The sequence below is a fragment of the Burkholderia sp. Ac-20345 genome, from assembly GCF_017104825.1.
Lineage (GTDB): Bacteria > Pseudomonadota > Gammaproteobacteria > Burkholderiales > Burkholderiaceae > Burkholderia > Burkholderia lata_B.
This window is the reverse complement of record NZ_JAAGPO010000032.1, coordinates 1-57671: the sequence shown is the minus strand read 5'-3', so window position 1 is coordinate 57671 and position 57671 is coordinate 1. Positions and strand designations below refer to the sequence as shown.

Below are 57671 nucleotides of genomic sequence, written 5' to 3'. Positions count from 1 at the left end.
CGAGCGTGCCGCCGCGTCGGCCGGATACCACGCGTCGACGGCTGCAACGAACGTCGCGATTTCCGGTTCGAGCATCGTGTGCGCTCCGCGGTTGAAGGTTCGCGCCGGCTATCGGCGCGGCGGCAGCCCGATCACGCGGCCCGCATACGCGGGTGCCGCGCAATCGCGCTGCAATGCATGCAGCTCGGCCACGCGTGCGGCCACGTCGTCGTCGAACGGCGCCGACTTCGCGCCGTCGCGCGTATCGACGTGCAGCAGCATCTGCTCACTCGCCGATACCGCATCGTCATGCCCGTCAGCGAACAGCTCGAGATACAGGTGCAGCCGCTTCGCGTCATGCGCGAGCACGCGCGCGTCGACGCGCACCCGCGTGCCCTCCTTGATCTCGTGCAGGTAGTTCACGTGCGCTTCGAGCGTGTAGACCGAGCGGCCCCGCTCGCGACGCGCGGTGTCGTCCAGGCCGATGCGATCCAGCAGCGCATCGGTCGCGAAGCTGAAGATCAGCAGGTAGAACGCATCGCGCAGGTGGCCGTTGTAGTCGACCCATTCGGGCCGCACCACGTCGCGGTAAATCGTCAGCGGGGTATCGCCGGTCATCGTCTCTCGTCCTCAGTCTTCGAATCGCATCCCGTGCCGCGCCTTCACCGCGGCGATCGACTTCAGCACCTCGGTGATGCACTCATCGCGATAGCGCTCGAGTTCCTTGATGCTGCGCGTGCCCTGCTGTTCGGTCGTGCCTTCGACGACGCTGTCGATCAGCGCATCGGTCAGCGTGGGCGCGACCAGCTTCGTCCACGGCAGTTCGAGCGCGGGGCCGAACTGCTGCATGAAGTGTCGCATGCCCGCGTCGCCGCCCGCGAGCGTGTAGGTCAGGAACGTACCCATGAACGACCAGCGGATGCCCGCGCCGAAGCGGATCGCGTCGTCGATCTCGCCGGTCGTCGCGACGCCTTCGTTGACGAGGTGCAGCGCCTCGCGCCACAACGCTTCGAGCAGGCGGTCCGCGATGAAGCCCGGCACTTCCTTGCGCACGTGCAGCGGCCGCATGCCGAGCTTGCGATAGATCTCCATCGCGCCTTCGACCGCTTCCGGCGACGTGCGCGCGCCGCCGAGCACTTCGACGAGCGGCAGCAGGTAGACGGGATTGAACGGATGGCCGACCACGCAGCGCTCCGGATGCGTCGCCCGCGCGTAGAAATCCGTCGGCAGCAGGCCCGACGTCGACGACGCGATGATCGCATCGGGCTTCGCCGCGCGGCTGATCTGCTCGTGCAGTTCGAGCTTCAGCGCCTCGCGCTCGGGCGCGCTTTCCTGGATGAAATCCGCATCGGCGACGCATTCCTCGATCGTCGATACGAAACGCAGCCGCGCGGGATCGGCGCCCGGCGCGAGGCCGACGCGTTCGAGTGCGGGCCACGCGTTCGCGACGTTCGCACGCAGCCGCTCTTCCGCGCCCGGCGCGGGGTCCCAGACGACCACGTCGAGACCGTGCGCGAGCGCGCGGGAAATCCATCCGCTGCCGATCACGCCGGTGCCGATGGCGGCGAACGTCTTGATGTCGGTCTTCACAGCCATGTCAACGCATCCTTCAAATCAGGGGAAATCGGTGGGCGGCCGCGCCTGTGCATGCCGCCGCGTCATATCAATCAGTCAGTCAGCGATACCGTTCACGCGAACTCGGCGACCGCACGGCGTTCGAGCAGACGCTCGCCGCGTGCGGGCAAGCCGAGCTTGCGGCGGCCTTCGGCCGGCGTCAGCACACGGGCGCCCAGCCGTTCGATGATCTCTCTCGCGCGCTCGACGAGCGTGCCGTTGGTCGCATGCACGCCGCGATCGAGCCAGATGTTGTCTTCGAGGCCGACGCGCACGTGGCCGCCGAGCAGCATCGCCTGCGCGACCATCGGCATCTGCATGCGGCCGATCCCGAAGCCGGCCCAGTGCGCGCCCGGCGGCAGGTTGTCGACCATCGCCTTCATCGTGCCCGTATCGGCCGGTGCGCCCCACGGAATGCCGAGGCACAGCTGGAACAGCGGCGGATCGTCGAGCAGCCCTTCCTTCAACAGTTGCTTCGCGAACCACAGATGGCCCGTGTCGAAGATCTCCAGCTCCGGCTTCACGCCGAGTTCCTGGATGCGCTTCGCACCGGCGCGCAACTGCGCGGGCGTGGATACGTAGATGTAGTCGCCGTCGCCGAAATTCAGCGTGCCGCAGTCGAGCGTGCAGATTTCGGGCAGCAGTTCCTCGACGTGCGCGAGACGCGTGAGGCCGCCAACGAGATCGGTGCCCTTGCCGAAACGCATCGGGTCCTCGCCCGGGCCGATCTCGAGATCGCCGCCCATGCCGGCCGTCAGGTTGATGATCACGTCGACGTCGGCCGAGCGGATGCGGTCGACCACTTCGCGGTACAGGTTCGGGTCGCGGCTGCCGCGCCCCGTGTGCGGATCGCGCACGTGGCAGTGCGCCACCGTCGCCCCGGCCTTCGCGGCCTCGATCGCGGCGGCCGCGATCTCCTTCGGCGTGACCGGAATCGCCGGATGCTTGCCGACCGTATCGCCCGCGCCGGTGACGGCGCAGGTGATGATGACTTCATGGTTCATGCTGGTTGCCTCACTTGAATCGGGTTGTGTCGCAATGCGGGTGTTTCGTCGGGGCGCGCCAGGTGATGCGCGCAAGCCGTCACAGGCCGAGATACGCCTTCACAGCCGGCAGCCCGTCCTTGCCGTCGAACGTCTTGACGCCCGCGAGCCACGGATCGAGCACCTGCGGGTTCTTCTTCAGGTACGCCTTCGCGGCGTCGGCCGGCTTCGTCTTGTTCATCACCGACTGCATCAGCTGATTCTCGAGCTGGGTCGAGAAGCGCAGGTTCGTGACGAGCTTGCCCGCGTTCGGGCAGCGAGAAATGAAGTCGGGCGCGGTGAGCGTGTACACGCGCGCTTCGCCGTAGTTCGGCCCGAACGACGCATCGCCGCCGGAGAGGTAGTTCATGCTCAGCTGGATGTTCATCGGATGCGGTTCCCAGCCGAGGAAGACAACCCACTTCTTCTCGCGGATCGCGCGCTCGACCGTCACCAGCATCCCGGCCTCGCTCGATTCGACGAGCTTGAAGCCGCCGAGCCCGTACTGGTTCGTGTCGATCATCTTCTGGATCGTCGCGTTCGCGCTGCTGCCCGGCTCGATCCCGTAGATCTTGCCGTCGAGTTCCGCACGGTGCTTCGCGATGTCCTCGAAGGTCTTCAGGCCGGCCTGGTATTCATAGCTCGGCACCGCGAGCGTCGCCTTCGCGCCAGACAGGTTCGGCGGTTCGACGACGTTGATCGACTTGCTGTCGAGGAACGGCTGGAGCTGCTTCTGCTGCACGGGCCACCAGTAGCCGAGCGATACGTCGAGCTGCTTGCTCTTCAGGCCGGCGAACGAGATCGGCACCGACGCGATCGTCGTGGTCGGCTTGTAGCCAAGCGCCTCGAACACGGTCGACGCGAGCGCCGTGGTCGACGTGATGTCGGTCCAGCCGATATCCGCGAAACGCACGGTGCGGCAGGTCGCGGCTTCCGTTTCGGCAAGCGCCGTGTGCGTGAACGCGCCGGTCGCCAGCACGGCCGCGGCAAGCGCGGCGATCTTCGTCGACTTCATGGTTCGTTTCCTCCCGGTTTGACTCGCGGCAGCCGGTGCGCGGGGTGTGCCCGGCCTGCATCGTGGGAGTAAAAGTAACGAGCCATATTGGTCGCGAGAAGACCGGCGGCGACCTGTTCTTGACTGTTTGCGACTATGAGTGGAAACCACTAGGTTTCTTGTGAGGCTTATCAGGCGGGGTTTTAACGCGCATTTCCGATTGATTCAGCTTGTCCACATGCGGCGCAACGCTTTCGATTCAACCGGGGCGAAACGAAGTGCCGGTGCGGCTCCCGGCCCAGCGTATTCGCGCCACCCCGACGAACGGGTGTCATGGGCGCATGTGAAGCTGGCCCGGTCTCCAGCAGCCGAAAGCGCGTTTCGTATTGCGAAATCTACGCCGAATTCCTGCGCCGACGCCTTTTCGTCGCTTGAAAACATGTTTTGCATCGTAAAAATCACAACGTAACCCATTGAAAATCAAGAAGAAATAATGTCTTATGTCTTATATAAGACATCGCCAAAAGCTCAACGGGCGGCGTTACTATTTATCCCATGCAGTTCGCTTCGACAGACGTAGCGGGCACGCTCAACCAGTTACTCAAACGCGCTTTGCTCCCAGGAGATTGACATGGCCCAGTATCAAGACGACATCAAGGCAGTTGCCGGTTTGAAAGAAAACCACGGCAGCGCGTGGAATGCGATCAGCCCCGAGTACGCCGCCCGCATGCGTGCCCAGAACAAGTTCAAGACGGGCCTGGACATCGCCAAGTACACCGCGAAGATCATGCGCGCCGACATGGCCGCCTACGACGCCGATCCGGCCAAGTACACGCAGTCGCTGGGTTGCTGGCACGGCTTCATCGGCCAGCAGAAGATGATCTCGATCAAGAAGCACTTCAACAGCACCGAACGCCGCTACCTGTACCTGTCCGGCTGGATGGTTGCCGCGCTGCGTTCCGAGTTCGGCCCGCTGCCGGACCAGTCGATGCACGAAAAGACCTCGGTCAGCGCGCTGATCCGCGAGCTGTACACGTTCCTGCGCCAGGCCGACGCCCGTGAACTGGGTGGCCTGTTCCGCGAGCTGGACGCCGCCAAGGACGCCACCGCGAAGGCCGCGATCCAGGACAAGATCGACAACCACGTCACGCACGTCGTGCCGATCATCGCCGACATCGACGCCGGTTTCGGCAACGCGGAAGCCACGTACCTGCTGGCCAAGCAGTTCATCGAAGCAGGCGCATGCTGCATCCAGATCGAAAACCAGGTGTCCGACGAGAAGCAGTGCGGCCACCAGGACGGCAAGGTCACGGTGCCGCACGAGGACTTCCTCGCGAAGATCCGCGCGATCCGCTACGCGTTCCTGGAACTGGGCGTGGACGACGGCATCATCGTCGCCCGTACCGACTCGCTGGGCGCCGGCCTGACCAAGCAGATCGCCGTGACCAGCACGCCGGGCGACCTGGGCGACCAGTACAACGCGTTCCTCGACTGCGAAGAACTGTCGGCCGACCAACTGGGCAACGGTGACGTCGTCATCAAGCGCGACGGCAAGCTGCTGCGTCCGAAGCGCCTGCCGAGCAACCTGTTCCAGTTCCGCGCCGGCACGGGCGAAGCACGCTGCGTGCTCGACTGCATCACGTCGCTGCAGAACGGCGCCGACCTGCTGTGGATCGAAACCGAAAAACCGCACATCGCACAGATCGGCGGCATGGTCAGCGAGATCCGCAAGGTCATCCCGAACGCGAAGCTGGTGTACAACAACAGCCCGTCGTTCAACTGGACGCTGAACTTCCGTCAGCAGGCGTACGACGCGCTGAAGGCCGAGGGCAAGGACGTGTCGGCCTACGACCGTGCGCAGCTGATGAGCGTGGAATACGACGAGACGGAACTGGCCAAGCTGGCCGATGAAAAGATCCGCACGTTCCAGGCTGACGCAGCCCGTGAAGCAGGCATCTTCCATCACCTGATCACGCTGCCGACGTACCACACCGCCGCGCTGTCGACCGACAACCTGGCCAAGGAATACTTCGGCGACCAGGGCATGCTGGGCTACGTGGCCGGCGTGCAGCGCAAGGAAATCCGCCAGGGTATCGCCTGCGTGAAGCACCAGAACATGTCCGGCTCGGACATCGGTGACGATCACAAGGAATACTTCAGCGGCGACGCAGCGCTGAAGGCGGCAGGCAAGGACAACACGATGAACCAGTTCTGATACCGGTCATCTCCAGGCAAAAAGCCAACCCGTTACGGGTTGGCTTTTTTTATTCCGCGATCACCCGCACGAACGCGTCCGCCAGAACCGTCGGCTCGACCGGCAACACCAGCGCGCAAACCGACTTTGCGTCTTCATCCGAGATGGGCACGAAGACGACCCCGTCGATCCCGAGACTCGCCATCCGTTCCGGCACGACCGCGACACCCTGCCCGGCCGCGACGAGATTCAGCATCGACGTCTTCGGCGACACGATCCGGGCGGTAGCCGGCACGAATCCCCGCTTCAGGCAAAGATCAATCACGACGCGCGCGAGCCCGCCCCGCTCCCGATACACGGCCGCTACGAACGGCTCGTGCCGCAGCCGCGAGATCGCCGTGCGCTTGCGGCCCGCGAGCGGATGATCGGCCGGCACCGCCACGCACAAACGCTCGGCTGCGAGCTCGACGAAACGCACGCGCGGATCGCGGCGCAGCACCGGCAGACGAACGATTCCGATATCGGCGTTGCCGTTCGCGATCTCCAGGACCTGATCCTCGGACGATGCACGGTCGAGATCGATCCGCGCGCCCGGACACGCGCTCATGAAGCGTTCGAGAACCGGCATCAGGCTGCCGACGGGAACGGTGCTGGAATGCAGGAGCCGCAGTACGCCCGCTTCGCCGCGCGACAACCGCGCGCCCTCCTCGGCCGCGGCGGTCAGGGTTGCCGGAATCGACGCCACACGATCGCGATAGATCGTACCGGCCGGCGTGAGCCGCACCCCCCTCGGCTCCCGGTCGAACAGCAGGAACCCCAGCTCGTCTTCGAGTTGACCGATCTGCCGGCTGAGCGCCGACTGCGCGACGTGGAGCGCGCTCGCGGCCGGCGTGAAGCCGCCGAGATCGGCCACGGTCAGGAAATACTGGATTTGCCTCAGGGATGGCATGCCGAAAAGAGATGGACAAGCGCCAAATTTGATATTTGCGTTATACCGTCGCGCTTCCCAGAATGGAAGCCTGCCGTGCCGGAGCCGCCGTCACGGCCACCTCGCCGGAGCCGCCCTCTTCGTGACTACTCTCCTGTCTTATCTGCTGGTCGTTGCCGCCGGCGTCAGCGTGGCGTTGCAACAGGTGCTCAACGCCAACCTCCGTGCACAGCTCGGCTCGCCGTGGTGGGCCGGGTCGGTCAGCTACCTCGTTGGCCTCGCCGCGATGCTCGCTGTCGCGCTCCTGTCCCCGCATCCGCGCTTGAGCGGCACCGGCACCATCACCGGTGCCGGGTCGTGGCTCAGCTGGACCGGCGGATTCTTCGGCGCGTTGTTCGTCGGCATCGCGATCCTGATGGTGCCGCGACTGGGCGCCGCGACGACGCTCGCGCTGATCGTCGTCGGGCAGATGACCGGCGCGCTCGTGTTCGACCACTTCGGCGTGCTCGGCATCCAGCAGCATTCGGCCAGCCCGATCCGCATGGCCGGCGCGGCGTGCCTCATTCTCGGGGTGGTGCTGGTTCGCGCGTGACGCGATCGCAGCGTCCGCCGCGTCCGCACGATCAGAAGTTGTGCTTCAACCCGGCCGTCACCGCCAGTTGCCGACGGCTGGTCGAGTTCGGCAGGTTCGGAATCTGCGCGTAGTTCGCCGAGCCGCCCGTCAAAGGATCGGTGCCAATGCCATGCCCCGCCGCCTGCTGAAAGATGCCGACGGTATAGAGCGTCGTCTGCTTCGACAGGTTGTAGGTCATGCCCAGGTTCGCCTGATGAAACTTCGGCGAGCCGTTCGCGTCGGTCTTCATCGCGTTGTAGATATACGCGGCCCCCAGCATGAGCGCCGGAGTCACCGACAAGGTCGCGTTGACCTCGATGATGTCGAATCGCGCGTCGGCGCCATGCGGATGCGCGGGATCGGCGAAGTACAGGCTGCCGTCGAGCGTCGTATGCGTATAGACGACGCCGACCGTCGCCGGCCCGATCGCATACGACCCGCCTGCGCCGATCGCCCGCAACGCGCGCGCATTCTGCAGCTGGCAATACATCGCCGCCGGATTCGAACACGCGAAATCGCCGATATAGCCTTGCGCGCCGCCCAGCGCCGCATCGAGCGGATGATTCAGGTCGAGCACGCCGACCCCGAACGAGAACGGCGCGTGGTTGTAGCTCGCCGCCAGCGCCCAGCCGCGTTGCCGCGAAAAATCGCCGGCGACGCCACCGAACGAAAACGTGCCGCTGAACGCAAACCCCGCCACGGTGGGGCTCGCGTACTGCACCGCGTTGTTCAGGTTCAGCGCCGCATTGAGGTTGTCGACGTCGCCGATATGCGCGCCATACAGCGTGGCCCACGGAACGCTCGACGCATACGACGCGAGCGTCGTCGTGTAGGAGTCGAACTGACGGCCGATCGTCAGCGTGCCGTAGCGATCGTTGGACAGGCCGACCCATGCGTTCTGGTTGAACAGCGTACCCGCCTGCAGAAGATTGCCGTTGTTCATCCAGAAGCTGTTCTCGAGCTTGAACGCGACAGCCGTGCCGCCGCCGATATCCTCGCTGCCGGTCAGGCCGATGCGCGGCGGCGCGAGATTGCCGCCCGTCACCTGAACGTTGCGGCCGCCGCGCACCGCGCCGTCGGCGCCCGTCGTCTGCTGGTTGTTCGTGTACGTGATGCCGGCGTCCACATCGCCATACAGCGTGACGCTGCTCAACGCATGCGCCCCCTGCGTGACGGCGAGCGCCGCCACCGCCGCCGCGATCCTGCGCGGCGTCGTCAGATCCGTCATCGGTCGTCTCCCCCTGATACGTCGTATATGTGTCGCGGCCGCATGCCGGCATCCGAATACACCGGCATATCGGTATGCGTGCGCGGCCGACGTAGCGGCAACGCACGCACCCGCCGCTACGCTCATGCGTAGTTCATCATCACCGACTTGCTTTCCGTGTACTGGTCGATCACCGCGCGGCCGAGTTCGCGACCGAACCCCGACTGCTTCATCCCGCCGAACGGCATCGCGTTGTCGAGCAGCGAGTGGCAGTTGACCCACACGGTGCCGGCCGCGATGCGCGGGATCAGCTTGTGGATCGCGGAAAGATCGTTCGACCAGATGCTCGCGCCGAGGCCGTAAGGCGTGTCGTTGGCGAGCTGAACGGCCGTGTCGACGTCGTCGAACGGCATCGCGACGAGCACCGGCCCGAAGATCTCCTCGCGCACGACGCGCATCGCCTGCGTCGTATCGACCAGCACGGTCGGTTCGACGAAGAAGCCGGGGCCGTCGATCGCGCGGCCGCCCGCGGCGGCACGGGCGCCCTCGCCGAAGCCCGAGTCGATATAGCCGCACACGCGCTGGCGCTGTTTCGCCGAGACGAGCGGGCCGATCTGCGTCGACGGGTCCATGCCCGGGCCGATCTTCAGGCTCGCGGCGATCTTCGCGACGCGCTCGATCACGTCGTCGAACACCTTCGCATGGATGTACGCGCGCGACCCGGCCGTGCACACCTGCCCCTGGTTGAAGAAGATCGCGTTCGCCACACCGAGTGCGGCCTTGTCGGGATCGACGTCGGGCAGCACGATCACCGGCGACTTGCCGCCTAGTTCGAGCGACATCCGCGTCATGTTGTCGAGCGCCGCGTGGCCGATCGTCTTGCCCGTCTGCGTCGAACCCGTGAACGCGATCTTGTCGATGCGCGGATCGCGCGACAGCGCGGCGCCGGCCGTGTGACCGTAGCCGGTGACGATATTGACGACGCCGTCGGGAAACCCGGCCGCCTGAATCAGCTCGCCCAGTCGCAACGCGCTGAGCGGGGTATCTTCCGCGGGCTTCAGCACGACGGTGCAGCCCGTGGCCAGCGCGGGCGCGAGCTTCCACGCGGCCATCAGCAGCGGGAAATTCCACGGAATGATCGCGCCGACCACGCCGACGGGTTCCTTGCGCGTATAGGTGAAGATCTCGCTGTCCGGCATGTACGGCATGCCCGCGTCGATCACGCTGCCTTCGATCTTCGTCGCCCAGCCGGCCATGTAGCGGAAGCACTGCGCGGCCATCGCGACATCGAGCCCCTGCGCCACCATCACGGGCTTGCCGTTGTCGAGCGACTCGATTTCGGCCAGCTCGCGTGCATTCGCTTCGATCAGGTCGGCCAGCGCCAGCAGCAGGCGCTCGCGGTCGGTGGTCTTCGCGGTGCGCCACGGCCCCGCGTCGAATGCGCGCCGCGCGGCGGCGACGGCCTGCTGCACGTCTTGCTCGTCCGCTTCGGGCACGCGTGCGAGCACGGTGCCGTCGGCCGGGTTCACGACGTCGAGCTGGCGGCCCGACGCCGCGTCGCTCCACTCGGCACCGATCAGCATCTTCTTCGGCTTCGCAAGAAATGCGCGCGTGGCGTCGAGCAGCGGGAAATGTTCGTTCGTCTCCATCTTCTTGATTCCTCGATTTCCTGAATGGGTCGGTCAGTAGCGATCGGTGACACCGTCGATCCCGCGTGCCTGCAACGCGCGAACGAGGCCGGCGCGCACAGTCGCGACATCGGAAAAGGCGGGACGGCGGTGCGCGGCGACTTCGGCGGCCGTATAAGGCTTGAAGTCGCGCGGCAGCGCGTCGTGGTTCATGGTTGTGAGTACCCAGTTGAGCACGTCGGCCAGATCCTGGTCCGACAGTGCCGAGTTCGACGCGCCGGGCACGCGCATCACGTACTCGCGCCCGGCCGGCAGATGCGTGAAATAGCCGAGCGAGTTGGCAAGCGGCGGCACCTTGCCGGAAATACCGCCGCCCGTCGCCGTGTGGCAGCCCATGCAGTTGAGCACCCAGTGCTGACGCGCGAGCGCCGCGTCGGCCGGGCCTTCGGCATGCGCAGGTGCTGCGGTCAGACTGACGACCGCCCCGGCCAGCATCAGCAGCGACGCCAGGCGACGCGACGCACTGCCGAGCCGCGACGACACTGCGCACCGCGTGCGTGGCGCGGCGTCGCTAACACCGGGCGTGCACGCGAGCTTCACAGGCCGAGCCCCTTGACGACAACTTCGCGTTGCGCATGAACGGCCGTGCCGTCCATCGCCTTCGCGCGCGCCGCACGGATATCGGCTGCCGTGAACGGCTTCGCGTCGCCGTGCTGCGCGTTGAGATCGAACACGACGTAGTTGAGCACGTGCGCGATATCGTCGTCGCTCGCGCTCGCAAACGACGGCATCTTGAAGTTGTAGTTCTTGTCGCGCACCTTGATCTCGCCGAACATCCCGTGCAGCAGCGTCGCGACCAGTTGCGCACGTCCCGGCTCGGCCGTCGCATACTTGCCCGGATACTCGGTCAGCGGCGGCGCGAGCCCGTCCTGCCCTTTTCCGCCCGCCTGGTGACACACCGCGCACTGCGCGTCGAACAGGCTCTTGCCGGCCGGGTAATGCACGGCTTCCTGCGCGCAGGCGGGGCTCGCCAGCGCGAAGGCCGCCACGGCCGTCATGCATACGACGGCAATCTTTCCCGCTTGCTTCACTTTCATTGTTTTGCCGCTCCCAGCAGAACCGAAACCGAACAGTGATAGTTCGAATTGCCGTTGGCCATGCACCAGTTGATGTCGTTGTTCAGCGACAGCTTGTACAGCGGCTTCTCGCGCTCGTTGCGGTTGCAGAAGCACTTGCCGCATGACGTCTTGCCGCAGCAATCGTTGTACGACACGATGTAGTCCGAACCGTCGTGCGGATTGCGGCAGGTACCGATCCACGTGATCGGAGAAGGCGTCGTGCCCGGCGGGCAGCTGCTCGACGTGCCGCCGCAGCAACTGCACAGCCAGCCGTCGATCGCGCAGTATTTCCAGTAGTCGCAGCTCATCGGATCGTCGCTTGCACCCGATGCGGCGCCACCGGACGCCGCCGACGCGCCCGACGCCGCATCGGCCGCGTACGCAGTGCGATCGACGGGCAGCAGCGGCAGCATCGCCGATCCCACCAGCACCTTGCCGAGCTTCGCCATCGCGCTGCGCCGCGAACTGTGCTGCGCGACGCCGCGCGCCGACCGCTCGAACCATGAATCAAACAGGCCCATATCGTTGTTCTCCCTTGACGTTGAAAGAGGGTCGGCCGGTCATGCGTGCTGCGCGTGCGCGTCGTGGCTGTGATCGCCGTGCACGAACTGCTGCAGCGATGCGACACCGCGCTCCTTCGCTTCGAACAGGCTCTCGAGATGCTCGCGCGTATTGACGAGCCCCTTCGCACGCACCGTGCCGGTTTCGTCGAGCAGCACCGCGTATGGCAGCTTGCCGATCTGGTACGCGAGGCCGAGCTCCTGCGACAGCACGTACGGGAAGCGCCCGAGATCGTGCTTGCGCGCGAAACGCGTGTGTTCGTCGACATCGCCGTCGCTCGCGAGCACGATGTTCACCGGCGTCGATTCGCTCGCCTGCAGCGACGGCAGCAGCGGCAGCAGCTTCTTGCAGACGGGGCAAGTGGGCGACAGGAAGAACAGCAGCGTCGCCTTGCCCGACGCATCGATGCCGCCGACCTTCACCTGCGAGCCGCGAATGTCGGTCAGCTCGAACGTCGGCGCGATCGCGCCGACCGCCGGCCCCTTGTCGATCATCAATGCGCCGGCCGGCATGATGCGTTCGTACAGGATGCCGATCTGGCGCACCAGCGCGAGGCAGATCGCGCCAAGCGCGAGGACGGCCACCCACAGCAGGGCGGTGGAAACGGTGAGAGCGGTTTGCATCATGAATTCCTCAGGTGGGAAAGGCGCGGTACGTTGGCGAGCAGCACGTCGACGGTGAGCAGCGCGCAGACGATCAGCAGCACGGAGAAGAACAGCGTCAGGTAGTCGAACCACACGACCGCGCGTGCGCCCGGCTCGACGAGCGCGGTCGCGGCCAGCGCGGCGAGCAGCAGCGCGCGCCCGACGTGCAGCCAGCCGATGCCGCGCGGGGCGTCCGTGCGCGCTGCCGCGAAGCCGGAACAGCCGCAGTCGATGTCGGTGTGGCCGCGCAGGAGATTGATCGCAATCGCGGCGGCGAAGGCCACGAGCAACGCGATCAGGCCGATCGCGCCGGCCGTGCGCGTATCGGGAAACAGCAACGCCGCGGCGCCGACGAGTTCCGCGAGCGGAATCGCGAACGCGACGGGCGCGGTCAGCGCGTCGGGCAGCAGCCGGTAGCCGGCGAGTGCCTGGCTGAACGCGGCGGGCCGCCGCATCTTCGCGAACGCGCCGAGCAGCACGACGACGGCAGCGCCGGCCTGCGCGCTGGTGGCAAGTACGGGATCGAGCGTCATCGCGGCCTCACGGGTTGACGAGCAGCGACGACGTATTGCCGATCTGCTTCTCGACGTTCTGCAGCTTGCCCGTGCGCGCATCCATCACGACGAGGTCGGACGTCGCCGTCAGCCCGTAGAACAGCGGCTTGTCGTCCTCGCTGACCTGGATCGACACGAGCGGATCGACCTTCTGCTGCGCAAGATCCCAGCGCGCGACACGCTGCTTCGACTTCAGGTCGTACACCCACACCTGCGTGCCGGGATCCTTGTGCGAACCGTCGCCGCCCTTGTGCATCAGCACGTAGTAGCGGTTCTGCATGGCATGAACAGCCGTCTGCTGCATGCCGCCCGGGCGCCAGCCTTCGGCGCGCTCAGCGTCCGTCAACAGCGGCCACGGCTTGCCGAACGCGGGCTTGTCGCCGCTGAAATCCGCGCTGCGCACGTTGCCGCCGTACGTCGTGAACAGATAGTCGCCCTTGTAGCGCGATGCATTCACGAACGCCGGATCCTTGTCGACGTCGATGAACGCATCCGACATCGTGCGCTTCGTTTCCTTGCCGTTCGCATCGAGCGTGACGGTCAGCGCCTTGCCGCTTTCGCACAGCGCGGTGAAACGGTCGTTGCCCGACGGATACGCGAGCACGCAGGCCGCCGTGTCGATCTCCGACAGCACCTTCTTCGACACCGCATCGATCACCGTCAGCGAAGCGGCCGGCGTGATGTTCGCGACGTACAGTCGCTTGCCGTCCGCGCTGAACGCGGTGTTGTACGGCGACGGCACGTGCTGCGCGTGCTTCGCCGGAATCACGATCTCGCCCGCGTGATCGAGCGTCGTGTTGTCGGTCATCTCGACGACGTCGGTGCGCGTGCCGTGCGAGCCGCGCGAGAAGTAGGTCGTCGCGACGAAGCTCGTCCGGTGATCGGGCGAGATCGCGAAGCCGGGGCCGAAGCCGCCGTCGATCTGGCCGAGCAGCTTCTTCGCATCGGCGTCGTACACGTAGATGCGTCCGTCGGTCATCGACGGCATCGAGATGTCGACGATATAGACCTCGTGCGGATGCCACGGCGGCATCTTCTGCACGACCAGTTCCTCCGGCTTTTCCGTTGCGTTCGCGCTGCCGACCCATGCCGCCGCGAACGCCAGCGTCGCCGCGAGCACCGCGGTTCGTCGCCTTGTCCTCATGTCGCCTCCAGTTGGGGAATCACGTTATGTGGGGCGACTGTAGTTCGACAATAAATCCGGTCAGCACCCGGACCGGCACCGCGTGCGTGCCGATTCGGGATATTGGAAAACCGCCTGAAAGCCGCATCGGCCCGAGGCATCCGACCCTCTGACGAATGCGCCCGGAATAGCGCTCCCCCTTATTGCGCCGACCACGCGGTCGGTTTAATCTTGCGCGGTCCTGATCGACGCACCTGGAGGCGCTGTGTTCGTGTTTCACGAGAGGTTCGACAACGCGGACCGGCATGCCGAGGCGCTGCGCGGCTGGAACCAGCGCTACGACCAGATCGGCTCCGGCGCGTATCGCAGCGCGGTCAAGCATGCGGTGCTGGACGGCGTGCAGCTGTTCCAGGAAGCCGCCAACGTTCGCATCATCCAGCGCGGAAGACTGCCGCACGACCATACGGTGTTCGGCATGCCGCTCACCGGCTCGGGCGCGTTCGCATTCGGCGGCGCGCGCATCGAACGCGGCACGATGGTGATGGCGCGCGGCGGCGCGCCGTTCGAGCTGCATTCGCCGGACGACATGTCGCTGATCGGTGTCGTCGCCGATCGCGAACTGACGCAGCAGGTCGAGGATGCGGCCGATGTCCGCCTCGACGAAGCCACGTTGCGGCGCGGTGTCGTCGACATGCCCACCGCCGTGCTGATGCGCGCGAGCGTGCAGGTCGCCTCGCAACTCGAACGTGTGCTGTCGGCGCCCGATACCTACCGCGACGCGCGCACGCAGCGCGAACTGCGCGGCGAGATCGGCAACGTGCTCGTCGATCTCCTCACGTACCGGATTCCCGAACCGTCGAACCGTCTCACGCACGCCTGCCGCGCCGACATCGTGCGCCGCGTGCACGACTACGTGATCGGCCATCCCGAAGCACCGGTCGACGTGCTGAGCCTGTGCACGCAATTGCGCGTGAGCCGGCGCACGATGCAGAACAGTTTCCAATCGGTCGTGCAAACCAGCCCGTTGAACTACGTGCGCTCCCTGCGCCTGTCGCAAGTGCGGCGGATGCTGCTCGATACGCGGCAGTCCGACCTGCCGATCAGCGACGCGGCCGCACGCTGGGGTTTCATTCATCTCGGGCATTTCGCGAACGCGTACAAGGCGCAGTTCGGCGAGTTGCCGTCGACCACCGCGCGCCGGGCCGTGCGCGGCGCAAAAACGCGCTGAGCCCGCGCAAAACCCGCGATAATTTCCCGCTGACCGTTCGGCGCGCGCGAACCGGCCGCGGCACCTGCCCGACCGCTCGCCGCCCCGAGCGATGCGCGACGACTCCCGGATTCCACTGCCTGCCCCGATGCCCGAGGATTTCCACTTCCTGCTGCTGCCCGGCTTCTCCGCGCTCGGCTTCATGTCAGCGGTCGAACCGCTGCGCGTCGCGAACCGCTTTCGCACCGAGCTCTATCGCTGGCATGTGATCAGTGCCGACGGCGCGCCCGTCGCCGCGAGCAACGGCATTCCGGTCGCCGCCGAAGCCGCGTGCGCGGAGGTCGACAAGGTCGATACGGTGTTCGTCGTCGCGGGCTTCGATCCGCTCGTGTGCTACACGCGCGCGATCGGCGACTGGCTGCGCCGCCAGCACCGCCATGGTGCAACGCTCGGCGGCATCGATACGGGCAGCTTCGTGCTCGCGGAAGCCGGGTTGTTCGACGCGTCGCAGCCACTCACGCTGCACTGGGAAGCGCTGGCCGCGTTCCGTGAGCGCTACCCCGGCCTGAACGCGACGCAGGAGCTGTTCGAGATCGACGAGCGACGCATCACGTGCGCGGGCGGCACCGCGTCGATCGACATGATGCTCGACCTGATCGGCCGCCGGCACGGCGCCGATCTCGCGGCGGCGATCTCCGAGCAGTTCGTCGTCAGCCGGATCCGGCAGCGCTCCGACAGCCAGCGGCTCGAGATCGCCGCGCGCTACGGCGTGCACAACCGCAAGCTGATCCAGGTGATCGGCACGATGCAGCGGCACATGGAAAACCCGCTCGGCTCCGATGCGCTCGCGCAGGAGGTATCGATTACGCGCCGCCAGCTCGAACGGCTGTTCAGCGCGACGCTGAACGACACGCCGACGCATTTCTACCTGAACCTGCGCCTCGATCGCGCACGTGAACTGCTGCAGCAGACCGACATGAGCATCACGTCGGTTTGCGTCGCGTGCGGGTTCGAATCGCCGTCGCACTTCTCGCGCACGTATCGCACGCGCTTCGGGTTGAGCCCGCGCAACGACCGGCGCGCAACACGCTGATCATCGCGGATTTAAGCACAATCTGGCGCGGTATTACGCGTTCCGGCAGCGTTTCCCGCCGCTCGCTGAACAATTCCGGCGATTGATCGACGGACCGAAGCGGTCATCGAAAATAAATTGGAATGTCGCTGAAAATATTCTGTAACATACCAAAAAAAGTTAGATAGGCAGCCTAACGACACGCGTGCTGTATCTCGACGCGCCGCGCCACGCGGGCTACCAACCGATATCGATCCGATCCGAGGGGTATGACATGACGATGCTCGATTCGCCGTCGCCGCACCTGCCTTCCGTTCGCTTCTTCGTCCGCTCCCCCCGCTCTTCGCCCGCCCGTTTCTTTTCGACCTGACATTTAGGGCTCCTTAGTCAGTCGACGTTCCCAACACCGCTTCGCCGCACCGGCTCCATCGAGCCGGCGCGCGGGCCGTGTCGTGCCTGCGCGCCACGAACGCGCGGGCGTGTCCAACCGTTGAGATGAGGATCACGTATGCAGACATCACGCAAAGCACTGCCGCTCGCCCTGGGTCTCGCGCTCGGTTTCGGCATCGTCGGCGGCACCGCGGCCGATACGAAAGTCTCGAATCCGCAAGCAACGAGCCTGCGCGAAAGCCTGACACGCGGCGTCGCGCCGCCGGTCGCCAAGGCCGATACGGCCGCCGGGCAGTACCGCTCGGACGGCGTCGCCGTCACGCTCTACAACCCCGCGTATCGCGCGAAGAAGACCGCCACGACGCCCGCCGCCACCGCGCGCGACTTCGTCGCGTCGCAGGCCACGCAGCTCGGGCTCGACGCGACCGCGCTCGCGAGCCTCGTCGTCACGTCGGAGCGCGCCGATGCCGACTTCACCGTCGTGCGCCTGCAGCAACAGGCGGCCGGATTGCCCGTGTACGGCAGCGATATCGCGGTGACGGTCGCGAAGGACGGCCGCATCCTGTACGTCGCGAGCAACACGATCAACGGCGTGGTCGCGACGTCCCGCAAGTCGCAGGCCGTCGACCAGCAGCAAGCGCTCGACCGCGCACGCGCGTATCTCGGCGTGAGCGGCTTCACGAACCTGGACGCGCAGCTCGTGGCCTTCGTCGACAAGACCGGCACGCATACCGTGTGGAAAGTGCGCGGCCGCCCGAACGACGGCCCGAAAGGCGACTGGGAACTGCTGATCGACTCGGGCAGCGGCGAAGTGCTGCGCGCGGAGGACAAGGCGTTCTACGCGACCGACGGCACGGGCTTCGTGTTCCGTCCCGACCCGCTGTCGCCGACCAAGAGCAGCTACGGGAGCACGGGCTACAAGGACAGCAACGACACCGATTCATCGCAGCTCACCGCCGCACGCGTGCGCGTGACGCTGAAGGATCTTGCGCAGTCGGGTGGGCGTTACTCGTTGTCGGGCCCGTATGCCGCATGCGTCGATTTCGACGCGCCGCTCGACAAGGCGTGCCCCGTGCAGTCAACGCCCGCGTTCGAGTTCACGCGCGGCAACCTGTACTTCGAGGCCGTGAACACGTACTACCACATCGACACGTTCCTGCGTTACGTGAACCAGACGCTCGGCATCAAGGCGATGCCGTACCAGTACACGGGCGGCGTGCAGTACGACCCGCACGGCGAATCGGGCGACGACAACTCGTCGTACTCGTCGAGCAGCGGCCGGCTGACCTTCGGGCAAGGCGGCGTCGACGACGCGGAGGATTCGGACGTCGTGATCCACGAGCTCGGCCACGGCATCCACGACTGGGTAACGAACGGCGGCCTGTCGCAGCAGGAAGGCTTGTCGGAAGGCACCGGCGACTATCTCGCCGCCGCGTACAGCCGCGACTTCAACCAGTGGAGCCCGTCGGATGCGCAGTACCACTGGGTCTACAACTGGGACGGCCACAATGAGTTCTGGGGCGGCCGCGTGACCAACTGGAACGTCGGGCGCACCTATGCGCAGGCGCGCGGCGCCGAGATTCATACGGCCGGCCAGTACTGGGCCTCGTGCAACCTCGTCGCACGCGAAGCGATCGGTGCGCAGGCGATGGACAAGGCGTTCCTGAAGGGGTTGTCGATGACCAACAGCTCGACCAACCAGAAGGCCGCCGCTCAGGCCGTGCTGACGGCTGCGTCCGCGCTCGGCTACAGCAGCGCGCAGCTCACCGCGATCGGCAATGCGTACAACCAGAGTTGCACGTACGGCGTGACCGTACCGAAGAAGTCGTAATTCCGCAGCAGGCGGGGGCGCGTCGCACGACCTGCGGCACGCCCTCTTCCTCGACATCGCCATCCTCACGAGATCGAACATGCCTACTCTGAAACTGACCCGTCTGAGCGCCGCGCTCGGCGGCATGCTGCTGACCGCCGCCGCGCACGCGACGCCGGTGTGGATCACGCTCGGCGACACGGCGTTCCGCCAGTTGCAACGCATCGACGCCAGCGCCACCGCGCAATACAGCACGACCCTCGACGCCGGCAAGACGGCCGACGGCGCCGCGCGCCGCGAAACCGTCCACGTCGTCGAAATCGACGATTCACGGCTCGGCGAGCTCGCCCACGCCGTCCACCATACGCGCGGCCACGGGCCCGGCTATGTCGTGCACGACTCGTTCGACGAAGCGCGCCAGGCACTGCAGCCGTTGCCGCCGACGCTCGCGAAGCAGGCCACGGCCGCCGTGTACAAGGTATCGAACGCGCCACAGATCGGCACGTGGATCCAACAGTTGCAGGCCAGTAACATCGTCGGCACGATCACGTCGCTGTCCGGCTTCACGAACCGCTACTACACGACGTCGCACGGCGTCGCCGCGTCGGACTGGCTCGCATTGCAGTGGAAGCAGCTGGCGGGTTCGCGCACAGACATCACCGTCGAGCAGTTCGCGCACACGGGCTTTCCGCAGAAATCCGTGATCCTGACGATCCGCGGCAGCGACCCGGCCGCGGGCACCGTCGTGCTGGGCGGCCACCTCGATTCGACGGTCGGCCGCACGACGGAGAACACGCGCTCGCCCGGCGCGGACGACGATGCGTCGGGCATCGCCAGCCTGACCGAAGCGCTGCGCGTGCTGCTGGCGAACAACTACAAGCCGAAGCGGACGATCAAGTTCGTCGGGTACGCAGCCGAGGAAGCCGGACTGCTCGGTTCGAAAGCGATCGCGAAGCAGTTCCGCGCGCAGAATGCGAACGTGGTCGGCGTGCTGCAGCTCGACATGACGAACTACAAGGGCGATCCGAAGGATATCTACCTGATCACCGACTACACGAACGCGTCGCAGAACACCTACCTGACGAACCTGGCGAAGACCTACCTGCCGGAACTCGCGATCGGCACGTCGCAGTGCGGGTATGCGTGCTCGGATCACGCGTCGTGGAATGCGCAAGGCTATCCGGCGTCGTTCCCGTTCGAGGCAGACCAGAACGACAGTCCGTATATCCATACCGTGAACGATACGCTGGAGAATTCGGATCGGCAGGCGAATCACGCGTTGAAGTTCGGCAAGCTGGCGCTCGCCTACGCGGTTGATCTCGGCGGGAACGGCAGCGCGACCGTCAAGCGTTGACCCGGCGACGGCCGGTTGCGGTGGAACGGGCGCGTGGTGCGGGCGCGCCCGTTCGAACCCGGTCGAGCCCGTTTGGCGTTCCGGATAGAATCGTCATTCGCTCACTTCAGCAACACGGTGCCATGCCATGACCGATATCTCCCGCTCGTTCGACGATCTCACGCCCGAACGCGTCACGACCGCATTCGACCTGCCCGGCCACACGACCGTCCGCTCGCTCGGCGTCGCACAGGGCATCATCGTGCGCTCGCGCTCGATCGTCGGCTCGTTCGGCGCGTCGCTGCAAACCATCTTCGGCGGCAACATCACGCTCTATACGTCGCTGTGCGAGAAGGCGCGCCAGCAAGCGTTCGACAAGATGCTCGGCGACGCGCGCAAGCTCGGCGCGAATGCGATCGTCGCGATGCGCTACGACTCGACCGAGATCGGGGCGGGCGTCACGGAAGTCATCTGCTACGGCACGGCCGTGCGGGTCGCGCGCGACGCCGGCGCCTGAGCGTCAACCGCTACGCGCCGGCCGCCCACACGATCGCGACGATCGAGCCGATCACGAGCACCACGCCGACGGTCTTGCGCCTGTTCAGTTCGGTCCACAGCAGCACGCCCGTCAGTGACAGCAGGATCAGCGCACCCGCGAGCGTATCGACGAGCAGCACCCAGCCGATACTCATCCCGACGCCCTTGTGCAGGTTCGTCAGCCACGCAAGCGTGCCGTTGCCGGTGCGCTTGAGCGTGATCGTGTCGCTGCCGACCCAGTAGTCGACCGCGACGTTCTCGCGCGGCGACGCGAACACGAGCTGCCAGTGCTCGGGCTGCACGGTCTCGCGGTCGCCCCATGCGACCGGATGCGCGGGCTCCTTCTGCACGCGCCCCATGCGTTCCGGCAGATGCAGATCCGGTTGCCCGCGCAACCATTTCGCGAGTTCTTGCGGCGATGCGGGCTCCGGATCGGGTACGTCGAGCCGCAACGTCTCGACCTTCGGCGCGCCGGTCTGGATCCGCAGCGGTGGCGCACGATGATTCAGCAGGAACCCCGTCGTGCCGAACAGCAAGCCGAGCGCGGCGCCCCACAGCCCGACCCAGCCGTGCACCTTGCGCAGCCACTTGATGAACGTGCCGCGGCGCGATCGCGCGCCGCCGGCGCCGGCCGGACGCGCGCGCGGCGCAGTGCGCGACGCGGGTGCCGCGTCGATTTCGATGGGATCGGCAACGCTCACGTTTCGCTCCAGATTCTCAAAAGATTGTGATAACAGCCGACGAGACTGCGGCACGCCTGCGCGTCAGCGCCGCCGGCATTGAGCCGCTGGATTGCGGTGTCCATGTCGAACAGCAGCGCACGCTGCGCATCGCTGCGCACGAGGCTCTGCACCCAGAAGAAGCTCGCGACCCGCACGCCGCGCGTGACCGGCGTGACCTGATGCAGGCTCGTCGCCGGATAGACGATCAGGTCGCCGGCCGGCAGCTTGACCTGCTGCACGCCATACGCATCCTCGATCACGAGTTCGCCGCCGTCGTATTCGTCGGGTGCGGACAGGAACAGCGTGACGGACACGTCGGTGCGCAGCTTCACGCCGTTCGGCAGCACGCGCACCGCGCCGTCGACGTGGCTGCCGAACGTCATTCCGCCTTCGTAGCGGTTGAACAGCGGCGGATAGACCTGGTTCGGCAGCGCCGCGCTGATGAACAGCGGATTGCGCTCGACCGCGGCGAGAATCACGTCGCCCAGCTCGCGCGCGACCGGCGAATGCTCGGCGATCTGCTGGTTGCGCTTGACCGGCGCGCCCGTGTAGCCGGCCGTCGCGCGGCCGTCGACCCACGCGTCGCCCGCATGATCGAGCCGGTCGCGCATCATGCGCACCTGTTCGGGCGTCAGTACGTTCGGGATGTGTACAAGCATCGTTCCACCTTTTTCATCGAATGCCGCGGCGGCATGCGTATCGCTCAGAACCGGTAGTCGAGCGTCGCGAGGAACGTACGCCCGACGCCCGGCACCGCGCGGCCGCCGTCCGACTGGATCAGCGCATCGTAATAGAACTTGTTGGTCAGGTTCAGCAGGTTCAGCCGCAGGTCCCACTGCTTCGCGTGATACGCGGCCGTCGCGTCCCAGCGCGTATAGCCGCCCACCTGCACGTAGTCCGTGTTCGCCGCGTAGCGTCCCGACATGTACGTCGGACCGCCGCCGATCTCCCAGTGCGGCGTGAACGCATACGTCGTCCACAGCGTGAAGGTGTTGCGCGGCGTATTCGCGAGCGTCTTGCCCTGCGTGCCGTCGAGCGCGCTCAGGATCACGCCGTTCATGTACGTGTAGCTGCCGAACACCTGCCACTTCGGCGTGATGTGGCCCGTCACGCTCGCCTGGAAGCCACGCACGCGGATATCGCCTTCGAGCAGGTATTCGCCCGTCGACGTCTGCGTGCGCGCGTTGCTCTTCTCCTGCTGGAACAGCGCCGACGTGACCGACAGGTTGTCGTTCAGCAGGTCCCACTTGCCGCCCACCTCATACGACTTCGTGTGTTCGGGCGACAGGTTCTGCGTGTTGTTCGTGACCGTCAGCGTCTCGAGCGACGGGTTGAACGACGTGCCGTACGAGAAGTAGTACGACTGCGAATCGGTCGGCTGGTAGATCAGGCCGGCCCGCACGCTCGTGAAATAGTTCGTCTGCGACGCATAGCCGGGCGCGCTCACCGTGTTCGCGAGATGCGCCTGGAAGCGATCCCAGCGCAGCCCGCCCACGAATTTCCAGTCGCGGCCGATCGATACCGTGTCGTTCATGTACGCGGCGAGCGTCGTCGCGCCCGATTCCGCATGATTGGCAGGCGTCTGGGTCGCGTTAGTCGCCGTCGATGCCAGATAGGCCGGATCGATCAGCGACAGGATCGGCAGGCCGCTGCGCGTGTACGTCTGGTTCGTGTAGCTGTCGTGGCCGACCTCGACACCGGCGATCAGGTCGTGCTTCACGAACCCCGTGTCGAACTTGAAATGCGCCATCGTGTCGTTGTCGATCGAATGGTTCTCGATCACGCGATCGTGGCTCGCGAGCTTCACGTACAGCGCGGACATCGGCAACGACGTGTAGTTGCCGTTCGCCAGCGCGGTGCTGGACGACAGCGGCCCGGTCAGCACCGCGTTCGCCGCCGTCTCGCGCGCATCCGTCATCGAGTGCGAGAACGACGTGCGGTTGCTGATCGTCAGCGCATCGTTGACGCGATGGTCGATGCGCGCGGACACCGTCTGCACGTCCTGGATCGTGCGGTCGTCGGTGAGGCCGTAGAACGTGTTCTTCGACACCGGCGCCGGATGGCCGTTGACCGCGAGCACGCCATAGTCCGGCATGTCGTAGTTGTGCTGGATCAGCGCGGACAGCGTGACCTCGGTCGGCGTACCGATGCCGAAGCGCAGCTCCGGCGCGATCCCGTAGTCCTTGTTCTTCATCACGTCACGCGTCGAGCCGAGCGACTGGCCGAACGCGTTGATGCGGAACGCCGACGTCGCGCCGAGCGGCCGGTTCAGGTCGACGCTCGTGCGGTAGCGATCGTCGGTGCCGATCGTCGTCGACACCTCGGCCGACGGCTTCAGGTTCGCCTTCTTCGACACCTGGTTGATCACGCCGCCCGTCGAGCCGCGCCCGAACAGCATCGACGACGGGCCGTACAGCACCTCGACCGAATCGAGATCGAACGTGTCGCGGTAGTACTGGTTGCGGTCGCGGAAGCCGTCGAGATAGATGTCGTTCTGCGCGGTGAAGCCGCGCAGGTTGATGTTGTTGCCGATCTGCCCGCCCTCCGCGCCGCCGATCGTGATGCCCGGCGCATTGCGCAGCGCATCCTGGAACGACGTGAGCCCCTGCGATTCCATCAAGGCCTTGTTGATCACCGTGACCGACTGCGGAATGTCGCGCAGCGCGGTCGGGGTTTTCGCGCCGACGGTCGAGCGCTCCGCCTGGAAGTCCTGATGCTCGGCCTGCCCCGACACGCTGATCGTCGGCAGCGTGTCCTGCGTGCGTGCGGCGGGCTTTGCGTCGGCAACGGGGTTCGCGTCGACGGCGGGTGCGCCCTGCGCGAGCGCGGGCGAAACGATGGGCATGGCAAAGGCCAGCGCGAGCGCGCTCGCGAGCGGGGTCCTGTTCGGCATGGAAATCCAGTCGGGAAAACCGTCCGCGTGGACGCGCGATGATGCGCGCACGAGGCACGGATACGTTGGCTGACTGGCCGTCCCGAATCAGGCTGAGGGCGGCGCTAGCTGGCTACGGTTGACGAGTGATCGACGGGCTTGCCCGACCGACCATGAAAATGAGAATCGATATCATTTCATGTATTTCCATTTGTTTCAATTTCCGAAATTTTGTCATACCAATGATTATCGTTTCGAAAAATTACAGAAGCCTGTTTGTAATTTATGGAATGGATTTCGTAATTTAGCGCCAACATTCTTCTGACGATAAACGCCCGCAATCCGTTGACCAGTAAGCCATTGACGGATCAGGCACTTCTTCGCGACCGCATTTCGGAACCGACCGATTCACACGGATTTCGAGCTGCCTGAATCGTCTCGAATCCAGCTTCGGACGATCCTTTTTATTAATCAGACGATTAATCGCACCGAACAACGAAAGCAATTCGATTGAATATGGAATGGTATTTGAAATATTCAGACGTGAAACGGCGTCGGTATCGCTTCAACGCTCTCGGTCCAGCGAAGTCATGTTCCGCAGTTGCGGGAACAACCGCATCCACGTGAGCGCGACCAGAATCGTCGCGGTACCGCCGACGACGATCGCCGTCGGCGCGCCCCACCACGCGGCTGTCACGCCCGACTCGAATTCGCCGAGCTGGTTCGACGTGCCGATGAACAGCGCATTGACCGCGCTCACGCGCCCGAGCATGTCGTCGGGTGTACGCAGCTGCACGAGCGACAGCCGCACGACGACACTGACTACGTCCGACGCGCCAAGCACCGCCAGCGCCACGAGCGACAGCGCGAAGTGCCGCGACAGCCCGAACACGATCGTCGCGATGCCGAACGCGATCACGCCGCCGAACATCGCGCGACCCGGTCGCCCTTTCAACGGAAATCGCGTGAGCCACAGCGTGCCCGCGAGCGCGCCGACCGCGGGCGCCGCACGCAGCGCACCGAGCCCCCACGGCCCGACCTGCAGGATGTCGCGCGCGTAGATCGGCAACAACGCGGTCGCGCCGCCGAACAGCACCGCGAACAGGTCGAGCGACAGCGCACCGAGAATCGCCGGCTCGCGCCGGATGAACGCGATGCCCGAAAACACCGAGCGCAGCGTGACCGGCTCGCGGGCGGGCGGTGCGCTGCGCAGCGGAATCGTGCCGCTCAGCATCGCCGCGATCGCGAATGCGACGACGCTCGTGCCGAACGCGGCGGGTGCGCCGACACCGTACAGCAGCCCGCCGAACGCGGGCCCGAGGATCTGCGCGGCCTGGTTCGCGGAAGTCGACAGCGCGGTCGCGCGCGGCAGGTCGGTGCGCGGCACGACGGCCGGCAGCAGCGACGACACCGACGGCGACTCGAACGCACGCGCCGTGCCGACGATCGCCGCGAGCGCATACACTGCCGGCGCGGCCAACCACCCTTGTGCGGCGCCGAGCAGGAACACACCGGCAGCCAGCGCTTCGACGCCCTGGCAGATCGTCGCGATGCGGCGGCGATCGTAGCGGTCGGCCACCTGCCCGACGACGAGCGTCAGCGCGAACATCGGCACGAACTGCGCGAGGCCGACGAGACCGAGGGCAAACGCGCTGTGCGTGAGCGCGTAGACGTACCAGCCGATGGCAACCGACAGGATCTGGAAAGCCAGGGAAGACATCACGCGCGTGCCCCAGAAGCGCTGGAACGGGACGTGGCGGAACAGGTTGGCGGGTAACGGGGATAAAGGACTGGGGTCGGGCACGGGGTCGGTCATCGAGGTCTCGGCGGGCGGCGCTGCGCGCCGGTACCGTTCGGGAAACGACTGCGCACGCCGGAGCGTGCGCGCGACAACGGTGCGGACGCGACGAAATCGCGATGATATGCCAACCGCGGAAAACGGGCAGTGGGCGTGGGAACTGACGATTCCGGCGGCCGCGCCGATCGCGGCCGCCGGGTCATCGTGCGGACACCTCATCTTCTGATCGAGGCGCCCCCGGGAGCTTCACCGCGGCGGGATACCCGTATCGGTCGAGCCTGCTGCGATGCCGAACAGGCGTTGGCCTTCGGGGGTGTCCTCGACTCTCCAGCCCTCGGCGCTCAACGCTTCCCGGATCCGGTCGGCTTGCGCCCAGTCCTTGTCCGCCCTCGCGCGCTCACGATCGCCGAGCAACCCGCGGACGTGTTCCGGAACGTCGAACGCAACCGGCCTCCATTCGCGCAAGCCGAGGCCAAGCACGGCGTCGAAGCTGTCGACGGTCGCCTTCAGGGTCGCGGGCGGCAGGTTGCTCCTGACCAGATCCCACAGCACCGCGAGCGCCCTGGGCAGATTCAGGTCCTCGTTCACTTCGGCGTCGAATCGCGCGGCGAAATCCGCATCGACGCGCCCGCCGTCAGGCCAGCCGGCATAGAGGTGCCGAAGCCGATTCAGCGCGGTGTGTGCCGCGTCGAGCGACGCCCACGTGAAATGCAGCTTGCTTCGATAGTGGGCCGTCAGGCACAGGTAACGGTACGCGATCGGATCGACATTCCGGCTTTGCAAGGTCTGCAGACGGACGAAGTCGCCGCTCGACTTCGACATCTTCGTATCGGCGTCGAGCGTCAGGAAGTGCCCGTGCATCCAGTAATTCGCGAGTTGCGTGCCGTGGGCCGCCCGCGTCTGCGCGATCTCGTTGCTGTGATGCACGGCGATATGATCCTCGCCGCCGCAATGGATATCGAACAGCGTCCCGAGATACTTCGCCGACATCGCCGAGCATTCGATATGCCAGCCGGGAAAGCCGCGCCCCCACGGGCTGTCCCATTCCATTTGCCGCTTGACGTCGGCCGGGCTGAACTTCCACAACGCAAAATCCGTGATGCTCCGCTTCCCGCCCAGCGCCACCCGCTTGCCCGCCTGCAACCCCGCGCGGTCCAGCCGCGCGAGATAACCGTAGTCGTCCTGCCGACTGGTGTCGAAGTAGAGTCCATCGTCCGTCCGGTAGACGTAGCCGGCCCGGTCGAGCGTTTCGATGAACGCGATCTGCTCGGCGATGTGATCGGTGGCGCGGCACCAGACCGTCGGCTCGAGCAGGTTGAGCGCGTGCCAGTCCCGGACGAACGCTTCGGTGTAGCGCCGGGCGATGGCCCACGCCGATTCGCCGGTCCGACGGCTCCCCTTCTCCATCTTGTCTTCGCCTTCGTCCGCATCCGAAGTCAGGTGGCCGACGTCGGTGATGTTGACGACGTGCCGGACCGCGTAGCCGTTGCGCTCCAGTACGCGGCGCAGGAGATCCTCGAACACGTAGGTTCTCAGGTTGCCGATGTGGGCATCATCGTAGACCGTGGGGCCGCAGCAGTACATGCCGACCTGCCCGGCCCGGATAGGCGTGAAGGGGCGCACGGTACGCGACCAGGTGTCATACAGCGCAAGCGGCATCGAGTTTCTCCGTCCCGAAAGTGTCGGCCCAAAAACAAAAAGGCCGCCTGTTTTGCATCACAGGCGGCCGGAAGGCGATTGCTTGAATGTTTAGCGAGTTCGCTAGACGCAACTTCCCCCAGGCATGTTCTGACAACATGCACGGATCAGCGAAGAGGGGGAAATGGCGCGATCAAGCATGCGGACGATGCTAGCGCCTATAGACGGCAATGGTCAATACCCGTCGGGCGGCCGTTCCCGGAGACGATCGACGGGGAACGACCAGGCGGCCGGCACCGGCCGGATGCATTTCATGCCCGCTTGCACCCGTCAAAAAAAAGCGCGAACCGTAGTTCGCGCCAAAGAGAGACCGCTCGCTGAAGACGTCGCTGCTCCACACCACCCACTTAGAACGAATGCCGCATCCCGATCCGCACGTCGGCCTGCGTTTGCGTCGTCGACGGCGTGAAGCTGTAGCCGATCACCGCGTCCACGCCTTGCGACGCGCGCAGGTAATCGCCGGAGATGTACACGTCCGTGCGCTTCGACAGCATGTAATGCAGGCCCGCCGTGCCCTGGTTCCAGTGATGGCCTTCGAAGCGCGTGTGCTGGTAGCCGGCGATCAGGCTCAACGCCGGCGTGAACTGGTACGAGCCGCCGCCTTCATAGACCTGCATGTGCGACGACTGGCCGAAGCCCTTGATCGTCGTGTACGAGAAGTTGCCGTCGAGCGTCAGCTTGCCGATCGTGTAGCTCGTGCCGATGCCGAACGTGCCTTGGCTGTCGACATCCATCGGCGTGTTCGCAAACAGGTCGGTGCGTGCGCCGGTCGCCGGATCGACGGTGACGGTCTGCTGGCCGAGGAACGTATGCGTGCCGATCATCGCGTACGGATCGAACGCGTAGATGCCGTTCGGGTTGTTCAGGCGCGTGTACGCGGCGCCGATCGAGAAGTCACCCTTCGTGAAGCTCGCGCCCGCACTCCATGCGCTGTTGCGATGGAAGTTGCCCGCGACGTTGCCGAACGAGTACATCGCGCCGAACTTGAAGCCGCTCAGGTCGTTCGACAGGAACTTCACCGAATTCGGCAGGCGGTCGCCGTTGAAGCGGTCGAAGTCGCCCTGGTGAATCGCGTAGCCGCTGCCCCACGCGGAGATGTTGTAGATCGATACAAGCTCGTTCGTGATGTCGAGCTGGTTGCCGAACGACAGCGTGCCCCAGTCGTTCTGCAGGCCGACATACGCCTGGCGGCCGAACTCCGAGCCGCCGAAGCCGAGCTGCCCGGTGCCGAGGCGGAAGCCGCTCTCGAGGGTGAACACGGCCTTCAGGCCGCCGCCGAGATCTTCCGTGCCCTTGAGGCCGAAGCGGTTCCCGTAAGCGACGCCGTCGTCGAACTTGACCACGTGCGAACCGCCCGTGTTGTTCACGTACGTGATGCCCGCGTCGAGAATCCCGTACAGCGTCACACTGCTCTGCGCATGCCCGATGGCGGGTACACAGGCCGCGCATGCAAGCGCGGCGGCTACGGCAACTTTCGTATGCTTCATTATCGACCACCCTCCCTGAACCGTTCGATGGATAGAATCTCGTCCCGGCGCGTGCCGCGATGCGCCGGTGGATTCGAATTCGGTACGCCTGATGGCTTCGGAATTTCGTTTTCCGCAATAACGCAGCCATTGGCGAAAAATACAAACCCATATTTCACGTCACCCGTCTGAAGGCGACACCAAATGGTCACGATGCGACCCGGTCGGGAAAACACGTAGACGGGCGGCACGCTAAAAACCGGCCGCCCGGGGGAGAAAATCAGCGCCCGTCGAGGGCCGCGCGCACCGCTGGCAGGCCCGGTGCGCCCGCTGCCGTCGTCACACCGTCCAGCCAGCCGGCGACCAGCGCCGGGTCGGCCTTCAGCGCATGCTGCGCCGCGAGCGCGGGCGACGTCTTGTGGTCGAGCATGTCGGCGATCATCCGGTTCTCGACGTCGACGGAAAACGTCATCTGCCGGAACAGCCGCGCGAGGTTCGCGCACTGGCCCGCGAACCCGGCGCGCGTGACCGTGTTGACCGTCGCGCCGCCGTAGTTCGGGCCGAAATACGCATCGCCGCCCGACAGGTAGGTCAGGTGGAATTTCGTGTTCATCAGATGCGGCTCCCACGCGAGAAACACGATCCAGCGCTTGTCGCGTACCGCGCGCTCGACCTGCGTGAGCATGCCCGTCTCGCTCGATTCGACGAGCGACCAGTTCGCCGCACCGAGCGCATGGTCGGACAGCAGCCGCTTGATGTTCTGGTTCGCGGGCGCGCCGGGCTCGATCCCGTAGATCTTGCCGCCGAAGCGATCCGCGTAGCGCGCGAGATCGGCGAACGTATGCACGCCGGCGGCCGCCACGTAGTCGGGCACCGCGAGCGTGAACTTCGCACCGCTCAGGTTCGCGTGCAGCACGTCGATCGATTTCTCGTCGACGAATGGCTTCACGAGCGGTGCCTGCGCGGGCATCCAGTTGCCGAGAAACACGTCGACCTGCCCTTTCTTGAGCCCCTGGTACGTGATCGGCACCGACAGGTTCGCCACGTCCTGCCGGTAGCCGAGCGCCTTCAGCACGACACCCGCCATCGCGTTCGTCGCATCGATGTCGGTCCAGCCGGGCGCGGCCATCTTCACGTCGCCGCACGTCTGCGGGTCGGCCGCGTACGCGGCCTGCGTCGTCATCACGCACGCGGCCGCGGCGAGTGCCGCGCCGATCCGGATTGCTGCATTGCATTGCCGTTCCATCGTCCGCTTCCTCCGTCGTTCGTCAGTGATCGCGATGCGGGACGCTCAGCGCCCGACGCGCGGAAAGCGCGCCATCGCCTCGAGCGTGTCGAGCTCGATGTGGTTGCGCATGTAGCGCTGGCTCGCGTCGGTGAACGGCTGCCAGTCCCACGCGTGGATGCGGCCCTGTGTCGTCGCCGCGTAATGGAAGCGCCGGCGCCGCTGGCTCGCACGCACCTGCCGGTCCAGCTCGGGCAGGTTCCAGCGTTGCGCGGCTTGCGCGCGGAATGCGGCGAGTACGTCGGCGGCTTCCGGCGTGCCGGCGAGGTTCGTCAGCTCGCGCGGGTCGTCCGAGAGGTTGTAGAGCTGATCGGGGTCGAGCGGGCAATGCACGTACTTCCAGTCGCCGCGGCGAATCATCACGACCGGTGCAACCGCGCCTTCCGCCAGGTATTCGCCGAGCGCAACGTCGTGTGCAGGCGTGCCATGCAGGTGCGGCACGAGGCTCGCGCCATCGACCGGGTCGGGCCAGCCGCCGGCCGGTGCGGCGCCGGCCAGGTCGACGAGCGTCGGCAGCAGGTCGACGTGCGACACCGGCCCGCGCACGCGCGCGGCGCCGAAGCGGCCCGGCGCATGGACGATCAGCGGCACGCGGCAGCCGCCTTCGAAGAACGTCATCTTGTACCAGAGCCCGCGTTCGCCGAGCATGTCGCCGTGGTCGGACGTGACGATCACGATCGTGTCGTCGGCGAATCCGCACTGTTCGAGTGCGGCGAGCACGCTGCCGAACTGCGCATCGACGTAGGACGTCGCGCCGTAGTACGCGCGGCGCGCGGCCCGGATCTGCGCGTCGGTGGGCGGCGTACGGTCGTTCTCGCAGACGAAGCGCAGCCGCTGCGAATGCGGGTCGCTGTCCGCCGCGTCGAGGCGCACGGCCGGCAGGTCGATCTCGTCGTCGCTGTAGAGATCCCAGTATTCGCGCGTGATCGCATACGGATCGTGCGGATGGGTCAGCGACACGACCATGCAGAACGGCCGCGCATCGTGCCCGGCCGCGCGCTCGCGCGCGACGTCGTACAGCTTCTGCTTCGCGGCGAACGTGACTTCGTCGTCGAAATCGAGCTGGTTCGTGCGCACGCACGGGCCCGCCTCGAGCACCGAACTCATGTTGTGATACCAGCTCGGCCGCTCGGCCGGGCTGTCCCAGTCGGGCACCCAGCCGAAATCGGCCGGATAGATGTCGGTCGTGAGGCGCTCCTCGAAGCCGTGCAGCTGGTCGGGCCCGCAGAAATGCATCTTGCCGGACAGCATCGTCCGGTAGCCGCCCGCGCGCAGGTAGTGCGCGAACGTCAGCGTTTGCGCCGGCAATTCGGCGGCGTTATCGTAGGCGCCGATCCCCGACGGCAGCTTGCCCGTCAGCAGCGAGAAACGCGACGGCGCGCACAGCGGGCTCGCGCAATACGCGGCATCGAATACGACGCCTTGCGCGGCGAGACGGTCCAGCGTCGGCGTGCGCGCGACGCGATTGCCGTAGGCCGGCAGCGCAAACGGCGTGAGCTGGTCGGCCATCAGGATCAGGATGTTGGGTGTCGGGTTCGTCATCGGCTGTCGTGGGGAAAACGGTGTTCGAATGGAACGGCACGCCGCTCGCGCAGCGGGACGTCCGGCATGACGGAAGCGGCTCGATGAAAGTGCCGCGCGGGCGGGCCGCGCTCGCTAGAATCGCGGGATGCGTTGCGCGGCGGCCGTGAAGCAGGCTTTGAATCAGGCTTTGAAGCAGGCGTTGACGCAGGCCGTGAAACACGTGTGTCGCACCGTCCGATGCACTATCACCCGCCCGAATTCGCGCGGGTAGGCGTCCGGCCCTTATGGGGCCATTAGAGGGACTTATGTCGAAATCCGAACCGTTACCGTCGATGCAGGCGCTGCGCGCGTTCGAATCGGCCGCCCGGCTCGCGAGCTTCACGGCCGCCGCGCGCGAGCTCGGCTCCACCCAGCCTGCCGTGAGCCAGCAGGTGTTTCAGCTCGAAGCCGAACTGGGCGTGCCGCTGTTCGAGCGCAGCCCGCGCGGCGTCACGCTGACGGCCGACGGCCAGTGCCTGTACGAAGCCGTGCGGCTGAGCCTCGACACGCTGCGCGGCGCAACCGCGACCCTGCGTGCGCGCCGCGAGCACGGCGCGCTCACGATCGTCACCGACTTCGGCTTCGCCACCTACTGGCTGATGCCGCGCCTGGCCGGGCTGAAGCGCGTGATGCCGGATGTCGACGTGCGCGTCGTCACGTCACAGGATTACGACGCGCAGCGCGACCATGGCGACATCGCGATCCTGTTCGGCGACGGCCACTGGCCGTCGTGCACGGCCGCACGGCTCTTTCCGGAATCGGTCGCGCCCGTGTGCTCGCCCGCGTTCCGCGATGCGCACCCGCACGTCGCACGGGCCGACCACCTGCTCGCGTTGCCGCTGCTGCACGTGCAGCCGACGCGCCCCGAGCGCTGGCTGTCGTGGTCGGGCTGGTTCGACGCGCACGGCCTCGATACGGCGGCCGCCGCGCGCGGCGTGACCTTCAACAGCTATGCGCTCGTGATCCATGCGGCGCTGCTCGGCGAAGGCGTCGCGCTCGGCTGGTCACCGCTCGTCGACGAACTCGTCGCGTCCGGGCAGCTCGTGAAGCTCGTCGACGCGCCGGTCGTCACGTCGCGCGGCTACTTCCTCGTGCGGCCGCCGCAGCGGCCCGAGCCGGACGCGACCCACGTGTTCCGGCGCTGGCTGCTCGACGCGTGCTCGCCGGCCTGAACGGCCGCCCTGCCCGTCGGCAGCGATCCGCCTGACGCCCCACGGGCCGGGCCCGCCCGGCAGCACTGGCGCGCCGATACCAGCCACACGGCGGGTTGGTTCTATCCGTACCAAAATCGTCCTGATTTACTTGAGCCTCCCGCTACCCGCGTAGCCCGGCGCCCGATGCGCCGCCGCGCGGGTTCGCGCCCCATGACATCCGAGGAACCTCATGACCGCCGACTCACGCCCCGATCAATTCGTCTTGACGCTGTCGTGCCCAAGCGCGGCCGGCCAGGTCGCCGCCGTCGTCGGCTTTCTCGAGCGCCATCGCTGCTACGTCGACGCGCTGAACGTGTTCGACGACGATCTCAGCAACCACTTCTTCGTGCGCTGCGTGTTTCATCCGACGGATGAATCGTTGCAGATCGACGCGCTGCGCCAGGAGTTCGGGCCGATTGCGGCCGAGCTCGGCGGCCACGACGGCAACACGCAGTGGGCCATCCACGACGTGAACGCACGGCCGAAGGTGCTGATCATGGTGTCGAAGCTCGAGCACTGCCTCGCGGACCTGCTGTTCCGCTGGCGGATGGGCGAGCTGAAGATGGATATCGTCGGCATCGTGTCGAACCATCCCGACTTCGAACCGCTCGCCGCGCAGCACGGGCTGCCGTTCCGCCACTTCCCGATCACGGCCGATACGAAGGCGCAGCAGGAAGCGCAGTGGCTCGACTTCTTCGAGTCGAGCGGTGCGGAACTCGTGATCCTCGCGCGCTACATGCAGGTGCTGTCGCAGGAAACCAGCGCGAAGCTCGCGAACCGCGCGATCAACATCCATCATTCGTTCCTGCCCGGCTTCAAGGGCGCGAAGCCGTATCACCAGGCGCATGCGCGCGGCGTGAAGCTGATCGGCGCGACCGCGCACTTCGTCACCGACGATCTCGACGAAGGCCCGATCATCGAGCAGGTGGTCGAGCGCGTCGATCATGCGCTGCGCCCCGAGCAACTGCTCGCGGTGGGCCGCGACGTCGAATGCATCACGCTCGCACGCGCGGTGAAGGCGTTCATCGAGCGGCGCGTGTTCCTGAACGGCGATCGGACGGTGGTGTTTTCGTAAGCGGAAAGCAATCGCGGTCGAAACGCGGCAGAAACGCGGCAGAAACGAAAAAGGCTCGACTGGTATGTACCGGTCGAGCCTTTTTTGTCGTCACGTTGCGCGCGATGCGCCACGCGACGCTCCGTGTGCGGTTTCCGGAGCCGCCGCGCGCCGCAGCGCGTGCGCTACCGCGTCACTTCACCCAGGCAAAGTAATACGACAGCCAGATCGTCAGTCCCGCGCCGACCAGCGCCGCATAAGGCATCAGGCTCAGCCACATCGCGCGCTTCGGCACCTCGAGCTCCATATCGCGCTGCATCTGCGCGGGGAAGCGGCCGCGATCCTGCCAGTAGTGGCGGAACAGGAACACCGGCACGATCAGCAGCATCGCGATCAGCCCGTTGCGCAGCGTGCCTTCGCCCTGCAGGTTCGCGCCCGCGCCGACATACACCAGGTTCGCGTAGCCGCAGATCGAGCCGGCGACGAGCAGCCAGGTCGGGCAGCGGAACGGCCGATCCCAGTTGCCGCGATCCATCCGATGGATCCAGCCCGACTGAAGATTCAGGAATACGAACAGCATGTAGCAGACGTTCGAGATCGACAGCACCGTCATGTAGTCCGACATCATCAGCAACACGAGGTTGAAGCCGAGATCGGTCCACATCGCGCGCGTGGGCGAGCCGTGCTCGTTCACGTGCGACAGGTACTTCGGCAACCAGCCGTCGACCGACGCCTGGTACAGCGTGCGCGACGAGCCCATCATCGACGTCATCACGATCAGCAGGATCGACAGCATCAGCATCACGACGACCGCATTCGCGACCCATGCGCCGCCGCCGACGATCTTCGCCATCGCGGCCGCGACGCCGGTGCCGTCGCCGATCGACGGATCGAGCATCGCCTGCGTGCCGAGCGCGCCCTGGAACGCCATCGGCACGAGCGTCATCACGACGAGACACAGTGCACCCGACCAGAAGATCGCCTTGGCGGTATCGCGACGCGGATCGCGGAATTCACGCGTGTAGCAGACGGCCGTCTCGAAACCGTACGACGCCCAGCCGGCCATGAACATCGCGCCGAGCGCCATCGTGACGCCCTGCCCGTTCCACGAGCCGAACGTCGCGGTCGTGAGATTGCCGTGCGCGTCGTGACCGAGCGGCAGCAGCGGGAGCAGGTTCGACATCGGCACGTCGCCCGTGATGAACGGCACGATGCCGACGATCAACAGCGGCGTGAGCGACGCGATACCGAGAATGCGCTGCGTACGCGCAGCCTTCGATGCACCGCTGTGCTGAAGCTTGAACGTAATGAGAAGCAGGATCGTCGCGATGATGAACGTCGCATTGATCCGCAGGGACAGACCCGGCTTGATGAACCCGAGATCCGCAACCTTGAGCTGCCAGTGCAGCACCGCCGCGTCGGCGGGAAAGAGACTCGTGAGCGCATAGCTCGCCGCGAGGCCGCAGCCGAGCGCGAGCATCGGCGACCACGCGAGCCAGTTGCACCACACGGAAACCGGGGCGATCAGCTTGCTGTAACGGACCCAGCCGATCGCGCCGTACACGGACGCGCCGCCTGATTTATGGGGAAATAGTCCCGATATTTCCGCATAAGTCGCGCTTTGAATCAGCCCCATCGTGATCGCGGCGATCCAGATCGCCCACGCGGGCTGGCCGATCGTCGCGCATACGCCGCCGATCGTGAACAGCACGCCTGCCGGCACGCCGCTCGTCACCCAAAAAGCGTCTTTCCAAGTCAGGCCACGATGCAGCGTGTGGCCCGTCGAATCATGTGAGATGGTTGCCTCAACATCACTGGTGCTGTTCGCACGCAGTCCTGCCTGACTCATCCAATTCCTCCTGTGATGACTCCGCACAAGGGCCGTAGTGTAACAATTTACGGGCTTTCTTGCAGAATCAAAAAAAATAATTCCGGGATATGACCGCATCGCAGTGCGATTATTTCGGCATCCTTTCGATCAATCCCGGACTGTCTCGTCGTAGTTTTATTGCGTCGTATCGTCGCGGTTTATTGCGCGCCTTCCGTCCACGCATTCACGCGATCCGCGTGCGCGGCGATCCACGCATCGGCAGCCGCTTCCGGCTTCGAACCGTTCTGGATCGCGAGCATCACGCTGTCGATTTCACCCGGCTTCCACTGGAATTTCTTCAGGAAAGCGACCACCGGCTTCGCCTTCGTTTCGAGCCCCGGATTCACGACGCTGTCGACGTGCTCCGCGCCGCCGAACACCTTCTTCGGATCCTCGAGGAAGCGCAGCTTCCACTTCGCGAACATCCAGTGCGGCGCCCAGCCCGTCACGATGACCGGCTTGTTCGCATTGACCGAACGCGACAGCTCGGCCGTCATCGCGCTGCCCGAGCTCGGCATCAGCGTGTAGTTCAGCCCGTAGCTCTTGATCGCATCGTCGGTCTTGCGCATCACGCCGGCGCCGGCGTCGATGCCGACGATCCGGCCGCTGAAATTGCTTTTCTCGGCATTCAGATCGTCGATGCTCTTCGCCTTCACGTAGTCGGGAACGATCAGGCCGATCTTCGCGTCGGGAAAGTTCGCGCCGAGATCAACGACCTTCGTCTTGTATTCGCCCCAGTAGGAGCCGTGCGTGACCGGCAGCCACGCGGACAGCGTCGCATCGAGATCGCCGCGCGCCACGCCCTGCCACATGATCCCGGCGGCGACCGGCACGAGCTGGACCTGGTAACCGAGCTTCTTCTCGATCACACGCGCCGCGACGTTCGACGTCGCCACGCTGTCATCCCAGCCTTCGACGTAGCCGATCTTCAGCGTGGGCTTCGTATCGGCGAGCGCCGACGCGCTCAGCGCCACCATTGCCGACAGTGCGCCGGTCCACAACAATTTTCCGAACAGCTTCATGGTCGATCTCCTTGATGTGCGCCTGCGCGCGTTGTCTCTCTAGGTTCTTCAACCACAAATCCGCGGTATCGTTGTTTTCCGACGGATGCTTGTCCGGACGCGACGCCCCCGGACAGCCGATGGCGTGTTGCGACTACTTGTCGATCACGAGATCCGACAGCGGCTTGCTGCAGCACAGCAGCACCATCCCCTGGTCGATCTCGCGCTGGCGGATACCGCCGTTGTGCTTCATTTCAACCTGCCCGGACACGAGCTTCACCTTGCAGGTGCCGCACATGCCCTGCGTGCACGAGGCCGGCAGCCGCACGCCCGACTGGCGCGCCGCATCCAGCACGTGCTGCTCCGAGCCGCACGAAATCTCGCGATTGCTCTTCGCGAAGCTGACCGTGTACTGCTTCGTATCGGAGTCAGCACCTTCCGCCGGCGGCGCGAGATCGACGAGCAGTTCGTCGCTTGCGGTTTGCGCGAGCGTTTCGAACGAGAAGCTCTCCTCGTGATACTGCTTGCGATCGAAGCCGGCTTCGTCGAGCAGGTCGCGCACGGCCTTCATGTACGGCGCGGGGCCGCACGTGAAGATCTCGCGCTCCATGAAATCCGGTGCGATCAGCTTCAGCAGCGGCAGCGTCAGGAAGCCCGTGACGCCCGGCCAGTTCGTGCGCGCGCCCAGGCGCTCGACGACGAACGACGTGCGGAAGTTCGTGTGGTTCGACGCGATCAGGTCAAGCTCGCGCGCGAAGATGATGTCGTCCGGCGTGCGCGCGCTGTGCACGAACAGGATGTCGCGATCCTCCGCGAGATCATGGTGCGCGCGGCTCATCGACATCAGCGGCGTGACGCCCGAACCCGCCGACAGGAACAGGTACTTGCGCGCCGGATGCCGTGCGCACGTGAATTCGCCGGCCGGGCCGAGCACGCGCACCGGTGCGCCCGGCTGCAGGTTGTCGTGCAGCCAGTTCGACACCTTGCCGCCCGGCACACGCTTCACCGTGATCGACACCGTGTGCGGCCGCGCCGGCGACGACGAGATCGTATAGCAGCGGTTGATCGTTTCGCCTTCGATGTCGAGCTCGAGCGTGAGGAACTGCCCGGGCTCGAATGAGAACGAGCGGCCCTGCGGCGAACGGAAGAAGAAACTCTTCACGTCGTGCGTTTCCTGCCGCACGTGGCAGCACACCAGCGTTTCCTCGACGTCGCTCGTCCAGCGCTCGGGAAGGCCGTTCCAGAACGCCGGGCGTGTGACCCGGCTGTCCGTCGGCTCGAAGTTGGCCGCATCTCGCATCATGTCTGACTCCGCTTATACGCTGCTAAGTGCTATTCGCCGGTTTTTTCGGCGAGCCGGCCGATGTACCAGGCCGAGAATTTTTCGACGAGACCTTCCGTGAACGGCGAATACGGGCCCGGCTCGTACGCGCTGCTGGTCGCGCCGCGCTGCGAGAATTCGACGAGTGCGCGATCCTGGTCGTTGGTCGCGTTCCACACGGCCGTGAGATTCTTCACGTCGTAGTCGATGCCTTCCTTCGCGTCCTTGTGCACGAGCCACTTCGTGCGCACGAGCGTCTTGCCGGCCGACAGCGGGATCACCGAGAACGTCACGATGTGATCGCTCATGAAGTGGTGCCACGAGTTCGGCTGCGTCCAGAACGACAGCCCGCCGAGGTCGGCCTTGTCGAAGCCGCCGAGCAGCTTCTTCGATGCGACCTTCGCATCGAGCGTCTGCGATTCGCCGTGGCGATCGAGCGGCAGGCGCTGCGTGCGGAAACCCGTCACGTCGAGCAGCTTCTCGATCTCTTCGGACGGCAGGCCCATCTCGGCCCACTCCTTCCCGCGCCGCACGCATGTTTCAGCGAACGCGTCCATGCCTTCGGCGTTGGCGTCGGAGCGCTGGTAGCCGAAGCCGTATTCGTACAGCGAAATGGTGAGCTCCGGATGGTTCGCAACGCAGTGATAGCACTCGCGGTTGTTCTCCATCGTGAGCTTCCAGTTGCCTTCCTCGATGATGTCGACCTGCGCCGCGATCTTCGTGCTCGGCAGATCGTGCGGCAGCAGGTACGGCTCCATCTCGGCGCGCAGCTGCGCGAAGTCGGCGGGCGGCTCGTCGGCGAGGCAGACGAAGATCAGGCCCGCGAGGTTCTCGACGTGCACCGACTTCAGGCTGTGCTTGCAGCGGTCGAACTTCTCGCCCATGTGCTCGGCGAACATCAGCTGGCCGGTCAGGTTGTAGGTCCAGCTGTGGTACGGGCACACGATGTTGCCGACCGAGCCCTTGTCTTCGTTGCACAGGCGCGCGCCGCGGTGACGGCACACGTTGTGGAACGCGCGGATCGCCATGTCGTCGTCGCGCACGATCAGGATCGAATCGCTCCCAAGCTCCACGGTCACGTAGTCGCCCGGCTCGGGAATGTCCGGTTCGACCGCCACCTGGATCCAGTGCTGGCGGAAAATCGCCTCCATGTCGAGCGCGAAGATGTCCTCGCTCGTGTAGAACGGTGCCTCGAGGCTGTGCCCTTCCTTGCGCCGCTCGATCAGTGCACGAATGTCTGCCGATACTTTCATCGTTTGCTCCGGATTCCTTGCATCCCTGGGTTCTTGCCGACAGGCATCAAAATCAGTAGTCGATGAGCTGATGCTCGCGCAAATACGCGAGGATCACTTGTGCTTTTTCGACCGAACTCCCTTCATTTACGACGTTGCCGCCACGGCTTTCGGTCGTCGTCGCGGACAGCATCCGGGCATGCCCGGAGCGCTTCTCGGCGGCGACCAGCTTTACGGGTTTACGCTCGATCGGGCCGACCTTCCACGCGCCCGCGTCGGCGTCCGCGCCGGGCGCCGCGAGCGCGGGCCGGATCGCGCCGGCGCGCAGCTGCGCATACGCGTAGCGCGGCTCGGCATTCGCGAGCGGATGGACGGCGACGACGGCAGGCAGCGCTGCGTCGACGCGCCGCCGCAGCCCTTTCGGCAAAAATTGCCGGACGGCCGCGCGGCCGCCTTCGACCGTCACGTCGACGGCCGAGCCGACGAGCGGATAGCCGAGCGCCGCGGCAATGCGGTACGGCAGCATGCCGGTGTCGTATACGCCCTCGGCGCGCGTGCCGGTCAGCACGAGGTCGTAGCCCTCGACGCGCGCGGCGAGCGCGTGCACGGCATCGTCGCCGTCGCGGCAGGCCAGCACCTCGACCTCCCGTGCGCCGAGCGCGAGATATTCGGCAAGCGCCGCATTCGCGGGGTCGCCTGCATGGATCACGTCGAGCTTCGCGCGATGCCGCTCCGCGAGCTGGCGGCCGGTTTCGAGCGCGGCCGCGTCGTTGCGGCTATAGCGCGCGACGCCGCTGACCGGGTGGCGGCCGACGGACACGAGCACCGCAATGCGTTGCAACTGGCGGGGGGCGTTCATGCGGCGACTCCTTCCGGTTCACGGGTGCCGACCGCGGCCGGCGATTCGCCACGCGCGGCGCGCGCAGCCTGCACCTGTTCGATCAGCGCCGCGATCGTGCCCTGCGCGTCGCCGACCACCGTCAGGTTCGCGCGCTTCGCGATCGGCGCGCTGCCGTCGAGATTCACCGCGATCACGTGGCGGCAGTCCTTGATCCCCTGCAGGTGCTGCACCGCGCCCGAGATGCCGAACGCGATGTACACGCTCGCCTCCACCGTCTTGCCGGTTGCACCGACCTGCTTGTCGCGCGTGAAGTGACCGTTGTCGACCGCGACACGGCTCGCGCCGATCGCCGCACCGAACGCACCGGCCAGCCGCTCGAACGCACCGATGTCGGACACGCCGTTGCCGGCCGACACGATGAAATCGGCTTCCTCCAGCGCAACCTGCGCCGCGTCGATTTCGTCGAGGCCGAGATCGCGGTACGGATGCGCGGCGTCATGCGCCGGGCGGATGAAGTCGGCAGCCAGGCGTTCGCCCGCACCGACGAACGGCAGCTTCGCGTCGACCGCGTTCTGCGCGAGCAGGATCACGTCGGGCAGCGCACGGGTGGCAAACGCGCGCCCGGCCTGCGCGTACGCGCCGACATGCTTTGCGTCGATCTCGACGACGTGGGTCGCGACGCTCGCACCGGCGGCCGCTGCGTAACGCCGGCCGAGATCGCCGTCGCCCGTCGCGTTGTCGGGCACGAACACGTGTTTCGGTGCGAGCGCGGCAACGCAGGCCTGCAGCGCTTGCAGTTCGCTTTCAGGGTCGAACGCGCGCCGATCGAAGCCGCCGAGTTCCAGCAGCTTGTCGACGCCCAGCTCAGCCACGTCGTCCTTCAGCTCGCCGAACGCGAGCAGCGCGACTTCGGTCTGCGCATCGGCGAGCAATGCGGCGGCGGCGATCGCCTGCCGCGAATGATCGTCGAGCGCGCCACGTTCGCTGTGCGCGACTACCAGCATCACGTGCTTCGGATCCTGCACTGCGCGGCGCGGCTTCGCAGCCGCTGCACCATGACCGTGCGCGGACCCGTGCGCGGCGTTCGCGTCGGCGCTGCCTTCCTCGCCGAGCGTGATGCGCTTCAGGCCCGCGGCCGTGATGATGAACGGCCGGCGCGGATCGATTCGTTTGATCGTATTCATCGATTCACTCCAGCGAGGCGGCGACGAGTTCGGCCACGTCGAGCACGTTGGGGCGCGGGCCCACGACGCCTTCGAGCATCGCCGTGCAGTTCGGGCAGGCAACCGCGACCACGTCCGCGCCGATCGTGCGCGCGTCGGCGATGCGGATATCGGGAATGCGTTGCTTGCCGGGAATGTCGGTCAGCGGCGCGCCGCCGCCACCGCCGCAGCAGCGGCCGCGCATGCCGTTGCGCTCCATCTCGACGACCTGGATGCCGATCGTCTTCAGCAGCTTGCGCGGCGCTTCCGTCTCGCCGTTGTAGCGCCCGAGGTAGCACGGGTCGTGATACGTGGTGCGCTTCTCGCGCAGCGCTTCGACGGCCTTCGGCGCGATCTTGCCGCTATCGGCCAGTTCGGCGAGGTAGGTCGTATGGTGCTTGACCGTCACGCGCAGCCCGAGCGCACGGTATTCGTTGCGCAGGCTGTGCATCACGTGCGGGTCGGCCGTCACGATCTGCTTGTACGACAGCGTGCCGAGCGTGCCGATCAGGCGCTTCGCCATCTGCTGGAACGTCGCTTCGTCACCGAGCCGGCGGGCGACGTCGCCCGTGTCGGTTTCGGTCGAGCCGAGCACCGCATAGTCGACGCCCGCCTTGTTCAGCACCTTGACGAATGCGCGCAGCGTGCGCTGGTAGCGCATGTCGAACGCACCTTCGCCCGCGACGAACAGCACGTCGACCGGCTTGCCGGGTTGCGCGACGGGCGCGCTCAGGTCGACCGACCAGTCGTAGCGCGCGGCGGTGTCGTAGCCGCCCATCGTGCCGGTTTCACGCAGGTTCGCGAGCACTTCCTGGCCCTTGCCCGGCACCGTGCCGTGCACGAGCGTGCGGTTGCGACGCATGTCGACGATCGCGTCGACGTGCTCGATCAGCATCGGGCATTCCTGCACGCAGGCACGGCAGGTCGTGCACGACCACAGCGTCTGCTCTTCGATCAGGCCCGACACGATCGGGCCGTTCGGCTCGCCGCGGTGCTGGCCGACCGCGAGGCCCGGCGACGGGCTGCCCGCATATGCCGCATCGGTGCCGCCCGCCATCCCGACGACGAGATCCTGGATCAGCTTCTTCGGGTTCAGCGGCTGACCCGACGCGAACGCGGGGCACGCGGCTTCGCACTTGCCGCACTGCACGCACGCGTCGAAGCTCAGCAGCTGGTTCCAGCGGAATTCGACCGGCTTCTCGACGCCATACTCCTGATGCTCGATGTCCGGCAGCTTCAGCGCGGTCGGCGGCGTGGCCGTGCCGTTGCCCGTGAACGATTCGCGGGTGGCCGCGAAGCGCTCCTGGCGCGGGTGGAAGGCCAGGTGCAGCAGGCCGGCGATCGCATGCTTCATCGGGCCGCCCTTCGCGGCGCCGACCGTCATCGTGAATGCACCGACGCCGATCAGCACTGCGCAGAGCACCGCGAACGCGCCCGACATCGCACCGGTCGGCACCAGCATGAACAGCACGAGGCCGAGCGCGAACGAGCCGAGCAGCCAGGGCAGCGTATTCCACGGGCCGCGCGACAGGCGGGCCGGCACGTCCTTGGCCGCGCGTCGGCGCCACACGAACACCGCGCCGACCAGCATCGCGAGCGCCGACAGGAAGATCAGCTTGTCGAGCCACGGCGAGTAGATCGCGAGGCCGTAGTTGATGAACACCAGCGCGAGCGCGCCGATCGCGCCGCCGGCCGTCGCGACGTGCGTCTTCGCGATGTACGGATCGCGGGCGACCACGTGGTGCAGGTCGACGAAGTAGCGCTTCGGGATCGCGAACAGGTTCGCGACGCCGAACGAGCCGGGCGCGGTGGCCCGGCCGAGACGCCAGTAGGACGAGCGCTTCGCGACCGCGAACGCGAGCCCCGCCACCGACAGCCACAACAGGGCGGTAATGAGGAAGGACGGGTTCATCTTTTAGAAATCCTTCACGAGACGCAGCGAGTCGTAGATCGCACCGTGGACGTTGTGCATCGAGATGCAGTCGCCGACACGGAACAGCAGGAAACGGCCATTGCCGAGTTCTTCCGACAGGCACGGCTGCGGCTCGGCCGCGAACAGCGTGTGCGGATCGATCTGGCCGCGGTTCACCGATTCCGGCTTGAGCTTCCAGTACAGCTCGTCGTTCGGCGACGATCCGTTCTCGATCACCACCTGGTCGACCGCGCGCTCTTCGAGTTCTTCCGTGTACTCGTTGCGCAGCACCGCGATCAGCTTGCCGTCCTCTTCATAGACGCGATCGAGCATCGTGTTCGGCGTCGGGATCACGCCGAATGCGTACAGGCGGCGATAGAAGATCGGGAACGTCGTGCCGCCGCAATCGTCGGCCACCTTCACGTCCGGCGTGACGACCTCGACCTTCGAGCCGCGGCTCGCCATGAAGTCGGCCACGCCCGCGCCCGCATGCGTGCTCACGCCGTCGAACAGCAGCACGTTCTGCTTCGGCTCGACCTTGCCGGTCAGGATGTCCCACGAGCTGACGGCGAGGCCTTCTGCCACGCCCCAGCCCGGCACCTGCCACGTGAAGCTCGACCCGCCCGTCGCGAGCACGACGATGTCCGGCTTCTCGGCCATGATCATCTTCTCGTCCGCGGCCACGCCGAGCCGGCGGTCGACGCCCAGGCGCTTCGTTTCCATGTCGAACCAGCGGATGATCCCCGACATCTGTTCGCGCTGCGGCGCCTTCGCGGCGATCATCACCTGGCCGCCCACTTCCGCGTTCTTCTCGAACAGCACCACGTCGTGGCCGCGCAGCTTCGCGACACGTGCCGCCTCGAGGCCCGCCGGGCCCGCGCCGACCACCACGACCTTGCGCTTCGGGCCGCGCGACTTCTCGATGATGTGCGGCATCGTCGATTCGCGCGATGTCGCCGCGTTCTGGATGCACAGCACGTCGAGGCCGTTGTACTGGCGGTCGATGCAGTAGTTCGCGCCGACGCACTGCTTGATTTCATCTTCGCGGCCGTCGCGGATCTTGATCACCATGTGCGGATCGGCGATCTGCGCACGCGTCATGCCGACCAGGTCGATCATGCCGGTCGCGAGCAGGCGCTCGGCCTGGCCCGCATCGCGGATGCTCTGTGCGTGCATCACCGGGATCTTCACGACCGACTTGATGCCGGCCGCGAGGTGCACGAACGGCTCCGGCGGCAGCGCCATCGGCGGCATGCAGTTGGCGATCGTGTTGTGCGTATCGCCGCCCGAGCCGACCACGCTCAGGTAGTCGATCAGGCCCGTCTCCGACATCGCCTGCGCGATTTCCTTCAGCGCTTCATGATCGAGGCCGTCTTCGTGGAATTCGTCGCCGCACATGCGCAGGCCGACGCAGAAATCCTTGCCGACCGCCTCACGCACGGCCGTCAGCACCTCGATGCCGAAGCGCAGCCGGTTTTCCAGGCTGCCGCCCCATTCGTCGGTGCGGTGGTTCGAACGCTTGCTCCAGAACTGGTCGATCAGGTGCTGGTGGGCGGCCGAGATTTCGATGCCGTCCATGCCGGCCGCCTTCACGCGCTTCGCGGCTGCCGCGAAATCACCGATGATGCGGCGGATTTCCTCGATCTCGATGATCTTCGCGTTACCGCGGTGCACGGGTTCGCGCACGCCCGACGGCGACATCAGGTGCGGCCAGTGCTCGCCGTGGAACGACGAGCGACGGCCCATGTGCGTCGCCTGGATCATGATCTTCGCGCCGTGCTTGTGCATCGTGTCGGCGAGGCGCGTGAGCGGATCGATGATCTTGTCGGTCGACAGGTTCACCGATTTCCACCAGCCTTGCGGGCTGTCGATCGACACCGGGCTCGACCCGCCGCAGATCGCGAGGCCCACGCCGCCCTTCGCCTTTTCTTCGTAGTAGCGGATATAGCGGTCGCCCGGCAGGCCGCCCGGCTCGGCATACACCTCCGCATGCGCGGTGCTGACGATCCGGTTGCGCAGCGTCAGCTGGTTCAGCTGCATGGGTTTGAACAGGTGGGGATAACGCATCGCTGGCGACCTCTGGCGTTCGAATGTCTCGTGTTGCGGGTGTTGTTGTGTTGCTGTGCCGTTACGTCAGCGCGTCAGTGCGCGATCGGCGACACTTCGAAGACGCAGTGGTCGTGATGCTCGGCCGCACACTGCACTTCCTTCGATTGCGCACGCGGTGCGCGCTGGCCTTCCGGCGTCGTGTCGTTGACCCAGTCCATCGCGCCGGCGAACCAGCCCGCGAACATGTAGCAGAGCTTGCCTTCCTTGCCCGGCTGCTGGAGCACGAACGACGAGTGGCGCAGCTCGATCTTCGCGCGCGCGCTGGCCGGATCGGCCTCGATGATCGAGAACAGGCCCCAGCCGCGCTGCGACAGGCGCTTCAGGTAGTGCTCGAACACGGCCATGCCGGTCAGGCCGTGCAGCTTGGCTTCCTTGTCGCACCAGTGGTAGGCGGACTTGTAGCCGGCCTTGTACAGGATCTCGGCGTACGCCTCGACGCCGAGCGCTTCCTCGACGGCGACGTGGTTGTTCGTGAAGAAGTGACGCGGCACGTACAGCATCGGCAGCGCGTCGGTGGTCCAGACGCCGGTATCGGGATCGACGTTGATCGGCAGTTGCGGTTGCATCGTGGTGACTCCGTGAGGAAATTGGCCGCGCGGCTCAGTGCGCAGGCGCGACATCGTCCGCGCGCCCGTGCGGCTTGCACGGGCACGTCCCGATTTTTTTAATTTGAATCGCTGGCGGTGGTTCGGCGTTCGCGGCGCTTACGCGCCCCACACGTCCTTGAACACCCGCACCCAGTTCTCGCCCATGATCTTGCGGATACGCGACTCCTTCCAGCCGTGGCGCTCCATCGCGGCCGTCAGGTTCGGGAATTCGCCGATCGTGCGGATGCCGTCCGGGTTGATCACCTTGCCGAAATTCGTCAGCTGGCGATAGCGGCCCTTGTCATGCGTCAGCATGTCGAAGAACTCCTTCGCGAAATCCTGCGTGAAATCCGTGCCGATACCGACCGCGTCTTCACCAATCAGGTTCACGACGTAGTCGATCGCCTCGATGTAGTCGTCGATGTTCGCCTCGATCCCGCGCTTCAGGAACGGCGCGAACATCGTCACGCCGACGAAGCCGCCTGCGTCGGCGATCTCCTTCAGCTGTTCGTCGCTCTTGTTGCGCGGGTGCTCCTTCAGGCCCGACGGCAGGCAGTGCGAATAGCACACCGGCTTCTTCGAGAACGCGATCGCTTCCGACGACGTGTTGCCGCCCACGTGCGACAGGTCGACCATGATGCCGACGCGGTTCATCTCGGTGATCACTTCGCGGCCGAAGTCCGACAGCCCGCCGTCACGCTCGTAGCAACCGGTGCCGACCAGGTTCTGCGTGTTGTAGCAGAGCTGCACGACGCGCACGCCCATGTCGGCGAACGCTTCGATGTAGCCGATGTTGTCCTCGAACGCATGCGCGTTCTGGAAGCCGAGGATCACGCCGGTCTTGTCTTCCTTCTTCGCGCGGAAGATGTCTTCCGTCGTGCGCACCAGCGTCAGCAGCTCGCTGTTGTCGCGGATCTTCTTCTTCATCACGCCGATGTTGTCGACGGTCTTGGTGAAGTTTTCCCACACCGACACCGTGCAGTTCGCGGCGGTGATGCCGCCCTTGCGCATGTCTTCGAACACCGGCTTCTCGAACTTCGAGATGTTCAGCCCGTCGATGATGATGCTGTCTTGATGCAGCGTGCTCATGTGTTGCTCCAGTATTGTCGGGTCGGTGGGATCAATAGATCGGGAAGCGTTCGCACAACGCGAAGATCTCGCGGCGCACGCGCTGTTCGGTGGCATGGTCGCCTTCCGGGTTCGCGCGCAGTGCGTCGAACACTTCCAGGATCAGGCGGCCCACTTCGCGGAATTCCGCGACGCCGAAGCCGCGCGTCGTGCCGGCCGGCGTGCCGAGGCGGATGCCCGACGTGACGGTCGGCTTCTCGATGTCGAACGGAATGCCGTTCTTGTTGCAGGTGATGCCCGCACGCTCCAGCGCCTGTTCGACCGGCGCGCCCTTCAGGCCCTTCGGGCGCAGGTCGACCAGCAGCAGGTGGTTGTCGGTGCCGCCCGTGACGAGATCGACGCCGCCCGCCTTCAGCACTTCGCCGAGCGCCTGCGCGTTCGCGAGCACGTTGTCGATGTAGGTCTTGAAGTCCGCATGCAGCACTTCGCCGAACGCGACGGCCTTGCCGGCGATCACGTGCATCAGCGGGCCGCCCTGCAGGCCGGGGAACACGGCCGAGTTGATCTTCTTCGCGATGTCCTCGTCGTTGGTCAGCACGAAGCCGCCGCGCGGGCCGCGCAGCGTCTTGTGGGTGGTCGACGTGACGACGTGCGCATGCTCGACCGGGTTCGCGTGGCGGCCCGCGGCGATCACGCCGGCGATGTGCGCCATGTCGACCATCAACTTCGCGCCGACGCTGTCGGCGATCGCACGGAAGCGCGCGAAGTCGAGCGCACGCGGGTATGCCGAGAAGCCGGCGATGATCAGGTTCGGCTTGTGCTCGTGCGCGAGTGCCTCGACCTGGTCGTAGTCGATCCGCATCGTGTCGCGGTTCACGCCGTACTGGACCGCGTTGAACCACTTGCCCGACAGCGCCGGCTTCGCGCCGTGCGTCAGGTGGCCGCCCGCGTCGAGCGACATGCCGAGCACCGTGTCGCCCGGCTTGGCCAGCGCGAGCATCACCGAGCCGTTCGCCTGCGCGCCGGAGTGCGGCTGCACGTTCGCATAGCCGGCGTTGAAGATCTTCTTCACACGCTCGATTGCCAGCGCCTCGACTTCATCCGCGAACTCGCAGCCGCCGTAGTAGCGCTTGCCGGGATAGCCTTCCGCGTACTTGTTGGTCAGCACCGAGCCCTGCGCCTCGAGCACGGCACGCGACACGATGTTTTCCGACGCGATCAGTTCGACCTGCGACTGCTGACGCTCGAGTTCCTTCAGGATGGCGCTGCGCACCGGCGCGTCGCGCTCGGCAAGGGGCTGCGAGAAGAAAGGCTGGGTGTTCGACATAGTGCGTCCGTGACGAAGAATAAGGGGCTGAAACCGAAGCTCAAGGCCCGCCCTGCCTGGGTTTCCCGCTCGTCCCGTACAAGGCTGCCGACGGCTCTATTCTTGTCGTTCGGATTTTCGGCGGATTGATGAATTTAGACGCGTTCTTTGCCTTTTCCGCCATCCGCGTCCGTTTTATACAAGTGACCGGTCGTGCTTTTTCGGATGACCAAGCAAACCGCCTCCGGCAGTTCACCTATGAACAGGCACGCCGGCGGTGCGATTGCCGCCCGGTCGGGGTGCAACGCGTCCCGAATACGGTGCAGTGCAGCATGCGGCTTTCGGCCAGACAACGTATGGATCTAGGGTTTAGCCGTATGGCACGCTTGTTGCGCTGGCTCACACAATATCGCAGCCCGTCCGTGCCCCCCGGGCGTAAAGCTATTAGAGATTCAAGGAACACCCCCCATGTCGCCCGACCGCACAGCGTCGCTGTCCCACTTCGCGTTCATGCCCTTACCGAATTTCACGATGATCGCGTTCACCAATGCGATCGAGGTGCTTCGGATGGCGAACTACCTGAGCGGCCAGCCGCTCTACCGCTGGTCGGTCATCAGCCCGGAAGGCGGCCCGGTTACCGCGAGCAACGGGCTGACGGTCGACACCGGCCCGGCCGAATGCGTGGGGCAGCCCGACATCGTGTTCGTATGCGGCGGCGTCGACGTGCAGCGCGCGACCACGCCCGCCCATCTGTCGACGCTGCGCCGCTTCGCGCGCTCGGGCATCCCGCTCGGCAGCCTGTGCACGGGCACCTATGCACTCGCGAAGTCGGGGCTGCTCGCGGGCTACGCGTGCGCGATCCACTGGGAGAACATGTCGGCGCTGAAGGAAGAGTTTCCGGACACGCGCTTCCTGAAGGAACTGTTCGTGATCGACCGCGACCGCATCACGTGCACGGGCGGCGTCGCGCCGCTCGACATGATGCTGAACCTGATCGCCGCGCGCGTGGGCACCGCGCGCGTCACGCAGATCGCCGAGCAGTTCATCGTCGAACACGTGCGCGATACGAGCGCGCAGCAACGCATGCCGCTCGTCGCGCGCCTCGGCTCCGCGAACAAGTCGCTGTTCGAAGTGATCTCGCTGATGGAGAACAACATCGAGGAACCGCTGTCGCGCGAGGAGCTCGCGCGGCTCGCGAACATGTCACAACGACAACTGCAGCGCCTGTTCCGCGAACACCTCGGCATGACGCCGACGCACTACTACCTGACGCTGCGGCTGCGCCGCGCGCGCGAACTGCTGCTGCAGACCGACATGTCGATCATGCACATCACGATGGCGTGCGGCTTCCAGTCGGCGTGCCACTTCAGCAAGAGCTATCGCGATGCGTTCGGCGTCGCGCCGACCCGCGAACGCCGCAAGCAGGTCGCGCCGCTTGCTCAGGGTGCGGCAAGCGCCAGCCCGGCATTCCCTGCGCATGTGCTGCACGCGTAACCCGCACCGCCACTGACGCATGAAAAAAGCGGCCTAGAAGGCCGCTTTTTTCTTTGCGCTTACGATCCCCACACCTGCATTTCGTCGAGCGAATAACCCCACTGCGTCGCGCGCTTCGTGCCGTACATCCGCACGTAGCGGCCATGCCCGTTCAGGTTCGGCAGCGTCACGTGGCCATACGACACGCCGTTGTTCGTCGAGTAGATCGTCGTCCAGTTCACGTTGTCGTTCGACGTCTGGATCTGGTAGACGAGCGCGCATGCGTCCCAGTAGAGATCGATGCTGCTGATCGTCTTCGTTGCACCGAAATCCACGGAGATCCATTGCGGATCGACGCCCGCGCCTTCCACCGCGTGAGCCTGCACACCACGCATGCGCGACGCACCACCGCCAGCAATACGCAAATCGCGCAGCTCTATCGCGGCCACTGAGCGCGCATGCGCGGTCCGGGCATGCGCGTCCGTCGATTCATTTTTCTAAACCGCCCCTCACAAAACCTCGTTTGCGGCGCGACTCACGCATGACGTTCAATGGGTCATTCGCCTGCGCCGGCGCGTATCGCGCTCCGGCCGGCCGCCTGATCCACCGAACGGAGTCGTCGATGAATGCACTACAGCTCGTGACCCTTGCCGCCATCTGGGGCGCGTCGTTCCTGTTCATGCGCATGGGCGCGCCGGAATTCGGCGTCGTCCCGCTGATCGCGCTGCGCGTCGCAATCGCGGCCGTGCTGTTGTCGCCGGTGCTGCGCAACGCGCAGGCGCGCCAGGAATTCCGCTCGCACGTCGTGCCGCTGTTCGTCGTCGGCATCGCGAACTCGGCGTTGCCGTTCTGCCTGCTGACTTACGCCGCGCTGTTCGTGACGGCCGGCACCGATTCGATCCTGAATGCGACGACGCCGCTATGGACCGCGATCGTCGCGTACGTATGGCTGCGCGCGCCGCTCACGAAGCCGCAGGCGCTCGGCCTCGCGCTGGGCTTTGCCGGGGTCGTCGTGCTCGCCGGTTCGGCGGTCGGCGCGGGCACGCCCGGCGCACCGCGCGCAATCGCCGCTGCGATGCTCGCGACGCTGTCGTACGGGTTCGCCGCGCATTACTCGAAGCGCAGGCTGGCGAACGTCAGGCCGTTCGTGTCGGCGTTCGGCAGCCAGTTGTTCGCGGCGGTCGCACTCGTGCCGCTCGCACTGCCGATGTGGCCGCACGGGCCCGTTCACACGTCCGCGTGGATCGCGGTGGTGCTGCTCGGCGCGATCTGCACGGCGGTCGCCTACCTGCTGTATTTCGGGCTGATCCGCAATGCGGGCGCGCAATATGCCGCGTCGGTCACGTTCCTGATTCCGATCTTCGGTGTCGTATGGGGCGCGATCTTCCTGCACGAGACCGTCACCGTGCAGACGGTCGCCGGGTGCGCGATCATCCTGCTCGGCACCGCGCTCGCGACCGGCAAGCTCAAGGGGTTCGCGGCCGCCGCCGTGCGCGGGTCACGCCAGTAGATCGCGCGGGCCGTCGCCGCCGCCGATCTCGCTCGCGAGCCAGTCGCGGAACGCGGCGATCTTCCACTCGTGTTGGCGCGCCTCGCTGCACACGACGTAATAGGACAGCTCGGTCGGCCACGGCCGCGCAAGCACACGAACCAGCCGGCCGGCCGCGACTTCGTCCCGCGCATAGATGTCGCGCACCAGCGCCACGCCCTGCCCGGCGACCGCCGCCTTGATCAGCAGCGCATCCTCGCTGAAGCTCGCGCCGCGCGGCGCACGGGCATCCTCGATCCCCTGCGCGCGCAGCCACAGCGCCCAGTCGGCGCGATCCGCGTCCTGCAGCAGCGGATACGACAGGCAGTCGGCGGGCGTGGCGATCGGACGGGCGGGATCGAGCAGTTGCGGGCTGCAGACGGGCCACAGCTCGGGTGTCCAGATGCGGAACGACGCGTGCCCGGGATAGTGGCCCAACCCGTGCCGGATCGCGACATCGACATAGTCGCGACGCAAGTCGACCAGCTGCGCGCGCGTCTCGACGGTGATTTCGATTTCGGGGTACGCGGCATTGAACGTGCCGAGGCGCTGCACGAGCCACGTGTTCGCGAAGGAGGCGGTGGTCGTCACCGCGAGGCGGACGACACGCCGGTTCGCACCGTGCACGTTCGCCCACGCAGCCTCGATCTCGTTGAAGCCGCCGGCGAGCTGGTCGAACAGCGCACGGCCCGTGCCGGTCAGCTCGAGTTCGCGGCCGGTACGCTCGAACAGGCGCACGGCGAGGCGATCCTCGAGATTGCGGACATGCTGGCTGACGGCGCCCGGTGAAATGCAGAGCTGGTCGGCCGCCTGTTTCATGCTGCCGCAGCGCGCCACTTCGACGAACGTGTGCAACGCTGCGAGGGGAAGTGACTTGGCCATCCGTGGATGTGCCGCCGGACGGCGGCAATGGGGTCGGGAACGGGCGATGATTATCGCAGCAATTCCGTGCGGCCGGGATCGCGGGGCGCCAGCGTTCCGGGCCGCGTAGTACGTGCGCGTGGCCTGCCCTTCCCTGCGCCTCCAAGCAAAAACGGGCGGCCCGTTTCCGATACCGCCCGCTTTGCATGACGCGTTGCGTGTGTCGAACGCGCGTCGAACTAGCGCATCACGCGTCGCGCCGGCCGGCCGCGTGATTTCCATCCGTGCGCCTCAACTGCGGCCGACCGTGGACGCCCGCGGTCGAACGCGCGGTGCAGACCATCGGTGCGCTGGCCTCGCGGCAACGGCACACGCACCAGCCCAAGCACGGACGATGCCACCCGAGCACGCGCCTTGCGTTCTGGCCGGTGCGCGACAAAGAATGAAATCGGAAGGCGGCGTGACGATGTGACGAAGTGAACAGCGGGCGGCCGGCACGGCCGCGTGGCGGTTTCAGCGGAGGAATTCCATGAGCACCGAGAGCGCACTCCAGGCGACGATCCAGGCACTCGTTCAGGACGGCAAAGGCTTGCTGGCGGCCGACGAAAGCGGGCCGACCATCGCGAAGCGCTTCAAGACGATCGCGGTCGAATCGACCGAAGAGAACCGCCGCGCATGGCGCACCCTGTTGCTGTCGACGCCGGGCCTCGGTGAATTCGTCAGCGGCGTGATCCTGTATGAAGAGACGCTCGGGCAATGTGCGGACGATGGCACGCCGTTGCCCGAACTCGCCGCTCGCCAGCAGATCGTGCCCGGCATCAAGGTCGACGCGGGCAAGATTCCGCTCGCACTCGCGCCCGGCGACGAAATCACGCAAGGGCTCGATGGGCTTGCGGAGCGCCTCGCCGGCTACCAGCGGCAAGGCGCACGGTTCGCGAAATGGCGCGCGGTGTACAACGTGTCCGCCACGCTGCCGGGCCATGCGGCGATCACGGCAAACGCCGAAGCGCTGGCGCGCTATGCGGCGATCTGCCAGGAGGCCGGCGTCGTGCCGATCGTCGAGCCGGAAGTGCTGATGGACGGCGATCATTCGATCGGCCGCTGCGCGCAAGTGACCGACGCCGTGCTGCACGCCGTGTTCGACGCGCTGCACCGGTACCGGGTCGTGCTGGCGCACATGTTGCTCAAACCGAGCATGGTCGTCGCGGGCAGCACGCACACCGCACAGCCGGCCCCCGCCGAAGTCGCGGAGGCGACGGTGCGCCTGTTGCGCAGCGCCGTGCCGGCCGAAGTGCCCGGCATCTTCTTCCTGTCCGGCGGACAGACGCCCGAGGAAGCGACGGCGCATCTCGACGCGATGAATCGCGTTGCCGGGCGGCCGTGGCTGCTGAGCTTTTCATATGGACGCGCGCTGCAGGAGCCGCCGCTGGCCGCGTGGAAGGGACAGGCGGCCAACGTACGCGCCGCGCAGGATGCGCTGCTGCTGCGCGCCCGCCTGAACGGTGCGGCCTGCCGCGGTCAGTACGACGCCACGATGGAGCGCACCCCGTAAACGGAGCCGGGCGAATGTCGCCCGGTCGATCGTTCACGCGTGAGCTTTTCGCCCGGCTCGATCGCGGGCACTGAGCGCGCGCTTCCCGAACGCACAAAGGGCCGAGGCGCTTGAACGCCCCGGCCCCTTCGATTACCGCGTGGTGGTCGGTCGCGTTACGCGGCCAGCAACCCGTGCGGGTCGATGACGAATTTGCGCGGCGCGCCACCGTCGAACTTCTTGTAGCCTTCCGGCGCCTGGTCGAGCGAAATCACTTCGACGTTGACGATCTTCGCGATCGGCAGCCGGTCGAACAGGATCGCCTGCATCAGGTTGCGGTTGTACTTCAGCACCGGCGTCTGGCCCGTGAAGAACGAGTGCGACTTCGCCCAGCCGAGGCCGAAGCGGATGCTCAGGCTGCCGTGCTGCGCGGCCTTGTCCTTCGCGCCCGGATCGTCCGTCACGTACAGGCCCGGGATGCCGATCGCGCCGGCCGGCCGCGTGATTTCCATCAGCGAGTTCAGCACCGTCGCGGGCGCTTCCTCCGAATGGCCCGACGAACCGTGGCCGTGTGCCTCGAAGCCGACGCAGTCGACCGCGCAGTCGATCTCGGGCACGCCGAGAATCTGCTCGATCTGCTCGCCGAGCGATGCGTCCTTCGACAGGTCGACCGTCTCGAAGCCCATCGCCCGCGCGTGTGCGAGGCGTTCCGCATTCATGTCGCCGACGATCGTCACGGCCGCGCCGAGCAGGCGAGCCGAAGCGGCCGCCGCCATCCCGACCGGGCCCGCGCCCGCGATATAGACCGTCGAGCCCGGCTTCACGCCCGCGCTCACCGCGCCGTGATAGCCGGTCGGCAGGATGTCGGACAGGCAGGTCAGGTCGCGGATCTTCGCCATTGCCTGATCGCGGTCGGGGAATTTCAGCAGGTTGAAATCCGCGTACGGCACGAGCACGTACTCGGCCTGGCCGCCGATCCAGCCGCCCATGTCGACGTAGCCGTAGGCGCCGCCCGCACGCGACGGGTTCACGTTCAGGCACACGCCCGTATGCGTGTCCTTGCACATCGCGCAGCGGCCGCAAGCGACGTTGAACGGCACCGACACGAGATCGCCGAGCTTCAGCGTCTCGACGTCGCGGCCGATCTCGACCACCTCGCCCGTGATCTCGTGACCGAGCACGAGGCCGACCGGCGCGGTCGTGCGGCCGCGCACCATGTGCTGGTCGGAACCGCAGATGTTCGTGCTGACCACTTTCAGGATCACGCCGTGGCCGATCGCACGGCCGCTCGGATCGACCATCTTCGGATAATCGATCTTCTGCACTTCGACCTGGCCCGGCCCAAGATAGACGACACCTCGATTGCTGCTCATCGTATTGTCTCCATGTCTCGTTGGATGGCGCCGCGGCGCGCCGGCTCATGCGGCGCACGCGCAACGTGCTGTTCGAGAGTAGTCCGGGAGGCGGGGGCGCCGATGTCTCAAACGCGACACGCGTTTGAACGGCGCCGACATCGATGGCGGAAATACGAAAGTCGGGCGGAAAACGACGGAAAGGTTGCGCGCGCGGCGTGACGCGCCGGGGCGGGCCGATCGTGGCGACCGGCCTCCCCTCGCATGGGCAGGCGTTACCCGCCCTGATTTTCCCGGATGATCGCGGCGGCGGCGCTTTCCGCGTCGCTCGCGACACCATCGTGCACGCGCGTGCTGACGGCCGGCGTCGGCGGCTCGCTGTCGAGCGCGTGGCCGTTGCGGTCGTGCGTGTCGACCGTCGCGCGCATCGACAGCCCGACGCGCAGCGGATGCGCGGCGAGATCGCGCGCATCGAGCGCGATCACGACCGGCACGCGCTGCACGACCTTGATCCAGTTGCCGGCCGCGTTCTGCGACGGCAGCATCGAGAACGCGCTGCCCGTGCCCGCCGAGAAACCCTGCACGCGGCCGCGATAGGTCACGCGCGAGCCGTACAGATCCGACACCACCTCGACCGGCTGCCCGACGCGCATGTGGCGGATCTGCCCTTCCTTGAAATTCGCCTCGATCCACAGCTGGTTGAGCTGCACGATCGACATCAGCGGCACGCCGGGACCGACCTGCTGGCCGACCTGCACCGAACGCTGCCCGATCGTGCCGTCAACCGGCGCGACGATCGTCGTGCGCTTCAGGTTCCGGTACGCGAGCTTGAACTGCGCGGCCGCCTGCACGACGGCCGGGCTTTCGTCGACAGGCAGTTTGGTGCCGAGCGCGCGTGCCGCGTCGAGCTGCGCCTGTGCGGCCGCGAGATTCGCCTGCGCACCGGCGACCGCCGCGCGCGCACGCGCGAGCTCCTCGGGCGCGACGATCTCGACCGACGCGCCCGAACGTGCGGCGAACGCACGCTGCGCGAGCGACAGGTCGGCCCGCCGCGCGTTCACGGCCTCGACGTACATCGTGTTCGAAATCTTCGCGTTCGCGACCTGCCGCACCGCCTGTGCGAGCTGCGCCTTCGCCTGCGCGAACGCGACGGACGCCTCGGTGTCGTCGAGCTTCACGAGCGTCTGGCCGGCGCGCACGGCCTGCGTATCGGCAACCACGACGTCGGTCACCGACCCGGGGATCTGCGCGGCGACCTGGACGATGCTGCCGGCGACGTACGCGTCGTCGGTGTCTTCGTAGTAGCGATCGCTCAGCAGCCAGTATGCGATCCATGCGAGCGCGGCCACCAGCACGACCGCGAAGAACGCGATGAAGCGCTTGCGGCGCGTCGCGCGGCGCGCGTCGAGTGCCGGGTCGTTCAGTGCGGCCGGCGGCGCGGCGGTATGAAGGTTGTCGTGGTGCATCAGTCGCTTTGCGTAACGATCAGACGATCGTGCTGGAACAGGGGGATCGGCGGCATGACCGACGGGCTCGGCGCCGGATTCGCCGCTGCCGTGCGTGCGAGAACGGGGGTGCCGCGCGTTGTCGCGCCGGCGGCCGGCGTGATTGCTGCGTCGTCACGTCGTGCGGACCCCGCATTCGATGCAGCGATGACCTGCGGCACGGCCCCGCTCGCCGCTCGCGCTTCGGCCGACGGCACCGCCACGGATCGGCTCGCGGTCGGTGTGGTCGCAGTGCCCACGGCGGTCGCTGCGGGCGCGGCAGTCGAAGCGCCTCGCTTCGCCGCCCCGCTACGCGCCCGATGCATGGCCGGCGCCTGCGCAACCGTCGCGCCCGCATCGAACCCGCCGCCCAATGCGCCGATCAGCCCGACGCGCAGCGTCCGCTGCCGGCCGAGCAACGCGATCATCTGCGCGCGCTCGTCGATCAGCGTGAGATCCGCGACATCCACGTCCTTCTGCATCAGCACGCCGCGCCGGTGACGGTCGGTCGCGATCTCCACGATCTTCTGCGCAGCCACGACCGCGTCCTGCTGCTGCGCGACGAGCGTCTGCGACGTCTGCAGCGACGTGACGAACTGCGCGACCTGCCCGAGCGCGTCGTCGACGGTCTTGTTGTACAGCCCGATCGCCACATCGGCCTGCGCGACATCCGCACCGAGCTTCGCCTTCAATCGGCCGCGATCGAAGATCGGCAACGAGATCGCCGGGCCGATGGAGCCGGCGAGCGCGTCGCGCGAGAACAGCGACGCAGGCGTCAGCGCGAACACGCCGCCGAGCGCGACGAGGTTCACGA

General features: G+C 66.3%; 49 protein-coding genes and 1 pseudogene (1 of these 50 running past the window's edge). 12 read left to right on the top strand and 38 right to left on the bottom strand.

All coding sequences use genetic code 11. The features are described 5' to 3' along the window. From G3O06_RS14735 to G3O06_RS14715, 5 genes are all read right to left on the bottom strand, one after another. A protein-coding gene (locus G3O06_RS14735) for an alpha/beta hydrolase (RefSeq protein WP_205816518.1) crosses the window boundary here: on the bottom strand, nt 1-75 show its beginning. The gene continues 882 nt to the left of window position 1, outside the view; only the first 75 of its 957 coding nucleotides appear in the window; it begins with the start codon at nt 73-75; its stop codon lies beyond the left edge, outside the window. Nucleotides 76-108: 33 nt separating this feature from the next. Beyond that, nucleotides 109-597 (bottom strand): thioesterase family protein, encoded by a 489-nt coding sequence (locus G3O06_RS14730; RefSeq protein ID WP_205816517.1) that lies wholly within the window; start codon nt 595-597, stop codon nt 109-111. A 12-nt stretch (nt 598-609) separates the two neighbouring features. After that, nucleotides 610-1575 (bottom strand): L-carnitine dehydrogenase, encoded by a 966-nt coding sequence (locus G3O06_RS14725; RefSeq protein ID WP_174970197.1) that lies wholly within the window; start codon nt 1573-1575, stop codon nt 610-612. Nucleotides 1576-1667: 92 nt separating this feature from the next. Next, a complete protein-coding gene (locus G3O06_RS14720; protein ID WP_174981099.1) occupies nt 1668-2597 on the bottom strand; it encodes a 3-keto-5-aminohexanoate cleavage protein in 930 nt (309 codons plus the stop codon). Nucleotides 2598-2676: 79 nt separating this feature from the next. Next, a complete protein-coding gene (locus G3O06_RS14715; RefSeq protein ID WP_174998071.1) occupies nt 2677-3630 on the bottom strand; it encodes a choline ABC transporter substrate-binding protein in 954 nt (317 codons plus the stop codon). 610 nt (nt 3631-4240) lie between these two features. Between G3O06_RS14715 and G3O06_RS14710 the strand changes: the two genes are divergently transcribed. Further along, nucleotides 4241-5824: an isocitrate lyase gene (locus G3O06_RS14710; protein ID WP_011354218.1), complete on the top strand. Its 1584-nt coding sequence runs from the start codon at nt 4241-4243 to the stop codon at nt 5822-5824. A 49-nt stretch (nt 5825-5873) separates the two neighbouring features. Here the strand turns inward: G3O06_RS14710 and G3O06_RS14705 are convergent, their stop codons facing one another. After that, nucleotides 5874-6752, bottom strand: a complete 879-nt coding sequence (locus tag G3O06_RS14705; protein WP_205816516.1) for a LysR substrate-binding domain-containing protein — start codon at nt 6750-6752, stop codon at nt 5874-5876. 121 nt (nt 6753-6873) lie between these two features. Between G3O06_RS14705 and G3O06_RS14700 the strand changes: the two genes are divergently transcribed. Then, nucleotides 6874-7323 carry a DMT family transporter gene (locus G3O06_RS14700; RefSeq protein ID WP_205816515.1) on the top strand — a complete coding sequence of 150 codons (450 nt, stop codon included), beginning with the start codon at nt 6874-6876 and terminating at the stop codon, nt 7321-7323. Nucleotides 7324-7354: 31 nt separating this feature from the next. Here G3O06_RS14700 and G3O06_RS14695 read toward each other — a convergent pair whose 3' ends face one another. The 8 genes from G3O06_RS14695 to G3O06_RS14660 all read right to left on the bottom strand — a co-directional run bounded on the left by G3O06_RS14695 (nt 7355) and on the right by G3O06_RS14660 (nt 14200). After that, nucleotides 7355-8572 (bottom strand): porin, encoded by a 1218-nt coding sequence (locus G3O06_RS14695; RefSeq protein WP_205816514.1) that lies wholly within the window; start codon nt 8570-8572, stop codon nt 7355-7357. Between the two features lie 122 nt (nt 8573-8694). Then, on the bottom strand, nt 8695-10200 hold the full coding sequence (locus tag G3O06_RS14690) for an aldehyde dehydrogenase family protein (RefSeq protein ID WP_174970201.1): 1506 nt from the start codon (nt 10198-10200) through the stop codon (nt 8695-8697). Nucleotides 10201-10233: 33 nt separating this feature from the next. After that, a complete protein-coding gene (locus G3O06_RS14685) occupies nt 10234-10674 on the bottom strand; it encodes a cytochrome c (protein ID WP_241019980.1) in 441 nt (146 codons plus the stop codon). Nucleotides 10675-10775: 101 nt separating this feature from the next. Further along, entirely contained in the window at nt 10776-11276 is a 501-nt protein-coding gene (locus G3O06_RS14680) for a cytochrome c (RefSeq protein WP_205816513.1), read from the bottom strand. Next, nucleotides 11273-11818 (bottom strand): methylamine dehydrogenase light chain, encoded by a 546-nt coding sequence (locus G3O06_RS14675; protein WP_011354212.1) that lies wholly within the window; start codon nt 11816-11818, stop codon nt 11273-11275. The genes G3O06_RS14680 and G3O06_RS14675 overlap by 4 nt, the downstream gene beginning before the upstream one ends. Before the next feature lie 39 nt (nt 11819-11857). Continuing rightward, on the bottom strand, nt 11858-12484 hold the full coding sequence (mauD, locus tag G3O06_RS14670) for a methylamine dehydrogenase accessory protein MauD (RefSeq protein WP_205816512.1): 627 nt from the start codon (nt 12482-12484) through the stop codon (nt 11858-11860). Further along, the gene (locus tag G3O06_RS14665; protein WP_174981121.1) at nt 12481-13035 is read right to left on the bottom strand and encodes a MauE/DoxX family redox-associated membrane protein; all 555 of its coding nucleotides are present in this window, start codon (nt 13033-13035) and stop codon (nt 12481-12483) included. The genes mauD and G3O06_RS14665 overlap by 4 nt, the downstream gene beginning before the upstream one ends. A gap of 7 nt (nt 13036-13042) precedes the next feature. Continuing rightward, entirely contained in the window at nt 13043-14200 is a 1158-nt protein-coding gene (locus G3O06_RS14660; protein WP_205816511.1) for an amine dehydrogenase large subunit, read from the bottom strand. A gap of 244 nt (nt 14201-14444) precedes the next feature. Here G3O06_RS14660 and G3O06_RS14655 point away from each other — a divergent pair, with 244 nt between their 5' ends. The 5 genes from G3O06_RS14655 (at nt 14445) to G3O06_RS14635 (ending at nt 20508) form a co-directional block, all read left to right on the top strand. Then, on the top strand, nt 14445-15407 hold the full coding sequence (locus G3O06_RS14655) for a helix-turn-helix domain-containing protein (protein ID WP_205816510.1): 963 nt from the start codon (nt 14445-14447) through the stop codon (nt 15405-15407). Between the two features lie 127 nt (nt 15408-15534). Continuing rightward, complete coding sequence (locus tag G3O06_RS14650; RefSeq protein WP_174939048.1) at nt 15535-16479, top strand: GlxA family transcriptional regulator; 945 nt, start codon at nt 15535-15537, stop codon at nt 16477-16479. A 487-nt stretch (nt 16480-16966) separates the two neighbouring features. Further along, entirely contained in the window at nt 16967-18679 is a 1713-nt protein-coding gene (locus G3O06_RS14645) for a M36 family metallopeptidase (protein ID WP_174998065.1), read from the top strand. A gap of 79 nt (nt 18680-18758) precedes the next feature. Beyond that, nucleotides 18759-20012, top strand: a complete 1254-nt coding sequence (locus G3O06_RS14640; RefSeq protein WP_174970207.1) for a M20/M25/M40 family metallo-hydrolase — start codon at nt 18759-18761, stop codon at nt 20010-20012. A 127-nt stretch (nt 20013-20139) separates the two neighbouring features. After that, on the top strand, nt 20140-20508 hold the full coding sequence (locus G3O06_RS14635) for a YbjQ family protein (RefSeq protein ID WP_174916004.1): 369 nt from the start codon (nt 20140-20142) through the stop codon (nt 20506-20508). Between the two features lie 10 nt (nt 20509-20518). On the opposite strand, the gene G3O06_RS14630 is transcribed toward G3O06_RS14635, so the two are convergent. The 8 genes from G3O06_RS14630 to betC form a co-directional block, all read right to left on the bottom strand. Next, nucleotides 20519-21229 (bottom strand): PepSY-associated TM helix domain-containing protein, encoded by a 711-nt coding sequence (locus G3O06_RS14630; protein WP_205816509.1) that lies wholly within the window; start codon nt 21227-21229, stop codon nt 20519-20521. Then, nucleotides 21226-21909, bottom strand: a complete 684-nt coding sequence (locus G3O06_RS14625) for a Fe2+-dependent dioxygenase (RefSeq protein WP_174916006.1) — start codon at nt 21907-21909, stop codon at nt 21226-21228. The genes G3O06_RS14630 and G3O06_RS14625 overlap by 4 nt, the downstream gene beginning before the upstream one ends. Nucleotides 21910-21953: 44 nt before the next feature. Beyond that, complete coding sequence (locus G3O06_RS14620) at nt 21954-24143, bottom strand: TonB-dependent siderophore receptor (protein ID WP_205816508.1); 2190 nt, start codon at nt 24141-24143, stop codon at nt 21954-21956. Nucleotides 24144-24687: 544 nt separating this feature from the next. Beyond that, nucleotides 24688-25938 (bottom strand): MFS transporter, encoded by a 1251-nt coding sequence (locus G3O06_RS14615; RefSeq protein WP_174916008.1) that lies wholly within the window; start codon nt 25936-25938, stop codon nt 24688-24690. A 228-nt stretch (nt 25939-26166) separates the two neighbouring features. After that, on the bottom strand, nt 26167-27579 hold the full coding sequence (gene cysS, locus G3O06_RS14610) for a cysteine--tRNA ligase (RefSeq protein WP_205816507.1): 1413 nt from the start codon (nt 27577-27579) through the stop codon (nt 26167-26169). A 386-nt stretch (nt 27580-27965) separates the two neighbouring features. Then, nucleotides 27966-29105, bottom strand: a complete 1140-nt coding sequence (locus G3O06_RS14605; RefSeq protein ID WP_174916010.1) for a porin — start codon at nt 29103-29105, stop codon at nt 27966-27968. Nucleotides 29106-29364: 259 nt separating this feature from the next. Further along, nucleotides 29365-30330 (bottom strand): choline ABC transporter substrate-binding protein, encoded by a 966-nt coding sequence (choX, locus tag G3O06_RS14600; protein WP_174970212.1) that lies wholly within the window; start codon nt 30328-30330, stop codon nt 29365-29367. Between the two features lie 45 nt (nt 30331-30375). Next, entirely contained in the window at nt 30376-31911 is a 1536-nt protein-coding gene (gene betC, locus G3O06_RS14595; RefSeq protein WP_174970213.1) for a choline-sulfatase, read from the bottom strand. Nucleotides 31912-32198: 287 nt separating this feature from the next. On the opposite strand from betC, the gene G3O06_RS14590 reads away from it, so the two are divergent. Both G3O06_RS14590 and purU read left to right on the top strand, forming a co-directional pair. Beyond that, nucleotides 32199-33104 (top strand): LysR family transcriptional regulator, encoded by a 906-nt coding sequence (locus G3O06_RS14590; RefSeq protein ID WP_205816506.1) that lies wholly within the window; start codon nt 32199-32201, stop codon nt 33102-33104. 211 nt (nt 33105-33315) lie between these two features. After that, nucleotides 33316-34200: a formyltetrahydrofolate deformylase gene (purU, locus tag G3O06_RS14585; protein ID WP_205816505.1), complete on the top strand. Its 885-nt coding sequence runs from the start codon at nt 33316-33318 to the stop codon at nt 34198-34200. Nucleotides 34201-34372: 172 nt separating this feature from the next. Here the strand turns inward: purU and G3O06_RS14580 are convergent, their stop codons facing one another. The 11 genes from G3O06_RS14580 to G3O06_RS14530 form a co-directional block, all read right to left on the bottom strand. Then, entirely contained in the window at nt 34373-36028 is a 1656-nt protein-coding gene (locus G3O06_RS14580) for an APC family permease (RefSeq protein WP_174916015.1), read from the bottom strand. Between the two features lie 179 nt (nt 36029-36207). Further along, nucleotides 36208-37071, bottom strand: a complete 864-nt coding sequence (locus G3O06_RS14575; RefSeq protein WP_174981160.1) for a glycine betaine ABC transporter substrate-binding protein — start codon at nt 37069-37071, stop codon at nt 36208-36210. Nucleotides 37072-37204: 133 nt separating this feature from the next. Then, nucleotides 37205-38353, bottom strand: coding sequence for a hybrid-cluster NAD(P)-dependent oxidoreductase (locus G3O06_RS14570; protein ID WP_205816504.1), 1149 nt, complete (start codon nt 38351-38353; stop codon nt 37205-37207). Nucleotides 38354-38382: 29 nt separating this feature from the next. Continuing rightward, entirely contained in the window at nt 38383-39624 is a 1242-nt protein-coding gene (locus tag G3O06_RS14565) for an aromatic ring-hydroxylating dioxygenase subunit alpha (RefSeq protein WP_122947844.1), read from the bottom strand. A 52-nt stretch (nt 39625-39676) separates the two neighbouring features. Next, the gene (locus tag G3O06_RS14560) at nt 39677-40462 is read right to left on the bottom strand and encodes an electron transfer flavoprotein subunit beta/FixA family protein (protein ID WP_205816503.1); all 786 of its coding nucleotides are present in this window, start codon (nt 40460-40462) and stop codon (nt 39677-39679) included. After that, nucleotides 40459-41628 carry an electron transfer flavoprotein subunit alpha/FixB family protein gene (locus G3O06_RS14555; RefSeq protein WP_205816502.1) on the bottom strand — a complete coding sequence of 390 codons (1170 nt, stop codon included), beginning with the start codon at nt 41626-41628 and terminating at the stop codon, nt 40459-40461. Before G3O06_RS14555 ends, G3O06_RS14560 begins: the two co-directional genes overlap by 4 nt. 4 nt (nt 41629-41632) lie before the next feature. Next, on the bottom strand, nt 41633-43558 hold the full coding sequence (locus G3O06_RS14550) for a (Fe-S)-binding protein (protein WP_205816501.1): 1926 nt from the start codon (nt 43556-43558) through the stop codon (nt 41633-41635). Between the two features lie 3 nt (nt 43559-43561). Then, nucleotides 43562-45625: an NADH:flavin oxidoreductase gene (locus tag G3O06_RS14545; RefSeq protein ID WP_011354182.1), complete on the bottom strand. Its 2064-nt coding sequence runs from the start codon at nt 45623-45625 to the stop codon at nt 43562-43564. Between the two features lie 74 nt (nt 45626-45699). Next, nucleotides 45700-46233: a DUF5943 domain-containing protein gene (locus tag G3O06_RS14540; RefSeq protein ID WP_205816500.1), complete on the bottom strand. Its 534-nt coding sequence runs from the start codon at nt 46231-46233 to the stop codon at nt 45700-45702. 138 nt (nt 46234-46371) lie between these two features. Beyond that, nucleotides 46372-47343 (bottom strand): dipeptidase, encoded by a 972-nt coding sequence (locus tag G3O06_RS14535; protein ID WP_174931264.1) that lies wholly within the window; start codon nt 47341-47343, stop codon nt 46372-46374. A gap of 31 nt (nt 47344-47374) precedes the next feature. Beyond that, nucleotides 47375-48649, bottom strand: coding sequence for a serine hydroxymethyltransferase (locus tag G3O06_RS14530; protein WP_205816499.1), 1275 nt, complete (start codon nt 48647-48649; stop codon nt 47375-47377). 447 nt (nt 48650-49096) lie between these two features. Between G3O06_RS14530 and G3O06_RS14525 the strand changes: the two genes are divergently transcribed. Next, the gene (locus G3O06_RS14525) at nt 49097-50122 is read left to right on the top strand and encodes a GlxA family transcriptional regulator (RefSeq protein WP_174981173.1); all 1026 of its coding nucleotides are present in this window, start codon (nt 49097-49099) and stop codon (nt 50120-50122) included. A 59-nt stretch (nt 50123-50181) separates the two neighbouring features. Here G3O06_RS14525 and G3O06_RS14520 read toward each other — a convergent pair. After that, nucleotides 50182-50469, bottom strand: a pseudogene (locus G3O06_RS14520) (discoidin domain-containing protein); the annotation flags it as partial. Nucleotides 50470-50723: 254 nt separating this feature from the next. Between G3O06_RS14520 and G3O06_RS14515 the strand changes: the two are divergent. Continuing rightward, on the top strand, nt 50724-51611 hold the full coding sequence (locus G3O06_RS14515) for a DMT family transporter (protein WP_205816498.1): 888 nt from the start codon (nt 50724-50726) through the stop codon (nt 51609-51611). Here the strand turns inward: G3O06_RS14515 and G3O06_RS14510 are convergent. Next, a complete protein-coding gene (locus tag G3O06_RS14510; RefSeq protein ID WP_174998052.1) occupies nt 51600-52511 on the bottom strand; it encodes a LysR substrate-binding domain-containing protein in 912 nt (303 codons plus the stop codon). The two genes, G3O06_RS14515 and G3O06_RS14510, sit on opposite strands and share 12 nt — an antisense overlap. Nucleotides 52512-53019: 508 nt before the next feature. Between G3O06_RS14510 and G3O06_RS14505 the strand changes: the two genes are divergently transcribed. Further along, a complete protein-coding gene (locus G3O06_RS14505) occupies nt 53020-54042 on the top strand; it encodes a class I fructose-bisphosphate aldolase (RefSeq protein WP_205816497.1) in 1023 nt (340 codons plus the stop codon). A gap of 155 nt (nt 54043-54197) precedes the next feature. Here G3O06_RS14505 and fdhA read toward each other — a convergent pair whose 3' ends face one another. From fdhA to G3O06_RS14490, 3 genes are all read right to left on the bottom strand, one after another. Continuing rightward, nucleotides 54198-55394, bottom strand: coding sequence for a formaldehyde dehydrogenase, glutathione-independent (fdhA, locus tag G3O06_RS14500; protein WP_039369545.1), 1197 nt, complete (start codon nt 55392-55394; stop codon nt 54198-54200). Between the two features lie 254 nt (nt 55395-55648). Continuing rightward, nucleotides 55649-56839 carry an efflux RND transporter periplasmic adaptor subunit gene (locus G3O06_RS14495; protein ID WP_174981186.1) on the bottom strand — a complete coding sequence of 397 codons (1191 nt, stop codon included), beginning with the start codon at nt 56837-56839 and terminating at the stop codon, nt 55649-55651. Continuing rightward, nucleotides 56839-57671 (bottom strand): TolC family protein (locus G3O06_RS14490; RefSeq protein WP_205816496.1); only part of this gene is annotated, 833 nt, incomplete at its 5' end. The genes G3O06_RS14490 and G3O06_RS14495, both read right to left, overlap by 1 nt.

Bases quoted from the DNA above. Each gene is read 5' to 3' on its own strand.
- G3O06_RS14730 (WP_205816517.1), bottom strand. From the start codon at position 597: ATGACCGGCGATACCCCGCTGACGATTTACCGCGACGTGGTGCGGCCC.
- G3O06_RS14725 (WP_174970197.1), bottom strand. From the start codon at position 1,575: ATGGCTGTGAAGACCGACATCAAGACGTTCGCCGCCATCGGCACCGGC.
- G3O06_RS14720 (WP_174981099.1), bottom strand. From the start codon at position 2,597: ATGAACCATGAAGTCATCATCACCTGCGCCGTCACCGGCGCGGGCGAT.
- G3O06_RS14715 (WP_174998071.1), bottom strand. From the start codon at position 3,630: ATGAAGTCGACGAAGATCGCCGCGCTTGCCGCGGCCGTGCTGGCGACC.
- G3O06_RS14710 (WP_011354218.1), top strand. From the start codon at position 4,241: ATGGCCCAGTATCAAGACGACATCAAGGCAGTTGCCGGTTTGAAAGAA.
- G3O06_RS14705 (WP_205816516.1), bottom strand. From the start codon at position 6,752: ATGCCATCCCTGAGGCAAATCCAGTATTTCCTGACCGTGGCCGATCTC.
- G3O06_RS14695 (WP_205816514.1), bottom strand. From the start codon at position 8,572: ATGACGGATCTGACGACGCCGCGCAGGATCGCGGCGGCGGTGGCGGCG.
- G3O06_RS14690 (WP_174970201.1), bottom strand. From the start codon at position 10,200: ATGGAGACGAACGAACATTTCCCGCTGCTCGACGCCACGCGCGCATTT.
- G3O06_RS14685 (WP_241019980.1), bottom strand. From the start codon at position 10,674: ATGCTGGCCGGGGCGGTCGTCAGTCTGACCGCAGCACCTGCGCATGCC.
- G3O06_RS14680 (WP_205816513.1), bottom strand. From the start codon at position 11,276: ATGAAAGTGAAGCAAGCGGGAAAGATTGCCGTCGTATGCATGACGGCC.
- G3O06_RS14675 (WP_011354212.1), bottom strand. From the start codon at position 11,818: ATGGGCCTGTTTGATTCATGGTTCGAGCGGTCGGCGCGCGGCGTCGCG.
- mauD (WP_205816512.1), bottom strand. From the start codon at position 12,484: ATGATGCAAACCGCTCTCACCGTTTCCACCGCCCTGCTGTGGGTGGCC.
- G3O06_RS14665 (WP_174981121.1), bottom strand. From the start codon at position 13,035: ATGACGCTCGATCCCGTACTTGCCACCAGCGCGCAGGCCGGCGCTGCC.
- G3O06_RS14660 (WP_205816511.1), bottom strand. From the start codon at position 14,200: ATGAGGACAAGGCGACGAACCGCGGTGCTCGCGGCGACGCTGGCGTTC.
- G3O06_RS14650 (WP_174939048.1), top strand. From the start codon at position 15,535: ATGCCCGAGGATTTCCACTTCCTGCTGCTGCCCGGCTTCTCCGCGCTC.
- G3O06_RS14645 (WP_174998065.1), top strand. From the start codon at position 16,967: ATGCAGACATCACGCAAAGCACTGCCGCTCGCCCTGGGTCTCGCGCTC.
- G3O06_RS14640 (WP_174970207.1), top strand. From the start codon at position 18,759: ATGCCTACTCTGAAACTGACCCGTCTGAGCGCCGCGCTCGGCGGCATG.
- G3O06_RS14635 (WP_174916004.1), top strand. From the start codon at position 20,140: ATGACCGATATCTCCCGCTCGTTCGACGATCTCACGCCCGAACGCGTC.
- G3O06_RS14625 (WP_174916006.1), bottom strand. From the start codon at position 21,909: ATGCTTGTACACATCCCGAACGTACTGACGCCCGAACAGGTGCGCATG.
- G3O06_RS14620 (WP_205816508.1), bottom strand. From the start codon at position 24,143: ATGCCGAACAGGACCCCGCTCGCGAGCGCGCTCGCGCTGGCCTTTGCC.
- G3O06_RS14615 (WP_174916008.1), bottom strand. From the start codon at position 25,938: ATGACCGACCCCGTGCCCGACCCCAGTCCTTTATCCCCGTTACCCGCC.
- cysS (WP_205816507.1), bottom strand. From the start codon at position 27,579: ATGCCGCTTGCGCTGTATGACACCTGGTCGCGTACCGTGCGCCCCTTC.
- G3O06_RS14605 (WP_174916010.1), bottom strand. From the start codon at position 29,105: ATGAAGCATACGAAAGTTGCCGTAGCCGCCGCGCTTGCATGCGCGGCC.
- choX (WP_174970212.1), bottom strand. From the start codon at position 30,330: ATGGAACGGCAATGCAATGCAGCAATCCGGATCGGCGCGGCACTCGCC.
- betC (WP_174970213.1), bottom strand. From the start codon at position 31,911: ATGACGAACCCGACACCCAACATCCTGATCCTGATGGCCGACCAGCTC.
- G3O06_RS14590 (WP_205816506.1), top strand. From the start codon at position 32,199: ATGTCGAAATCCGAACCGTTACCGTCGATGCAGGCGCTGCGCGCGTTC.
- purU (WP_205816505.1), top strand. From the start codon at position 33,316: ATGACCGCCGACTCACGCCCCGATCAATTCGTCTTGACGCTGTCGTGC.
- G3O06_RS14580 (WP_174916015.1), bottom strand. From the start codon at position 36,028: ATGAGTCAGGCAGGACTGCGTGCGAACAGCACCAGTGATGTTGAGGCA.
- G3O06_RS14575 (WP_174981160.1), bottom strand. From the start codon at position 37,071: ATGAAGCTGTTCGGAAAATTGTTGTGGACCGGCGCACTGTCGGCAATG.
- G3O06_RS14570 (WP_205816504.1), bottom strand. From the start codon at position 38,353: ATGATGCGAGATGCGGCCAACTTCGAGCCGACGGACAGCCGGGTCACA.
- G3O06_RS14565 (WP_122947844.1), bottom strand. From the start codon at position 39,624: ATGAAAGTATCGGCAGACATTCGTGCACTGATCGAGCGGCGCAAGGAA.
- G3O06_RS14560 (WP_205816503.1), bottom strand. From the start codon at position 40,462: ATGAACGCCCCCCGCCAGTTGCAACGCATTGCGGTGCTCGTGTCCGTC.
- G3O06_RS14555 (WP_205816502.1), bottom strand. From the start codon at position 41,628: ATGAATACGATCAAACGAATCGATCCGCGCCGGCCGTTCATCATCACG.
- G3O06_RS14550 (WP_205816501.1), bottom strand. From the start codon at position 43,558: ATGAACCCGTCCTTCCTCATTACCGCCCTGTTGTGGCTGTCGGTGGCG.
- G3O06_RS14545 (WP_011354182.1), bottom strand. From the start codon at position 45,625: ATGCGTTATCCCCACCTGTTCAAACCCATGCAGCTGAACCAGCTGACG.
- G3O06_RS14540 (WP_205816500.1), bottom strand. From the start codon at position 46,233: ATGCAACCGCAACTGCCGATCAACGTCGATCCCGATACCGGCGTCTGG.
- G3O06_RS14535 (WP_174931264.1), bottom strand. From the start codon at position 47,343: ATGAGCACGCTGCATCAAGACAGCATCATCATCGACGGGCTGAACATC.
- G3O06_RS14530 (WP_205816499.1), bottom strand. From the start codon at position 48,649: ATGTCGAACACCCAGCCTTTCTTCTCGCAGCCCCTTGCCGAGCGCGAC.
- G3O06_RS14525 (WP_174981173.1), top strand. From the start codon at position 49,097: ATGTCGCCCGACCGCACAGCGTCGCTGTCCCACTTCGCGTTCATGCCC.
- G3O06_RS14515 (WP_205816498.1), top strand. From the start codon at position 50,724: ATGAATGCACTACAGCTCGTGACCCTTGCCGCCATCTGGGGCGCGTCG.
- G3O06_RS14510 (WP_174998052.1), bottom strand. From the start codon at position 52,511: ATGGCCAAGTCACTTCCCCTCGCAGCGTTGCACACGTTCGTCGAAGTG.
- G3O06_RS14505 (WP_205816497.1), top strand. From the start codon at position 53,020: ATGAGCACCGAGAGCGCACTCCAGGCGACGATCCAGGCACTCGTTCAG.
- fdhA (WP_039369545.1), bottom strand. From the start codon at position 55,394: ATGAGCAGCAATCGAGGTGTCGTCTATCTTGGGCCGGGCCAGGTCGAA.
- G3O06_RS14495 (WP_174981186.1), bottom strand. From the start codon at position 56,839: ATGCACCACGACAACCTTCATACCGCCGCGCCGCCGGCCGCACTGAAC.